Raw genomic sequence first — 57,671 nt, 5'->3', positions numbered from 1 at the left:
CCTCATAGCTCTTGGCGGAGTTGGACCAGCTGAAGTCGCACTCCATGGCGCGCTTGACCAGCACGGGCCAGCCGTCCTTCTGCCAGTAGCCTTCCTTGGCACGCCAGCAGGCCTCGTACAGCTCATGGGCGTTGTAGTTGGCAAAGGTGAAGCCATTGCCATAGCCATCGCCGGAGTCACGGATGGAGTCCTTCAGGCCGCCGGTCTCGCGGATGACCGGGATAGTGCCGTAGCGGCAGGAAACCATCTGGGCCAGACCGCAGGGCTCGGAGCGGGACGGCATCAGGAAGATATCAGCACCGGCGTAAATCTGCTGTGCCAGCTTGGCATTGAAGCCGATGTAAACGCCGACACGGCCCGGGTTGCGGGCGCAGAGCTCATTGAAGTAGTTTTCATACTGGGCCTCGCCGGAGCCAAGGATAACCAGCTCAATGCCCTGCTGCAACAGGCCCTCGGCGATGGCTTGGACCAAATCAACGCCCTTATGGCCGACCAGACGGGTGACCATAGCCATAACCGGGCTGCCATCCTTGTGCAGGCCAAATTCATCCTGCAGGGCGGCCTTGCAGACAGCCTTACCCTCCTGGAAGGTCTCGGCATCATAGTTTTTGGCGATGTCGGGGTCGGTGGCGGGGTTGAACACATCCACGTCAATGCCGTTCAGAATACCGCACAGCTTATACTGCTTCTGGCGCAGCAGGCCGTCCAGACCATGGCTGAACCATGGGTTGAGAATTTCCTGTGCGTAGGTGGGGCTGACGGTGGTGACCTTATCGGCACACTCGATAGCGCCCTTCATAAAGTTGGCGCAGCCGTCATATTCCACAACATGGGCGTCGCGTGTGCCGATGCCGCAGGTGTCCTCCAGAATGTCCAGGCCGTACTTGCCCTGATAGGCAATGTTATGGATGGTGAACACCGTCTTGATGCGGCTGAATTTATCCAGATGGCGGTAGTACAGGTTCAAGTACACCGGGGTCAGCGCGGTCTGCCAGTCATTGCAGTTGATGATGTCCGGCTCAAAGTCGGTGTAGAACAGCATTTCCAGAATGGCGCGGGCAAAGAAGGCAAAGCGCTCGCCGTCATCGTAGAAGCCGTACAGGCCGCTGCGCTTGAAGTAATACTCGTTGTCGATGAAGTAGTAGACAACGCCGTCGCGCTCAGCCTTGAACAGACCGCAATACTGGCTGCGCCAGCCCACAGGCACGCTGAAGTTGGTAACATAGGTCAGCGTGTCCTTGAACTTCAAATCGCCGTACAGCGGCATAACAACGCGGGCATCAATGCCGTCGCGGACAAGTGCCTTGGGCAGGGCGCCCGCAACATCGGCCAGACCGCCGGACTTGGCAAACGGAGCAGCCTCGCTGGCTGCATACAGGATTTTCATAAGCACCTCCGTGCGAATATCATAAAAATGAGGGCGAGGGAAAAGCTCGGCTCTCCCCCGCCCTCTCATCAAAGCCGACTCCGGGGAGAGGGAGTTCGACCTCTATGAGCGTTCTTTCTCCCCTGTATCGGCGTTCGGCCGCCGATGGGGGTTCTTTTTAGACGCTGTGGTTCTTGGCAACAAACACCGGGAAGGTGTCGGTGCCGGCCAGCTTCTTGTCCTCGGTAATGTGGACGTTCTTGTCGGTCACAACGTACTCAACATTGCAGTTGGGCTCCACAACGGTATCCTGCATCAGGACGCAGTTCTTGACAACAGCGCCCTTCTTGACCTTGCAGCCGCGGAACAGGACGCAGTTTTCAACCGTGCCCTCAATGACGCAACCATCGGCCAGCAGGCTGTTCTTGACGGAGCTGCCCTCCAGATAGCGGGTGGGGTTATCGTCACGAATCTTGGTGTAGATGGGCGCGGGTCCGAACAGGGCCTCCATGCTGCCGTCCTTGAGCAGACGCATATTCTCGTCAAAGTAGCTCTTCATATCGGAGACACGGGCCACATAGCCATCAAACTTGAAGGCCTGCACATTCAGCAGCTTCAGGTTGCGGGCCAGAATGTCGCGCTCAAAGTAGACAAGGCCGCGGACAGAGGCGTCATGAATCAGGTGAATCAGGCTCTCACGCTCGATGATGTAGATGTTCATGGCGAGGTTCTGCTCACCCATACGATAATCGTTGGACAGAATCTCGGTGACGCGGCCTTCCTCATCCATACGGATGGTGTAGTTGTCACTGCGGGCACCCTCGGGAATGGGCGCACGGTTGTAGACCATCGTGACATCGGCGCCGGACTTGACGTGTGCGTCCACCAGCTTGCCGAAGTCAAAGTTCATGGCAATGTAGGAGTCAGACAGGATGACATAGCGCTCCTTCTGGGCCTCCAGCCAGTTCAGGATGCTGTCCAGCGCGTCCACACGGCCGGAGTACAGCTTGACGCTGCGCTCGGCAAAGGGAGGCACAATGTTCAGACCGCCGCGCTTGCGGGTCAAATCCCACTCACGGCCTGCGCCCAGATGGTCCATCAGGGAGTGGTAGTTCTTGCGCACAATGACAGAAACGTTGTCGATACCGGCGTTTGCCATGCTGGACAGCGTAAAGTCAATCAGGCGGTAACGTCCGCCGAACGGGATGGAGCCCATCGAGCGCTCCGCCACCAGTTCGGGAACGAGGTTATCATAGGTGTTGGCGAAAATTACGCCGAGTGCATTCACATTGTTGTTTACCATTGTTCCTCACCATCCTTTACATCGCTGGAGACCATTGCCTTGGGGCCGACCGTTGCACCCTTGCCGATGACAACGCCGGAGCCAACGGTAGCGACATCGCCGGGCTCGGCAATGTTCAGACCGCCCTCGGGCATAGCGCCCACGGTAGCGCCCTCCTCAATCGTGACGTTCTCGGCCACGATGCAGTGCTTGACGGACGCGCCGGCTTTGATAACGGTGCCGCCCATGACGACAGCCGCCTCCACGGTCGCGCCCTTCTCGACAACTGCGCCGGGGAACAGGATGGAGTTGTTGACCGTGCCGTTGACCTTGCAGCCTTCGGAAATCATCGAGTTGACGATGGTTGCATCGCTGCCAATCTGCTGGCAGGGACGGCCGGTGTTGCGGGAATAAATCTTCCAGTTTTCATCGAACAGGTTGATGCCGGAATGTTTCGGGTCGAGGACCTCCATATTGGCCTGCCACAGGCTGGAGATGGTGCCCACGTCCTTCCAATAGCCGCTGAAGTGGTAGGCGTACATACGGCGGCCATCCTTCAGCAGGTTGGGAATAACGTTCTTGCCAAAATCGTTCTCGGAGTTGGGGTCAGCCTCGTCCTCGGTCAGGTACTTCTTCAGAATATCCCAGTTGAAGATGTAGATACCCATGGAAGCCAGATTGGACTTCGGCTCCTTCGGCTTCTCCTGGAAGGCGTTGATGCGGTCATCCTCATCAGTGACCATCAGGCCGAAGCGGGAAGCCTCACTCCATGGCACCTCCATAACGGCAACGGAGAATTCTGCGTTCTTCTCCTTGTGGAAGCGCAGGAAGTCAGAGTAATCCTGCTTGCAAATCTGGTCGCCGGACAGGATGATGACATACTTGGGGTCATAGCGGTCGATGAAGGAAATATTCTGGTAAATGGCGTTGGCCGTGCCCTTGTACCAGTCAGAGCCGGAGGCCTGCTGATACGGCGGCAAGACATGGACACCGCCATGCAGGCGGTCCAGGTCCCACGGCTGGCCGTTGCCGATATACTCGTTCAAGACGAGGGGCTGGTACTGGGTCAGGATGCCCACGGTATCAATGTCAGAGTTGACACAGTTGGACAGCGGGAAGTCGATGATACGATACTTTCCGCCAAACGGAACTGCCGGCTTGGCGAGCTTTTGGGTCAGCGCATACAGACGCGAGCCCTGGCCGCCTGCCAGGATCATTGCGATCATTTCTTTAGCCATAAGATTTCTCCCCTTAAAATTTCGGCGCAATGCCGTTTTTTAGCATATATCCAAACACGGTCAGACCGTAGCTTTGGCTTTGGGTGGGCGTCCCCGGCGTTTGGGGGCGGCGTCCGTCTGGGCCTGTGCAGCAGGGGCAACGGCCTTGGCGGGCTTTGCCGCCCGTTTGGCGGCGGGTTTTGCGGCCTCCTTGGCCTCTGCCTTGGGCTTTTCAGCCCGGGGCTTGCGGGCAGATGGCACGCTGAAATACAGCGTGGACAGCGGCGGCAGCGTCACAGCGATATGCTGGTTGAAGCCGTGCATCGGGCCCTTGACGCTCTTGACGGTGCCGTTGGTGACGCCGGAGCCGCCGTATTCCTTCGCATCGGAATTAAGGATTTCCTTGTAGCTGCCGGGGTTCGGCACGCCCATCTCATAATCCTTGCGGAGCACCGGGTTGAAGTTGCAGACCACCAGCACCATCTTGCCGGCCGCATCGCGGCGCAGGAAGGCGATGACACTCTGCTTGCTGTCATCGGGCACAATCCACTGGAAGCCCTCCCAGCTGTAATCCACCTGCCACAGGGCAGGCGTATCGCGGTAGAAGTGGTTCAGCGCCTTGACATAGCTCTGCAGCTCACGGTGCTTGTCGTAGCCCAGCAGCATCCAGTCCAGCTGCTTCTTCTCGTCCCACTCAATGAATTGGCCGAAGTCCTGCCCCATAAAGAGCAGCTTTTTGCCGGGGTGGGCCATCATATAGCCGAAGAAGGTGCGCAGGTTCGCGAACTTTTCCTCGTAATCGCCGGGCATCTTGTTCAGCAGGCTGCACTTGCCGTGCACAACCTCATCATGGCTGATGGGCAGGACAAAATTCTCGCTGAAGGCATAGAAGAAGCTGAAGGTGACCTTGCCATGGTTGCCGGCGCGGAACAGCGGGTCGGTTTTCATGTAGCTGAGCATATCGTTCATCCAGCCCATGTTCCACTTGAAGTTGAAGCCCAGGCCGCCATCCGCTGCAGGCTTTGTGACCAGCGGCCATGCGGTGGATTCCTCGGCAATCATCATTTTATGGGGATACCGGCCCAGAATGGCGGTATTCAGCTTCTGCAGGAAGGCGATTGCCTCCAGATTTTCCTTGCCGCCTTTGACGTTCTGTTCCCACTCGCCGTCCTTGCGGTTGTAGTCAAGGTAGAGCATACTGGCCACAGCATCCACGCGCAGACCGTCAATGTGGTAGCGATCCACCCAGAACATGGCGCTGGAAATCAGGAAGCTCTCGACCTCCTTCATGCCGTAGTTAAAGACCATGGTACCCCATTCCTTATGCTCACCGCGGCGGGGGTTGGGGTCCTCATAGCAGGGCGCGCCGTCAAACATATACAGGCCGTAGGCATCCTTCGGGAAGTGGGCGGGAACCCAGTCCAGAATAACGCCGATGCCCGCCTGATGGAGCTTATCCACAAAGGCCATAAAGTCCTTGGGCGTGCCGTAGCGGCTGGTGGGGGCAAAGTAGCCGGTAACCTGATAGCCCCAGCTGCCGTCAAAGGGAAATTCAGTGATGGGCAGCAGCTCCACATGGGTGTAGCCCATCTCTTTAATGTACGGAATCAGCTCGTCGGCCAGCTCGGCGTAGCTGTAGGGCACACCGTTTTCGGGGTCCTTCATCTTCCAGCTGCCGGCCTGCAGCTCATAGATGGACATCGGGCTGTTGATGACATCCCGCTTGTCCTCCTCCTTGACCCATGCGGCATCGCCCCATATGTAGCCCTCAATATCATAGACCTTGCTGCCGTTGGAGGGGCGGGTCTCGGTATGGAAGGCATAGGGGTCGGCCTTGTAGACCAGCTCATCCGCCGGGGTTGTGATGCAATATTTGTAGACATCAAACTGCTTGATGCCGGGCACAAAGCGTTCCCAGATACCGTCCGTCAGCTTTTCCATCGGGTGCTCGCCGGGTGTCCAGCTGTTGAAGTCACCCACAATGGAGACGGCCTTGGCGTGCGGTGCCCACACACGGAACACAGCACCAGCCTCGCCGTTCTGTTCACACAGGTGCGCACCGAAAAAGCGATAGGCCTCCTGATTATTGCCCTGCTTGAACAGGTAGATGGGCAGATCGGAGCTATTTGGCGTTTCTTTGCGCTGTTTCAACATAATCTCCCCTTTTGAGTAGCAGTGCGCCGGGTACAGTGCACCGACTCTGTATAATCTCTATACCTATATTACCTGTTTCTTATGCGAATTTCAAGGTCTTTTGTGTAATATTCTGCTAAAATTTTCGTATGTTACCTGCCTGATTTGTACAACTTCGACATAAATCGAGTGTTTTTTCGTACAGCTGCATAAAAAAAGTCCCCTGCAAGGTACTTTTTACACCTTGCGGGGGATTTGTGTAATGCAGCCGGTTTTATGCGCCGTAAATATAATAGGGGTTCTCGCCGCTGTAAACGCTGCGGCGGTTCCACACCGTGTGGGTGGCCAGATACTCGGCCCATGCGCGGTAGCCCGCGGCGTTGAAATGCACGCCGTCCTTGGTGGCATAGTCATCAATCTGGCTGCCGTCCGCGGGGTTGGTCAGTGCCTCGCGGATGTTGATGTAGTAGCAGCCCTTGCGCAGTGCCATATTGGCCAGCAGGTCATTGGCCGTTGCAATGCGGGTGTTGTCCAGCCCGGGCTTGGAGTCCACAACGTCCTCCTGCACACCGGGGATGGCCTGAATATAGATAATCACACCCGGGTTCAGTTGCTCGCGCAGCATATCAATCAGGCGCTCATAGTAAGCGATAAAGCTCTCCTCGCTGCCCTGCACCACCAGATTGTTGGTGCCGACAAGGATATACAGGTAGTCCGGCTGGCTGGCCGCGATGGTCTCCATCGGGGTTTCGGTCGCGCCGGTCACGGCGTTCTTGACGCTGACATTATTGACGAAGGTCTGCACGCCCGCGCTGACGTAGGTGGCATAGTGGGCGTTGTGGTAGCCGGTGTCATAGATGCCAAGGCCGGAAGCAATGCTGTCCCCGGCAAAGGTGACCGTGTCAAAATAGCTGTTGGTCACAGTGCCCAGCATCGGCACCGCCACCATACGGTGGTCGGTGTTGAGGTATTCCGTGTCAATGGTGGCGGGCACCGCCTCGCTTTTATCCCATGCGGCGGTATCCACATTGGGCAGGATGCGCTGCGGCTCGGCGGCGGTCTCCTGCGCGGGGGCCGGGGTCTCGGTGGGGGCAGCGGTAGGCTCCTGAGTGGGCGCGGGGGTTGTTGCCGGAGCGGCAGCTGTCTCGCCGCGGCCAAACCAGAACAGCCCGACTGCGGCGCAGAGCAGTGCCAGAATCACAGTCAGCGCCAGAAATATTTTGCGCCTGCGGCGTTTGCCCGCAACCTCATTGCGATAGGTATAAAAATCAGCCATACAAGCTCCAATTCTTTCTTCATAAAATCTAGTCCTACATATTATACGCCGGAATCCGTGCGGGTACAAGTGCCCGTGAAAATGTTTTACAACTTTTTAAGGACAGAAAAATAAACTTGACGCATCTGCGCCGCGCACCTATAATATAGGTAAGAATATCGTGACTATCTATCACAGAACGGAGGTCCTGCCACATGGCATGGATGATTGTATCCGATAGCTCCTGCGAAATCCGTGAGCTTGCGCATCCCGCACCCGGCGTGCAGTTTGCCCTTGTACCGTTTAAAATCCGCGTTGGCGAGCGCGAGTACGTGGATCTTGCCACCCTGAACACCCAGCAGATGCTGCAGGCCATGACCGACTATAACGGTGCCAGCACCACCGCCTGCCCCAGCCCCGAGGAGTGGGCCGAGTATTTCCTGCAGGCGGACAATGTGTTTGCCTTTACCATCAGCAGCAACCTCTCCGGCAGCTACAACGCCGCTATGGCCGCCCGCGCAATGGTGCTGGAGGAACACCCCGAAAAGAAGATTTTTGTGCTGGACACGCTCAGCTGCTCCGGCGCGCTGGCCGGTGCAGCCGAGCTTGCTAACAAGCTGATTGGCGAGAACCAGACCTTTGACGATATCTGCTTTGCGCTGAAAAAGTTTGCCGAGAGCACCCATATCCTGTTTGCTCTGGCGAGCTTTGACAATCTGGCCAAAAACGGCCGTGTCAGCAAAGTGGTGGGCTTTATTGCGGGCCGCCTGAATATGCGCGTGCTGGGCCGCCGCACGCAAGACGGCAAGATTGATTTCTACTTCAAGACCCGCGGTGAAACCCGCGTGCTGGCGAAGATTCTGGAGCAGATGGACGAGGACGGCTATGACGGCGTGCACCCGGTGCTTATCAGTGAGTGCGGCAACCAGACCGCCGCCCAGCTGCTACACCACGGCATTGAGGCCAAGTGGCCCGGTGCCCCGGTGTGTATTGTCCCCTGCTCCGGCCTGTGCAGCTTCTACGCGCAGGACCAGGGCATTATCATCACCTACTGACCCCTATGCAAAGTACAGCCGCCGCGCAGGAAAAATGCGCGGCGGCTGTTGTTGTAAGAGGGCAAGAACAGGCTGCAACCCGGGTACGCACTGCCTTTTTTGCTGCACCGTAGGGGCCGGGCACGCCCGGGGCCGTCGAGGACGCCGCCCCCCTACAAAATGTACCCGCAAGCGTCATCTGCCCGCAGGCTTTCGGCGGGGTGGAGTCACCCCGCCCTACGTATAGTCCATAAGCATTGTGTTTATTCCGGCAGGCGGGATTTTACAAATTCCAGAAATGCCTGTGCGGCGGGGGCGAGGTTTTCGCCGCAGGCAAGGCCGATTTCCATCAGCTGGGGCGGGTTCATCGGGCACTCAACAACACCGGGATAGCCGTGCTGGTGGTTGATGGCGTTATTGACGCTGATACCCAGCCCTGCAGACACCATAGCGTAGGTGGCGGTGATGTCCATTGTGGAATAGCTTGTGTTGGGCTTGGTTTTCAGCTTGTCAAACAGCAGGGTGATGTCGGTCTCCATACCGGGGTAGCTCTCAATAAACGGCTCAGTTTTCATGCGCTGCACCGGCACGGCGTCCAGCGCGGCCAGCGGATGGCTTTTCGGCAGCAAAACCAGCAGCTCATCCTGGCGGATGGGCAGCCACACCGGCATGGCGCTGCGGCGGCTGATCAAACAAAAATCCGTGCGGTGATCCAGCAACATTTCCGCCAGTTCACTGCTTGTGCCGTTGACGATTTTCACCGCCACACCGGGGTGGCGCGTGCGGAAGGCCGCCGTCATACAGGTGACCCACTCATAATAGCAGTTGTACGCCGTGCCAATGACAATCGTGCCGCAGTCTGCGCCGCGCACCTTGGCCGCGGTCTGCTCCAGCCGTTCCTGTGCAAACAGCAGCTCCCGCACAGCGGGCAGAAGCTGGCGGCACTCCTCGGTGGGCTGCACGCCGCTTTTTGCACGGTACAGCAGCGAAAATCCAAGTTCTTTTTCCAGCGTTGCCACACTGCGGCTGATGCCGGAAACGGTGACATCCATCTCATCCGCCGCCGCACGCAGACTGCCGCGGTCGATTGCCTTCAATAATATCTGCCAGCGCTCTGTGTCCATTCTTGCACCTCGTGTTGCTTCCGTTGCAATTTTGTAAAAAATGTGTTTCGCTTTTCTCAATCATAGTGCAGAACCGCCTGTTTGTCAAGGGCAGAAACAAAAAAGTCTCCTTCTTCATCAGAAGGAGACCTCAAACTCATTCTCTTGTGCCGCGTTCCTGCTTGCGCTTTGTGCGCTCCAGCAGGGCGGCCTTCTGCTTATCCCAGCGGGCGTCGGCTTCGGGGGTGGCGAGGTCGATGCAGCGGGCAAAACTCCAATGCAGTCCGTCGCGGCGGCTCAGCTTGAAGCGCAGATAGAAGTGCCCGCAGTAGGGGCAGGTGCTGCGGGTAAAGTACCCGGTGTTGCCGCGCTTGAGCCAGACCTCATCATTCTGCAGCGGTGCGCCGCACTCCGGGCAGGCCGCCTGATACAATGTCGGCACATTGCGGTAATCGTCATGCTCCATGCGGTTCATAAACAGCTGCACATCGCGGCCCACGCGCTCCGCGCCCAGCAGTGCCTCGGTCAGCAGCTCCTCCTCAGTGGGGTAGGTTGCCAGCCCTTCCGCCAATGGCAGCTTGCGGCAGATTTTTGCCGTGTAGAGCGCATCATCCAGCGCGTTGTGGAACGGCTCCTCCTTTGGGATACCCAGCCGGTCGACCACGCTTTCCAGCGTCAGGCCCTCGCCCTCCTTGCGGGGGTAGGCCTGCAAAAAGATGCGCTGCAAATCGTACCAGCGGTTCGGCCAGCTCTCATCCAGCCCGACCAGAAACAGGTTCTGCTTGAGCACCGGCACATCGTCCAGCCCCCACTCTGCCAGCTCGGCATCTTCCCCCGCCCAGTCCAGAAACTTCTGCAAGCCCTCCCGCATGGGCAGGCCCGCGTCCAAGTCGCCCTGAGACAGACCCGTAACCTTGGCGATATGGTGCTGCAATTTTCGGAAAATGCGCGGCCGGAGATTGACCTCAAAGGTATCCAGCACATCGCCGCGCTCATTGATACGTGCCGCGCCGATTTGAATAATTTCACCGCGCAGCGTCAATTCCGTACCGTGATATAGGAAGGTTTTCGGCTGGTAGCCGATGTTCCATTCCAAATCGAAAACAATCAGGTTCACAGGTTAAATCTCCTCTAAAATAAACTTTTCCACGGCCAGCCCCACGCCGTCATGGTCATTGTCGGCGGTCAGGTAGTCCGCAGCCGCAATAACCGGCGGCTGCGCGTTGCCCATAGCCACGCCCATACCGGCCAGCTGTATCATCGGCAAATCGTTCCAGCCGTCACCGCAGGCCATCAGGTTGGCGGCGGTCAGCCCCTTGGCGCGCAGCAGCATCTCCAGCGAGGTATCCTTGCCGACACCCACCGGCATTGTCTCAATGAAAAACGGCTGGCTGCGGCAGATGGAGAGCTTGCCCGCAAATTCCTGCTGCATCAGCTCCTCCACATGGGGCATATCGGCGGGGTCGCCGGTCAGCAGCAGCTTGTTGATGGGGTAGGTCACCTCAGCGGGCAGGTTTTCGACCCGGCGCACCGGGATTTTGTTGATGCGGGCCTCCTCCTGCACGTAGGGGCTGTCCGGGTTCTCGGTCACAATGCCGTTCTTGTCATAGGTCAGCGGCACAATGTTCCAGTAGCGGCTGAAAGTGCAGACCGGCTCAATCAAATCCACCGGGAAGGCGTGCTGTACAAGGGTCTGCCCGGTTTTGCAGTCGATGATTTTGCCGCCGTTATAGCTCAGAATACAGCCGCCGTATTTTTCCAGTTCCAGCTCTTTGGCCAGCGGCTCAATGCCGACGGTAGGCCGCCCGCTGGCCAGCACGATGCAGACGCCCCGCTGTGCCGCCTTCTGCAGCGCAGCCTTTGTGCGCGGCGTGATGATTTTATCGGTGTTGGTCAGCGTCCCATCCAGATCGAGCGCCAGAACTTTATACTGCATTGGTGATTCCCCCGCGGTGAAGATTTGTGGCAACACCGCATAATTCTAAGTGCCGATACGGCGAGCGAGAAGTACAAGCTGCTAAGCAAAAAGCGCAGATAATACTGGTATGTATTATCGAGCATTTTTGCAACGCAGATTGTGCTTTGTAGCCGCAGTAGCGGTGCTTAAGCCGTCAGGCGCGAATTGTGCGGTATTGCCTTGCGTATATTGTACTCTAAAATGGCGGATTATGCAAGAAGCGCTTGTAAAGAGGGCTGCAAATTAGCTATTTCTAACGTATTGACAAACATTCCCGGCTATGGTACACTGCTGAAAGCAATAAGGGAGTAGTCAGCGCGGGGTGGAGCAGCCGCCGCGCAGTTCTGCCAACACAATGAGCCTTGCGGCTCTGGCTTTACTTTAAAAGACGAGACTTATCTGCCCGTAAACGGGGCAGATAGGTCTTTTTTTATTCCCTGAAAACGGAGGAAAAAATCATGACTTTGTTTGACCTGATTCTGATTGCCATCAGTCTTTCTATGGATGCCTTCGCGGTTTCCATCTGCAAGGGGCTGTCCGTGCGCAAGGTCAGCCTGTCCCACGCGCTGATCTGCGGCGTCTGGTTCGGCGGCTTCCAGTTTTTGATGCCCACGCTGGGGTATTTTCTGGGCGACCGCTTTGCCGTGGTGCTGACGAAATTCGGCCCCTGGATTGCCTTTGTGCTGCTGGCGCTCATCGGCACCAACATGGTCAAGGAGAGCTTTGGCGGGGATGAGCAGCTTGACGATGACTATTCCGCAAAGGCCATGCTGCCGCTGGCAGTGGCCACCAGCATTGACGCCTTTGCCGTTGGCGTCAGCTTTGCCGCCATGCAGGTGGATATCCTGCCTGCTGCCTGGCTTATCGGCATCATCACCTGCCTGCTGTCCGCTGTCGGCGTCAAGGTGGGCGCGATGTTCGGTGACAAATACCGCGCCCCCGCTGAGCGCATCGGCGGCATTGTGCTGATTCTAATTGGCGTGAAAACCCTGCTGTCCGGGCTGGGGGTTTTGTAAGGTTTTAACCCTCGCCCTGTGGGGGCCCGGTGGGTTCCCGCAAGCTGAAGTTTCCTATTTGGTTGTAGGGGCCGCACATAGGCAGCCCGTGGGCTGCCCGGCAAACGACATTTACCGGGCAGCCACCCGGGGCGTTGGGGACGCCGCCCCCTACAAATATACCGCAGGCGTCATCTGTCCGCAGGCTTTCGGTGGGGTGAGGTCACCCCGCCCTACGCATAACCTATAAAACGTTACACCGCAGGGGCCATTTTACGCAAAAAAGCTCCGCACTGCACGGAAACATTTTCCGTACAGCGCGGAGCTTACTTTATATTATGTGTGTCAACGCAGCACCAGTTGGCCGTTGGCATCTGCGTCCACGGTCAGGGTGTCCCCTGCCGCGTGGGAGCCGCCGATGATTTCCTTGGCGATCATCGTCTCAACATGGGCCTGAATATAACGCTTCAGCGGGCGTGCACCGTAGATGGGGTCATAGCCGCCGTCAATGATGGCGTTCTTGGCTGCATCGGTGACAACCAGCTTCAGCTGCTTGTCGGCCAGACGCTTGCGCAAATCGCCCAGCATCAGGTCCACGATGGAGCCAATCTCGGTCTTGGTCAGGCTCTTGTAGTATACGATGTCATCCAGACGGTTGAGGAACTCCGGACGGAACTGCCGCTTGAGCAGCTGGTCGATGGCGTTCTTAGCCTCATCGGACAGCTCATTCTTGCCGTTGGCACGGCTCTTTTCCAAATCCTCCAGAATCAGGTCGGAGCCGAGGTTGGAGGTCAGGATGATGACGGTGTTCTTGAAGTCCACCGTGCGGCCCTGACTGTCGGTGATGCGGCCATCGTCCAGCACCTGCAGCAGGATGTTAAAGACATCGGGATGTGCTTTTTCGACCTCATCGAAAAGCACAACGCTGTAGGGGTGGCGGCGCACAGCCTCAGTCAGCTGACCACCCTCCTCATAGCCGACATATCCCGGAGGCGCACCAATCAGACGAGATACACTGAATTTCTCCATGTACTCGGTCATATCAATGCGGACCATATTCTTTTCATCGTCAAACAGAGCCTGCGCCAGCGCCTTGGCCAGCTCGGTCTTGCCGACACCCGTGGGGCCGAGGAACAGGAAGCTGCCGATGGGGCGGTTCGGGTTGGCGATACCGGCGCGGGAGCGCAGGATAGCGTCCGAAACCTTCTGCACAGCCTCGTCCTGACCAATCACACGCTGATGCAGCGTCTCCGGCAGGCGCAGCAGCTTCTCGCGCTCACCCTCGACCAGCTTGGAGACCGGGATACCGGTCCAGCGGGCCACAATGCGGGCAATCTCATCGTCGGTCACGCGGTCACGCAGCAGGCTGGATTCCTTCTTTTCCTCGGCGATTTTCTCCTCCTCCTCCAGCTGCTTCTGCAGGGTGGGCAGCTTGCCGTACTGCAGCTCGCCGGCCTTTGCGTAATCGCCGGTGCGGGTGGCCCTCTCAATTTCGGCCTTGGTGGATTCCACCTCAGCGCGCAGGCTCTGCACCTTGTTCACGGCGTTTTTCTCGTTTTCCCACTGTGCCTTCTTGCTGTTGAAGCTGTCGCGCAGCTCGGCCATTTCCTTTTCAAGGGCGGCCAGGCGCTGCTTGGAGAGCTCATCGGTTTCCTTCTTTAACGAGGCTTCCTCGATTTGCAGCTGGGTGATGCGGTGGTTCATCTCGTCCAGTTCGGCGGGCATGGAGTCCAGCTCGGTCTTGACCATTGCGCAGGCTTCATCCACCAGGTCGATGGCCTTATCCGGCAGGAAACGGTCGGTAATATACCGGTCGGACAGCGTTGCCGCGGCAATCAGGGCCGCGTCCTGAATCTTGACGCCATGATAAACCTCATAGCGTTCCTTCAGACCACGCAAGATGGAGATGGTGTCCTCCACCGTAGGCTCATTGACCATAACGGGCTGGAAACGGCGCTCCAGCGCGGGATCCTTCTCGATATATTCGCGGTACTCGTCAAGGGTTGTTGCGCCGATGCAGTGCAGCTCGCCGCGGGCCAGCATAGGCTTGAGCAGGTTGCCGGCATCCATCGCGCCGTCGGTCTTGCCCGCACCCACGATGGTGTGCAGCTCATCAATGAAGAGGATGATTTTGCCTTCCGACTTTTTGACCTCGTTCAGAACGCTCTTCAGACGTTCCTCAAACTCGCCGCGGTACTTAGCGCCTGCGACCAGTGCACCCATATCCAGACTGAACACGGTGCGATTCTTCAGGTTTTCCGGCACATCACCGCGCACGATACGCTGTGCCAGTCCTTCGGCGATGGCGGTCTTGCCGACACCGGCCTCACCAATCAACACAGGGTTGTTCTTGCGCTTACGGCTCAGAATGCGGATAACGTTGCGAATCTCGCTGTCACGGCCGATAACCGGGTCCAGCTTGTTGGCGCGGGCCATCTCCACAAGGTCCTGACCGTACTTTTTCAGCGCGTTGTAGGTGTCCTCCGGGTTATCACTCGTCACCCTTTGATTGCCACGCACCGCACTGAGGGTCTGCATAAATTTCTCGGTTGTGATGCCAAAAGCCTTGAATATTTCGCTGGCAGCCTTACCCGGGCGCTGCAAAATCCCCAGGAAAACGTGCTCCACGCTGATATATTCATCCTTCATCTGCTTGGCCTGCTGCTCCGCTGCATTGAGGGCGCGGTCGAGGTCATTGGAGATGTAGATCTTCTCCGGGTCGCGGCCGGAGCCGGTCACGCGGGGCAGTGCCTCCACCTTCTGCAAAGCCGCTTGCGCAAAGGCGTTCGGGTCGGTGCCCATGGTTTGCAGCATCTGCGAAATCAGACCATCCTGCTGCTGGGCCAGTGCGGCCAGCAGGTGCTCCTGCTCCACTGCGTTGTTGGAATATTCCACCGCGATGCGCTGTGCAGCCTGCAGGGCCTCGCGGGTTTTCTGTGTCATTTGTTCGATGTTCATAGTGCGTACCTCCTTATTGCAGATATCGCATTGTTCTGGCAGTCTCACAGATAGATTGCTTGCGGTGCATCCGTTATAAACTGCATTTTGCAATTTATGCGCGCCGCTATTTTATTAGCACTCTATCTGTTAGACTGCTAATATTGTAGCACATTCTCATACCTTGTCAATAGGAAAATTGCAAACAATTTGTGAAATCGCGGATAAAAATATTGGAAAAATATGGCTGAGCAGGCAGAGAAGGCAGAAAAGTGGTAAAGTAATAATTAGATATTTTTCTAAATATCTATTGACAACCGCACACAGCCGGGCTATACTAAGGGCGTAGGTAATTAGACATTTATCTAATTATCCCATACCCCTGTACGCAGAAAGTGAGGTTTTTATGGGGGACGCATTCAAAGCGCTGGCCGACCCGACACGGCGGCGCATTTTAGAGCTGCTTGCGCAGGGCGATCTGACTGCCGGGGAGATCGCCGCCCATTTTGAGATGACAAAGCCGTCCGTCAGCCACCACCTGAACATTTTAAAAAGCGCAGGCCTTATCACCGATGAACGCCGCGGCCAGAACATTGTCTACAGTGTGAATCTGACCGTGTTTCAAGAGCTGATGAAGTGGTTTTGCGACTGCGGCCTTGTAGGAGGAAGCAACGATGAAAAAGAATAAGCTGTTTTGGATTTTAACCGTAGGCTGCGTGCTGAATTTTGCCGCGCACCTGTACTTCTACCCTTCCCTGCCGGATATTGTCCCCACCCACTGGGGCGCGAACGGTCAGGTCAACGGCTGGGGGCCGAAGTCCACCATTTTAATTCTGGCCGCCCTTCCGTTTGCAATGCTTGTTATGTTCGAGGTCATCCGCAAAATCGACCCCAAGCACCAGAATTTTGAGAAATTCGGCAAGGTGTGGAATCTGTTTGTGGTACTGTTCACCGTAATGATGGCCATGTTCAGCTGGCTGAGTGAATTGGCCGTGTTCGGCAAGCTGCCGGACAACAGCAGCCTCATCGGCATTCTCGTCTGCGGCGGCATCGGCGTGCTGTTCATTATTTTGGGGAACTTTATGCCGCAGGTCAAGCAGAACTACACCTTTGGCTGCCGCACGCCGTGGGCGCTGAACGATGAGCACAACTGGCAGCGTACCCAGCGCATGGGCGGGTATACCTTTGTTATCATGGGCATCTCGCTTTTGGTGATCGCGTTCCTGGGCGGCCTGCTGGGTGACACCGGGTGTATGATTCTGCTGCTTGTTGCCGTTTTCGGCGGCACAGCCTGGATCTACCTGTACTCATATCTTGTGTATATCGGGAAGATGAAGTAAAATCCAAAGCCTTCCCCCGTGGGGGACGCCATACAATCAAACAGCCCGCATCTCGTCGGAGGTGCGGGCTGTGATTTTTCAAGCTATGTAAGGGTCTGCAGTGCGCACCGGTAAAAACTCCTCGTCAGCAGGAAGTTTTCCGGTGTGCCGGAAGTACCGGCCAATCCGTGCTGCGCTTTATTTATATAACTCGACCAGATTCAGCAGGATTTCAACACCATGGTCCATCTTTTCCGCCGTGATGCACTCACACGGACCATGGAAGTTGAAGCCGCCGGTTCCCAGGTTCGGGCAGGGCAGGCCCATATAGCTCAGGGTTGCGCCGTCGGTGCCGCCGCGGACCGGGGTCTCGATGGGCTCCAGCCCGGCTGCCTTGATGGCCTTGCGGGCATTTTCAACCAGATGGAAGTGGGGCTGAATCTTTTCCAACATATTATAATAGCTGTCCTTGATGTCCAGTTCGACCGTGCCTGCGCCGTAGCGGTCGTTCAAGCAGTCGGCAATGTGCTGCATCTGCGCCTTGCGGGCGGCAAACTTGGCGGCATCGTGGTCACGCACGATGTAGCCGAGATGCGCCGTGGTTACATCGCCCTGCATACTGGTCAGGTGGAAGAAGCCCTCGCGGCCCTCGGTGTGCTCCGGGCGGGAGAAGGCAGGCAGGGCGGCGTGGAATTCCATCGCCACGTTCTGGGCGTTGATCATCGTGTTCTTGGCGCTGCCGGGGTGGACGCTGAAGCCGTGCACCGTCACCACCGCTGCCGCGGCGTTGAAGTTCTCATAGCTGATTTCGCCGACGTCCTCGCCGTCCACGGTGTAGGCGTAGGCCGCACCGAAGCCGGGCACATCAAACAGGCTGGCACCCTCGCCGATTTCCTCATCCGGCGTGAAGCCGATGCAGAGCTTACCATGGGGGCGGTTCTCGGAGATGATGCGCTCGAGCGCGGTCATAATCTCGGCCACGCCGGCCTTATCGTCCGCACCCAGCAGCGTGGAGCCGTCAGTAGTGATGAGGGTCTGGCCCTTCATCTCCTTCAGGAAAGGGAAAACCTCGGGGTCCAGCACCGTGCCGGTGGCGGGCAGCGTGACCGCGCCGCCGTCATAGTTTTCGTGAATCTGCGGCTGCACATTCTCGCCGCTGGCATCATCCGCCGTGTCCATATGGGCGATGAAGCCCAGCGGCTTGGCGCTCTCCTGCCCCGGGGTGGCGGGCAGCGTAGCATAGACATAGCAGTGCTCATCAACATGGGCATCCGCCAGGCCCAGTGCCTTCAGCTCGTCCACCAGAATTTTGGCAAGGTCAAACTGGCGCAGCGTGCTGGGGTGGGTGCCGCTGTTGGGGTCAGAGGTCGTGTGGACCTTTACATAGTTTAACAGTCTTTCATAGGCGCGCATAGGGCGTAATCCTCCTTTAAAAAATAAAAAACATTCGGCAGAGCGCCGACATCTTGATTTCTTTGCCATTATACCACAAAAAGCAGCATTTTCCAACCCTGCGGCCTTTTCAAGCGGGGAAATTTGTGCTAGAATAAATAAGATTATAAAGTTAAACTGCGCCCATGCGCGGTCAAATATAAGGAGGCCATCATGGCAGACAGCATTTTTAAAGGCAAGACCCTTCTCATCACCGGCGGCACCGGCAGCTTCGGCCACACTGTGCTCAAGCATTTTCTCTCCACCGACATTGGCGAAATCCGCATCTTCTCCCGCGACGAGAAAAAGCAGGACGATATGCGCCACGAGCTGCAGGCCGAGCACCCGCAGTACGCGGGCAAGGTCAAGTTCTACATCGGCGATGTGCGCAATCCGCAGTCCATCCGCGATGCTATGCCCGGCGTCAACTATATCTTCCACGCGGCTGCCCTGAAGCAGGTGCCCTCCTGCGAGTTCTTCCCGATGCAGGCTGTCCAGACCAACATCATCGGCACGGACAACGTCCTGCACGCCGCCATTGACGCCGGTGTAGAGCGCGTTGTCTGCCTCTCCACCGACAAGGCCGCCTACCCCATCAACGCCATGGGCATCTCCAAGGCAATGATGGAACACGTTATCTTTGCCAACGCCCGCGTTGCGGCCGAGCGCGGCGGCACAACCATCTGCTGCACCCGCTACGGCAACGTTATGTGCAGCCGCGGCAGTGTCATTCCGCTGTTCATCGACCAGATTAAAGCCGGTAACCCCATCACCATCACCGACCCCAATATGACCCGCTTCCTGATGAATCTGGACGAGGCTGTGGATTTGGTTATGTTCGCCTTTGAGCACGCCAACCCCGGCGATTTGTTCATCCAGAAGTCGGACGCCTCCACGATTGGCGACCTGGCCAAGGCCGTGCAGCAGCTCTTCGGCGACACCGGCACGAACATCATCGGCACCCGCCACGGCGAGAAGCTGTTTGAGACGCTGATGACCCGTGAGGAACGCCTGCGCAGCGAGGATATGGGCGGCTACTACCGCGTGGCCGCCGACAATCGCGACCTGAACTATGACAAGTTCGTGGTCAAGGGCGAGGTGCACACGATGGCCGATGATTCCTATACGAGCCACAACACCAACCGTCTGGACGTGGAGGGCACGGTCAAGAAGATTCTGACCACCGAGTACGTCCAGAACGCGCTGAAGGAGATGGAGGCCGAGAGAAAGGCATGAAAATTCTTGTAACAGGTGCCAAAGGCTTTGTGGGCCGCAACCTGTGCGAGAACCTGAAAGCCATCCGCGACGGCAAGAACCGCACCCACCCTGCCCTGCAGATTGAGGATGTGTTTGAGTACGATTTGGACACTCCGCCTGCAGAGCTCGACCATTTTTGTGCAGACGCAGATTTTGTGTTCAATCTGGCCGGTGTGAACCGCCCCCAGAACAATGACGAGTTTATGCAGGGCAATTTTGGCTTTGCCTCCACCCTGCTGGACACGCTGAAGCTACACAGCAACATCTGCCCGGTTATGCTGTCCAGCTCGATTCAAGCCACGCTCATCGGCCGCTATGCGGGCAGTGAGTACGGCAAAAGCAAGCTGGCGGGCGAGGAACTGTTCTTTGCCTATGGGCAGGAAACCGGCGCGCCGGTGTACGTCTACCGCTTCCCGAATCTGTTCGGCAAATGGTGCCGCCCCAACTACAACAGCGCCGTGGCCACCTTCTGCAATAACATGGCCAACGATTTGCCCATCACGGTGAATGACCCCGCCACTGAGCTGGAGCTGCTCTACATTGATGATCTGGTGGAGGAGCTGCTCGACGCGCTGGAGGGCCGCCCCCACCGCTGCGAATATGACGGTCTTGCGCCGGTTTTCGGTGCAAAGGGTCGCTACTGTGCTGCGCCTGTGACCCACAAGGTCACCTTAGGCGAAATCGTCGATTTGCTGGAAAAATTCAAGGCGCAGCCCGCAACGCTGGTGATGCCGGAGATTCCCGCGGGCAGCTTTGCCAAAAAGCTCTATTCTACGTATCTTTCCTACCTACCGAAGGACAAGGTCCTTTTTGACTTAAAGCAAAATGAGGATGCGCGCGGCAGCTTTACCGAGCTGCTGAAAACCGAACACTGCGGCCAGTTCAGCGTGAATGTGTCCAATCCCGGCATTACAAAGGGCCAGCACTGGCACAACACCAAGTGGGAGTTTTTCATCGTGGTGGCGGGCCACGGCCTGATTCAGGAGCGCCGCATTGGCAGCGATGAGGTGCTGGAATTTGAGGTCCGGGGCGACAAGCCACAGGCCGTGCAGATGCTGCCCGGCTGCACCCACAATATCATCAACCTGAGTGAGACGGAGAACCTTGTCACCCTGATGTGGGCGAACGAGCCGTTTGACCCGAACCACCCGGATACATTTTTTGAACCTGTGTAACCAAGGAGAAAAAGCATGGCTGACTACAGCAATATCTCTTTTAAAAATAACGGCAAGCTCAAGCTGCTGATTATTGTTGGCACGCGGCCGGAAATCATCCGTCTGGCGGCGGTCATCAACAAGACCCGCAAATACTTTGACGTGATTCTGGCCCACACCGGCCAGAACTATGACTACAACCTCAACGGCGTATTCTTCCACGATTTGCAGCTGGCAGACCCCGAGGTCTATATGAACGCCGTGGGCGCGGATTTAGGCGAGACGATGGGCAACATCATCTCCGAGAGCTACAAGCTGATGGTCGCCATCCAGCCGGACGCCGTGCTGGTGCTGGGCGATACCAACAGCTGCCTGTCCGTCATCGGCGCCAAGCGGCTGCATATTCCCATCTTCCATATGGAGGCCGGCAACCGTTGCAAGGATGAGTGCCTGCCCGAGGAGACCAACCGCCGCATTGTGGACATCATCTCCGATGTGAATATGGCCTACTCCGAGCACGCCCGCCGCTATCTGGCCGACACCGGCCTGCCGAAAGAGCGCACCTATGTGACCGGCTCCCCGATGGCCGAGGTACTGCATCAGAATCTTGCTAAGATTGAGGCGTCCGACATCCATGCGCGTCTGGGGCTGGGAAAGGGCAAGTACATCCTGCTTTCCGCCCACCGTGAGGAGAACATCGACACCGAGAAAAACTTTACCTCGCTGTTCACCGCCATCAACAAGATGGCCGAAAAATACGATATGCCGATTCTCTACTCCTGCCACCCGCGCAGCCGCAAGCGGCTGGAGCAAAGCGGCTTCCAGCTTGACAAGCGGGTCATCCAGCACGAGCCGCTGGGCTTCCATGACTACAACTGCCTGCAGATGAACGCCTACTGTGTGGTGTCCGATTCCGGCACGCTGCCGGAGGAAAGCAGCTTCTTCACAAGCGTCGGCCACCCCTTCCCCGCGGTCTGCATCCGCACCTCGACCGAGCGCCCCGAGGCACTCGACAAGGGCGACTTCATTCTGGCGGGCATCGACGGTGACCATCTGCTGCAGGCCGTGGATGTGGCTGTGCAGATGAACGAAAACCGCGACCTCGGCATCCCTGTGCCCGACTACGTGGACGAAAATGTCTCCGACAAGGTGGTCAAAATCATTCAGAGCTACACCGGTGTGGTCAACAAGATGGTGTGGCGCAAATATTAATCAAATAAACAGGAGTTGTCTATGCCTACCGCCGTTATCGAACCGAAAATGCAAACCCGCCGCGCTGCCCCTGCCGGGGGCCGGGCGGTGCTGCGTCGTATCTGCACGATGTTTGCGTTGGTCGGTTGGGCGGCTGTCAGCCTGCTCAGCGGCGCTTCTCTGCCGGGAATGCTTGGCTTTGCAGCGGCTTGTTTTTTGTATTTGTTGCTGCCGGGCTGGGCACTGGCGGATTGGTTGGCACCCAAAGGCAGCAGTACCCCGCTGATGGCGGCGGTATACGGCTGTGCTTTACTGGCTGGAACCCACTGCGTGGCCGCGCGGCTGGGCTTTCCCTGGCTGCTCCGGCTGTTGCCGCCGCTGCTGGCTGCGGTATGGCTTTTCCTGCAAAAGCAGCAGACACTGCCGCGTTTGCGCTGCGGCGCACAAACACTGCTGCGCACGTTGGATAGTGGCACGGGCCTATTCTGGGCGGTGCTATGCCTTTTGTACGCGCTGTGCTTCGGCGCGGTCAACCCCGCTCCGCTGCAGGCAGGCGCGGTGCACCTGAATCAGGATATGCTGTGGAATGTGGGAAATGCGGCGGCGCTCAGCCACACATTCCCTGCGCAGGATATCCGGTTTTCCGGCGTACGGCTCTCCTACCATTACCTGACAGAGCTGCTCTCGGCAGCGTTGGCCCTAACAAGCGGAGCGGAAATTTACGATATATACGTATTTTTTGCGGGGCCGCTGTTTTTGGCAGGGGAACTTGTGGCACTGAAGTCACTGAGTGATGCCTACTTTGGCCCCGAGGATAAAAAAGCCTTTCCCCTGTTGACAGCGCTGCTGTACGGCTTTTCCTGCCTGTCGCTCTGGCGCGTACTGCCGACCGGGTTGAGCATTTTCGGCAACACGCTTTTGCAGCATCTTTTGACCAATATCAATTCACAGGCTACAGCGCTGGTGTTTATCGGTGCCTTTATGGTTTGCTTTATTCGCTGCAGCCGCGCAGGCTTCCGGGTAGGCTGGCGGGAAATTTCCGCACTGTTTCTCTCGTTTTTCCTGTTGTGTGTCGGTAAGGGGCCCGAGGCCGCCATTATTGTGTGCAGCTTTGCCATTACGATGCTGTTGCTTCTGCTGCGCCGCCCGCATTACGGCAAGGCTCTGTTCTGCCTTGTGGGGCTCTGTGCGGTGTTTGCAATCACCTATTTTGTGCTGTTTGCATCCGGCAGCAACAGTATGACGCTGACCATTTTTGCCATGAAGGACTATCTTTGCTATCAAGCCCTCAGCCCCTACGCCGATTGGCTTTGCGCTCATCTGCCGGTTTCCGGCTATGTCTGGCTGATTGGCATCGGTGTGATTGATGCTTTTTGTATGCTGCCGCTGCAATTCGTGCTGTGGATTTCGGCTATGCCGGGGGCACTGCGCCGGTTGTTCAAACTGGATGCCGCGCAAATTCTTGCCAACGGCGTGGTTATCGGCGGCTTTGTGGGGTATCACCTGTTTTACCATACAAGCTCCAGTCAGGTTTATTTTGCACTGGTTGCTATGATTTTTATGTCCCTTCTTGCCGTGCGCCCGCTGGAAAAGCTGCTGCAGGGGCATTTGCTTCCCCGCTGCCTGATTGGTATACTGGGTGCAGCGGCTTTGTGCAGCACCGTGCTGGGGCTGGGGTGCTATGTCCGTACCGGTCTTGGCCAGCTGCAGTCGACAATTGGCTGGAGCGACCCGCACGTAACGGATGATTACTGGACGGCCGGGGATGAGGAAGCCATGCTATGGCTGCGGCAAAATGCACCGCAGGATGCTATGTTTGCTACGAATCGAACTTCCCATACGCCGGAGGTTCTGGATGCCATCAGCAACGGCTACAGCGCTATGAGCCAACGGCAGGCCTATATGGAGGGCTGGACCTACGCCATGACCAATATGGGTGTTGACCGCGGTGTGCTGGAGCATAAGCAGAACGTCAACGCGGCACTGTTCAGCGGCTGCACGGCACAGGAGGCCGCCGCGCTGGGCGAGCAGGAGCATATCCGCTACCTTGTGCTGGCAAAGCGCTGGCCGGGCACCCCGCCGCAGACCCTGACGCCCGTGTTTGAAAATGACGATGTGGCAATTTATGCACTGGACGGCAGCGCCGAATAACCAAGCCGGAGAAACAAACGTATGCAGAAACGAATTTTAGTAGTAACCCAGCATTTCTGGCCGGAGAATTTCCGTATCAACGATATTGTCGAGGGTTTTGTGCAGGACGGCCTCAGTGTGGACGTGCTGTGCGGCCTGCCCAACTACCCCAAGGGCGAATGGTTTGACGGCTACAGTGCCGATGGCCCATTTGAGGAAACGTACAAGGGCGCCCGGGTGTTCCGTGCGCGGGAGATTCCCCGCAAGGGCAACACTGGCAAGACAATTTTTCTGAATTATGTCAGCTGGCCGCTGTATGCAGCCCGCGCCCTGCACCGCCTGCCCGGCGGGTATGATGCGGTGTTCTGCTTCAACACAAGCCCGGTGCTGATGTGCTGGCCCGCCATCAAATACGCAAAAAAGCACCATGTACCGTTCACAAACTATGTGCTGGATTTGTGGCCGGAGAATCTGTACAGCGTGTTGCCGGTCAGGAACCGCTTCCTGCGCTGGGTTGCCCAGACGGTCAGCGACAGCCTGTACAAGCGCTGCGACCGCCTGATTGCGATGAGTGAGCCGCTGCAGCAGCGCCTGTGCACCCGCACCGGCAAGAGTACCGCAGAGGTCGCCGTGATTCCGCAGTACTGCGAGGATTTCTACGCCGTGCCGCAGCAGGATTCCGCGCTGGCTGAGCGCTTTGCCGGGCGATTTACGGTAGTGTTCACCGGCACCTTCACCCCGGCGCAGAGCCTGGATATGGTCATTCAGGCCGTGCTGGACGCCCGCGCCGCCGGGGCGGATACGCTACATCTGCTGCTGGTCGGCGATGGTATGAGCCGCGAGGCCTTGCAAAAACAGGTTGCCGAGCTGCTCGCCGAGGACGCCGTGACCTTTTACGGCAGTGTGCCCGCCACCGAGGTGCCCAAATTTACTTCCCTTGCGGACGCGCTGTTGATTTCGCTGTCCGACTCCCCGGATTTGGGGCTGACCGTGCCCGGCAAGCTGGCCAGCTATATGGCCGCGGCCAAGCCAGTGCTGGCTTCGATGAACGGTGCCGGCTATGCGGCGGTGCAGGAAAGCGGCGGCGGGCTCGTCAGCCCTGCCTGCGACCGCAAGGCTCTGGCAGACAATATGCTGGCGCTTTACCGTATGACCGACACCGAGCGCGCCGCGCTGGGGCAGAAGGCCTACGCCTACTACGCAGTCCACTACCGCCGGGCTGAGCTGCTGCAGCGGCTGGAGGCCTTCACGCTGGGCCGCGGCTGATTCGGCATCTATCCGCACCCTACCACCAAAATTGAGAGGTACACCCATTTTGGACAAGAAAATTCTTGTTATCATTCCCTGCTATAATGAGGAAGATAATATCGTAAACACGGTGGAAAATCTGCGGGCCGTCTGCCCGGAGGTGGATTTTCTGGTTGTGAATGACTGCTCCACCGACAGCAGCGCTGATTTGCTGCGCAGCCACCACTATCCTTTTCTGGATCTGCCCGTCAACCTTGGCATCGGCGGCAACGTGCAGTGCGGCTACCTGTACGCCGTGCGGCACGGCTATGATGTTGCCGTTCAGATGGACGGCGACGGCCAGCATGACCCCGCCTACCTGATGGAGGTTGTGCAGCCGGTTCTGGACGGCCGGTGCGATATGTGCATCGGCAGCCGCTTTATTAAAAAGGAAGGCTTCCAGACCAGCTTTATGCGGCGGGTCGGCATACGGTGGCTCAGCGGGATGATTTTCCTGCTGTCCGGCAAGCGGGTGCTGGATGTGACCAGCGGCTTCCGCGCCACCAATGCGCGTATGACCGCCTATTTTGCACAGCACTATGCCGCCGATTACCCCGAGCCGGAGGCCATTCTGGCGGCCAGTCTGGCAGGCTTCACGGTGGCGGAGGCCCCTGTCATTATGCGGGAGCGTCAAGGCGGCGTGTCCAGTATTCACAGCTTCAAGAGCGCCTACTATATGATTAAGGTCACGCTGGCGCTTCTCATCGACCGTTTTTCCATCCATAAGCAGAAGGGAGGCCGCGCATGACCGGACAATTACAGCTGTTCATGATTCTGGGCGCGGTGGCGCTGCTGCTGATTATCTTCGCTTTTTTAAAGCGCGGCTATATGAGCGTGAAGTACAGCCTGCTCTGGCTGGCGCTCTCGGTGGGGCTGGTCATTGCGGCCGTGTTCCCCTATGTGATTTACGTTCTGCGGGATTTGCTGGACATTGAAATGCCGGTAAATCTGGTGTTCCTTCTGATGTTCTGCTTTGTGCTGGTGGTGCTGCTCTCGCTGAGTGTGGCCATCAGCCAGCTGGCGGACAAATGTAAGCGGCTGACCCAGGCAAATGCCCTGCTGGAAAAGCGAGTGCGCGACCTGGAGGAGCAAATCAAGAAGTGAGTCTTGCGGCGAAACGGAGAGAGGAATCATGACAATAACCTGGGAGCAGGTCCTCGCCTTTTTGTGTGAGGGCCAGACAATGGCGATTACCTCGCTGTTGTTTCTTGCTTTTTTTGCGGCGGTGGCGCTTATCAACTATGTCCTGCCCCGCGTATTGCGGCCGTATTTTCTGCTGATTGCCAGCTATGGCTTTTTCTGTTATGACCCGGTCAACCGCCCGCTGGTCTGGGTGCTGCTGGCCGCCACAGCCCTGACATGGCTCTGCGGGCTTATCATCGGCAAATGCCGCTACAAGGCCGTGCGCGTCCTTGCGCTGATTGCCTCGGTCGGGTTCGGCATCGGGATTCTGATTTTCTACAAATACTGGAATCTGCTGGCGGACGCCATGGGCGGAAGTGTTTTGTCCCACCGCGACAATCTGCTGGCCCCGCTGGGGTTGAGCTACTTCACCTTTGCCGCGATGAGTTACGCCATCGACGTCTACAAGCGGCGCTGCCGGGTGGAGCTGAACCCGCTGCACTATGCGCTGTTTGTCAGCTTTTTCCCGACTTTGATTAACGGCCCGATTGAGCGCTACCCCCAGATGCGCCCGCAGATACAGAAAAGCCGTCGCTTCAGCTACGGCCGCTGCGCGGGCGGCGCGTTCCGTATGCTGTGGGGCTACACCAAAAAGATGGTCATTGCCGACAACCTGGCCCTCTATGTCGGGATGGTCTACGGCGATGCCGCCAATATGAGCGGCCCCAACCTGACCGCCGCCGCCGTGCTGTTTGCCGTGCAGCTGTACATGGATTTCTCCGGTTGCTGTGACATTGCCCTGGGCGCGGCCCGCATACTGGGCTATGACCTGATTGAGAACTTCCAGTCCCCCTTTGAGGCCAGCAGCTTCAATGACTTCTGGCGGCGCTGGCATATCTCGATGACCGGCTGGTTCCGGGATTACATCTACTTTTCCCTCGGCGGCAGCCGCTGTGCGCCGTGGCGGCATTATCTGAACATCGTAATCGTCTTTATCTTCTCCGGCCTGTGGCATGGGGCAGACTGGCGGTATCTGGCGTGGGGCCTTGCCTGCGGCTTATGCGCTGCCTTTGGCGCTATGACGGCCAAGCTGCGCAAAAAAATCAACCGCTGCAATCCCCTTTACCGCATCGGCTGGTTCAAGGTGCTGTGGCAGTGCCTTGTCACTGACGCGCTGTTCTGCCTGACACTGGTGTTCTTTGCCTCGGCGCTCTACAACGTGGACCCCTTCGCTGTCTATTCTGCCATGCTGCAGGGTTGGGACGGTCTGGCCGGCTCGTGGGCACAGGTGTCCGAGCTGATTTACAGCGTTGGCATTGACGGCCGCCTGCCGGTGGTGCTGCTGTCCGGCTGCTTCATCGTCTTTGCGGCGGAGCACAACGGCCGCAGCGTGGCCCGCTGGATTCGTCAACAGGTCTGGCCGCTGCGCTGGACCCTCTACTATGGCGCCGCCGCGGCAATCCTCTTCTTTGCCGCCTTCGGACAGTCGGCGTTCATCTATCAGCAATACTGAGAAAGGCGGTGCAGAACAATGGCCAAATCCCCTACCCCGATTCCCACGCAGCCGGTCAAGGTGCACCGCGCCGCACAGGGCACCACACGCCCGGCGCAGAAGCGCCGCCGGAAGAAGCGCAACCCCATCCTCTGGTTTTTGCAGGGGGTGGTGCGCCGTATTTATTTCGGCATCAAGACGGCGTTCAAGTTTCTGCTTCTGGTGCCGGTGCTGGTCTTTATGGTAGCGTTCAGCTACAACGTCGACCGCAGCGGCCTGTTTCAAGGTGCGCTTGCACCCCGCCGCATTGTGGATTTGATGCTGCAGGGCTATGATGTGACAAACTTCGAGCAGATGGACGAGCGCGAGGTGGTACAGTTGTTTGCACAGGATGTACCCGAAACGCCCGAAGCCATCGGCATCGGCTCCAGCCGCGTGCTGCAGTTCAACCGCGAGAACACTGGCGTCGAGAGCTTCTTCAATATGGGTGTCACCGGCGCGGACGTGCGGGACAATATGACCAGCTATTATAAGATGGTCACCTACGGCAAGGCGCCCAAGGTGCTGCTGTGGAGCCTTGACCCATGGGTCTTTTACGGCAGCGAGGACGCCTTTGACGCCCGCGCCGATGCCGATTTGTACAACGAATTTTTAACCAAGGTGCTGAACGTCCCCACCGACTACGAGGAGCCCGACACCGTGGAGCTGTGGAAGGCACTGGCAGACCCGGCTTATTTTCAGGGCAACGTGGACTACTACGTGAAGAACCGCGGGCAGTCCACCGTGACCGACGATGACGGCAACGCGATTGAGTTCAACCCCGTGGAGGGTGACCCCTACAACCAGAACACCACCATCAAGCGGTCGGACGGCAGCGTTTTGTACGATGTAGCGTTCCGAACCCAAACGGAGGATCAGATACGTGCGCTGGCCGCCGGAGCCTGTATGAGCTTCAACAGCGTACATATGGAGGGCTTCGATGAGATGAGCCCCACCCAGATGCAGGCGTTTGACTCCTTCATCAAGTATGCACAGACGCAGGGAACCACGGTCATCCTTGTGCTTTCGCCGTGGCACCCCTACCTGTATGACTACCTGCTCACCGAGCCGGAGAACCACAAAGGCTTCTTTGAGGTGGAAAACTGGGTGCGTGAGTATTGTTCCCAGAACAACATTCCGCTTTACGGAAGCTATGACCCCACCTGCATTGAGGGCCTGCAGGAGACAGATTTCTTTGACGGCCTGCATTGCAGCGGCACCGGCATTGTACGGTTCTTCCCCGGTGTGCCGCAGGCCCTGCAGGATTTGCAGAACGGCACCCTGCCGGACCCGCTTGCCGTACACCCACGCACCAGCCTGGAGGACCCCGCCGCAGAGGGCGAGGCCGCACAGACAACCCAACAGGAGGGATAATTATGCCTTTTATTGAAATTGGTTTTAACGCAAAACGTCCGCTGATTCTGGGCCGCGGCGGCTTTGGCACCCAGCTGAATGACTGGCTGATGGACGAGGGCTGGGGCAGCGCGGATTTTCTGGATGACAACGCCCCGGACGCCGTGGGCGGTCTGCGGGATTACCTTGACCCCGCCATCCTGCGCAGGGGACGCCCTTCCTTTGTGGCACTGGGCGACAACGCCCTGCGGGTACAGCTGCTGCAAAAGCTGGCGGCTGCGGGCTACGCCACACCGGTGTTTATCAGTGACGCGGCCTCGGTCAGCCCCAGCGCCGTGCTGGAGCCGGGCTGCATCATCCTGCCGCAGGCCTATGTCGGCGCGGACGTGCATCTCGGTGTGGGCTGCATCGTCAACGCCGGGGCCATCGTGGACCACAACGCAACCCTCGGCCGCGGCGTGCACATTGCGCCCGGCGGCATTGTCAAGGCCGGTGCATCGGTGGCTGAGTTTGCCAAGGTGGACTCCGGGGAAATCATCCGTTCCCCGTGGGAGAACGCCTGAATGACGCCGCAGCTATATTGACGCGCTGAAGGGGCTGGGTGCGCCCGGCCCGGCATACTTTCCTTTGTTTTTTTGCAATACATCCCACCTGTTGGGATGTATTTTTTTATTGCCTGTTGACAGACGCACTACTTTGCATTACAATATAGGCAAGGAATATGGTAATACAAGGTAGTCAGGAGGTGAACACCGTGTTTGACCAAGCACAGCTGCGCAAGGGCACGCTGGAAGGGTGCATCCTGAAAATCATATCGCGGGAGCCTACCTACGGCTATGCCATTGCCGTCACCCTGCGGGAGAGCGGCTTTGCCGATCTGACCGAGGGCACGCTCTACCCCCTGCTGCTGCGGCTGGAGCGCAAGGGGCTGATTGCCGCCGAATACCGCGCCGGGTCGGGCGGCCCCAGCCGCAAATATTACCAGCTGACGCCGGACGGGGCGCAGTGCCTCGCCGAATTTGTCGCAGCATGGCAGACGACCGGCGCTGCTGTGAACCGCATTTTACAGGACAAGGAGGGCTAAACCATGAAAAGTATCCGCAACGAGTACCGCGAACTGAAAAAGGAAAATGACCTGATTTTTTCAACGCTGGCAGAGTACGACCGGGACACTATCACGGAAATCATCAGCGTAGCGGACAACACATGCGGCATCGGGTACGAGATCGAGCTGATCCGCAAGGACCTGATTGCGATGGCGGCACAGGCCGAGGCCCGGCACGACTATCTGCCGTCGGTCATCGGGGACGTAGATGTTTTTAAGCGGAATCTGCTGGCAAGCATGCCCAAGCCGAAGTTTGCGGATTACATGGCAGACAGCCTTGTGTGGCTGTGCACGTTTGCGTTGGCCTCCGCCGCGACCTATACGGTGTTGGGCCGCCCGTGGGACTGCCATTATGACGCGGTCTGGCTTGTGCTCTGCATTGCCATTATGATGCCCAGTGCGTGGCTGCTGCATCGCATTGTCCCCGCCGAGTGGGCGGCCTCTACCGAAAAAGGTGTGCGGTACGGCGCCATTACAGCCGCCATGCTGTTTTTGTGGTTCGTGGTGTTTTGGTTCGTCGACAAATGGATCACGCCGCTGCTGCCCGCGGTGGGCCTGCCCAACCTTGCGGCAGTCATCCTGTTCGGCGCGGCGCTGGCGGCGTTGCTTTTCTGGCGCAACCGCCGCCGGAACGAGCTGGCCGAGAAACATCCTTGGCGGGATGTGATGGAGAAATAAAAGTGTCCCCCGATGGTGCGGAACCATCGGGGGACGCTTTGCCTTCCCCTGCGGGGGAATCCTTTTAAATATGCTCCAAAATCTTGTTGCCCATCTCGGTGCAGCCAACCTTGGTGCAGCCGTCAGCCATCATATCGGCGGTGCGGTAGCCCGCGTCAAGAACGGCGTTCACCGCGGCCTCAATTTCATCGGCCTCGGCGGGCATATCAAAGCTGTAGCGCAGCATCATGGCCGCCGAGAGGATACAGGCAATCGGGTTCACAACGTCCTGCCCTGCAATATCAGGCGCAGAACCGTGGATGGGCTCATACAGGCCGCAGGTTCCCTGCCCCAGCGAGGAGGACGGCACCATACCGATGCTGCCGGTAATCTCGCTGGCTTCGTCCGAAAGGATGTCACCGAACATATTCTCGGTCACAATCACGTCAAACTGCGCCGGATTCTTGCAAATCTGCATCGCGCAGTTGTCCACAAACATCTCGCTGTACTCCACATCGGGGTACTCGGCCCGCAGGCGGTGCATCACAGCACGCCACAGGCGGCTGGTGTCCAGCACGTTGGCCTTGTCCACACAGGTCAGCTTTTTGCGGCGCTTCATCGCCGTCTCAAAGCCGATGCGGCCGATACGCTCAATCTCATGCTCGGAGTAGGGCATCGTGTCGATGGCGACCTTCTCGCCGTTCTGCTCCACGGTTTTGTGCTCGCCGAAGTAGACGCCGCCGATCAGCTCACGCACCACGATAAAGTCAATGCCCTGCTCCACGATGGACTTTTTCAGCGGGGAGGCATCGGCCAACTGCGGCCAGATTTTGGCCGGGCGGTTGTTGGCATACAGGCCCATACCCGCACGCAGGCGCAGCAGTCCCTTCTCTGGGCGCTGGTCACCGGGCAGGCCCTCCCACTTGGGGCCGCCGATGGCACCCAGCAGGACGCTGTCCGAGTTCTTGCACTTTTCGAGCTCGGCGGCGGGCAGCGGGTCACCGAATTTATCAATGGCCTCGCCGCCCATATAAGCGCGGGTGTAGGTAAAGGTGTGGCCGTGCTTGGCGGCAATCTTGTCCAGCACGCGCACTGCCTGCGTCACGATTTCGGGGCTGGAGCAGTCACCGTAAATCAAGGCAATATTCTTGTTCATCTGTGTTCCCTCTTAGTCTTTTAAGCTGTTCATCAGGCCGCCCTTGGCGATAATGTTCTGGATGAAGGGCGGGAACGGCGCGGCCTGGAAGGTCTGGCCGGTGGTCTCGTCCGTGATGACGCCGGTATCAAAGTCGATGCTGACGGTGTCCCCCTCGCGGATGGCCTCGCTGGCGGCGGGGCACTCCAGAATCGGCAGGCCGATGTTGATGGCGTTGCGGTAGAAAATACGGGCAAAGCTCTTGGCAATCACGCAGCTGATGCCGGACGCCTTGATGGCAACCGGCGCGTGCTCGCGGGAGGAGCCACAGCCGAAGTTCTCACCGCCGACCATAATATCACCGGCCTTGACGCGGGTGACAAACGTCTTGTCGATGTCCTCCATGCAGTGGCTGGCCAGCTCGGCAGCACTCTGGGTATTCAGGTAGCGGGCCGGGATGATGACGTCAGTGTCAATATTGTCGCCGTATTTAAAAACAGGACCTCTTGCGTTCATAGCTCAAACCTCCCTCGGGTCAGTGATGTAGCCGGTCAGTGCGCTGGCCGCTGCGGTGGCCGGGCTGGCGAGATAAACCTCGGAATCCACATGGCCCATACGGCCGACAAAGTTGCGGTTGGTGGTGGAGACGCAGCGCTCCCCTGCCGCCAGAATCCCCATATAGCCGCCCAGGCAGGGGCCGCAAGTGGGGGTGGAGACGATGCAGCCTGCGTCGATGAAGGCCTCGGTATAGCCGCGGAGGATGCACTCCTTGTAGACGGCCATCGTGGCGGGAATGATGATGCCGCGCACGCCCTTGGCAATGTGCTTGCCCTTGAGAATCTCATACGCGGCCTGCATATCCTCAATGCGGCCGTTGGTGCAGGAGCCAATCACAATCTGGTCAATCTTGATGTCCTTGCCTTCCTTGGCGAGGTGGGTATTCTCCGGCAGATGCGGATAGCTGACGGTGGGCTCCAGCGCGTCAAGGTCAATGACGATGGTGCGTTCATACTCGGCGTCGGGGTCAGCCTCATACTTGACCCATGGGCGCTGGCTGCGGCCTTTGAGATAGCCTTCGGTCACCTCGTCCACCGGGAAGATGCCGTTCTTGGCACCGGCCTCGATGGCCATATTGCAGATGCAGAGGCGGTCCTCCATCGTCAGGGTTTTCACGCCCTCACCGACAAATTCCAAGCTCTTGTACAGCGCACCGGAAACGCCAATTTCACCAATCAGGTGCAGAATGACGTCCTTGCCGGTGACCGGCTTATGCAGGCGGCCTTTCAGCTCAACTTTAATGGCGGCGGGAACCTTAAACCACGCCACGCCCTTGGCCATACCGGCGGCCATATCGGTGGAGCCGACGCCGGTGGAGAACGCGCCCACTGCGCCGTAGGTGCAGGTGTGGCTGTCCGCGCCGATGATGCAGTCGCCCGCCGTCACAATGCCCTTTTCCGGCAGCAGAGCGTGCTCCACGCCCATCTGGCCGACATCGTAGAAGTTGAGAATATCGTACTTATCGGCAAATTCGCGGCACTGCTTGGACTGGGTCGCACTCTTAATATCTTTGTTGGGGACAAAATGATCCAGCACAATGTTGACGCGGGTCTTATCAAACACCGAGTCAAACCCGGCCTTGTTGAACTCATTGATGGCGACCGGCGTTGTGATGTCATTGCCAAGCACAATATCGAGCTTAGCGTTAATCAGCTGGCCCGCCGTAACAGTTGCCTCACCGCTGTGGGCGGCCAGAATTTTCTGCGTCATGGTCATACCCATGGTAGTAAACCTCCGGTTTAAGTCTTAAATAATTTTGCTCTGTAGCACGTTTCCTGTTCCGCACTCACTTATTGTTAATCGCGCTTACCAACGCCCTGATGCCCGCCACGATGATATCCGTGTGGGTACCGCAGCCCCAGGTTTCCTCGCCGGAAGCCCACTTCAGGCCAACATAGGAGCAGGCGCGGGAGTTCGTGTCAAAGTCCAGCGCGTGCTCACTGTAGTGCACCAGCGTGAAGTGCATCCCAGTCTGCTGCTCAATCGCCGTGGCCACGGCGTCCAGACGACCGTTGCCGGTGGCGGTGCAGTGGATGGTGCTTCCGCCGCTGGTGATGGTCACATTCGCGGTGATGGTGTTGTCCGGGTTCTGCACAAAGTGCGCCTCGGGCACATTGAGGGGGCTGTTGTGGTTGAGGTAGGCTTTCTCAAAGACGTAGAGCACCTCTTTCACACTCAGCTCGCGGTGCTCGTGGTCGCTGACGTCCTTGACGCGGTAGCCCAGATCCTCGCGCATCTTCGGCGGCGGATTGTAGCCGTAGTTCTGCTGCAGCAGGAAGCCGATGCCGCCCTTGCCGCTTTGCGAGTTGATGCGGATGACGTCAGCGTCATAGGTGCGGCCGATGTCATGCGGGTCAATGGGAATGTAGGGGCAGGTCCACTGGTGGAGCTTTTTCTCCTTGCGCCAGGTCATGCCCTTGGCGATGGCGTCCTGATGGCTGCCGCTGAACGCTGCAAAGACCAGTGCGCCCGCATACGGCGTGCGCTCATAGACGTGCATCCGGGTGACGCGCTCATAGGTTTCGCAGATTTCCGGCATATTGCTGAAATCGAGATGGGGGTCAACGCCGTGGCTGTACATATTCATGGCCAGCGTGATGGCGTCCACGTTGCCGGTGCGCTCGCCGTTGCCGAACAGGCAGCACTCAATGCGCTGTGCACCCGCCAGCACGGCCAACTCGGCATCCGCCACGCCGCAGCCGCGGTCATTGTGCGGATGGGTGGACAAAATAACGCTGTCGCGATATTTCAGGTGGTTGGCGCACCACTCAATCTGGTTGGCGTAGATGTGCGGCATACTCATTTCCACCGTGACCGGCAGATTGATGATCATGGGGCGGTCCGGCGTGGGCTGCATAACATCCAGCACGGCATTGCAGACCTCCACCGCGTATTCCGGCTCGGTGCCGGTAAAGCTCTCGGGGCTGTACTCAAAGAGGAAGTTGCCCTCGTACTCCTCGCTCAGCTGCTTGACCAGCTTGGCACCGTCCACGGCAATCTTCTTGATTTCCTCCTTGGACTTCTTGAACACCTGCTCACGCTGGGCCACGCTGGTGGAATTGTAGAAATGGATGATAGCGCGGGGTGCTCCCTTGACGGCCTCGAACGTCTTGCGGATGATATGGTCGCGGCACTGGGTCAGCACCTGCACGGTCACATCCTGCGGGATGCGGTTGCCGTCAATCAGGGTGCGCAGAAATTCATATTCGGTCTCGCTGGCGGCGGGGAACCCGACTTCGATTTCCTTGAAGCCGATTTTTACAAGCATATCGTAAAATTCGAGTTTTTCTTCAAGGCTCATCGGCACGATCAGGCTCTGGTTGCCGTCACGCAGGTCCACGCTGCACCACGCGGGGGCTTTCTCGATATGATCCTTCTTCGTCCACTCATAGACGTGGCCGGGCTCGACCGGCGGCGGATAATATCCTACACTGTATTTCGTTGCGTCCATCATAGTAAACTGCCTCCTTCAAAGCGTCTGTTCTGCACTTTGGGGACAAAAAAACCGCCCCCCAAAGGCAAGAAACCTTTGAGAGACGGGAGCAAAAATTCCGACTTGCTGTACCCGCGGTACCACTCTCTTTGCCGTTGAAACGGCCACTCTGTACGATCAGCCGGGATGGCGAATCGCGCCTGCATGATAACGGTCAGGTTCCGTCCGCGCCTACCTATCAGCGCGGCTGCTCCGGGGCCAGTATACAACATCTGCCATACCGCCTTACACCGACCGGCGGCTCTCTGAAATGGGATGGATGCTGCTTTTTCCCCATCACTGCATTTGCAATAGCATTATTTTATCGAATTTTGCCGCCGTTGTCAATCGTTATTTTGCACAATGCGCAACAATGTGTTTTGGTAAAATCAACAATAGTTGCCAAATTCCGCGCAGTGGGGGTATTGCGGCAAGGCTTTTGGTTTATATTGGCATTCCGTAAATGCTCCGCTGGGGCGTCATGCCGTAGGAGCAGTAGGCGGATTCCGCTATTTCGTTTGTGCCGCCGGGTAGTACGATTCTGCCAAATTGCAAAAAGTGCCCCCGTCGGGTCAATTCCCGGCGGGGGCACAGCTGGTTACTTTTATTTAGCGGTTCTGGGGACCGTTCTTCAGGATAACGTCATGGCTGCCGCCCTCAACGATGGAGGTAGAGGAGACAACCGTCAGGCGGGCCTTCTCCTGCAGTTCAGGGATAGAGAGCGCACCGCAGTTGCACATGGTGGACCGCACCTTGTACAGGGTGGTCTGCACGCCGTCCGCCAGAGGGCCGGCATACGGCACGTAGGAGTCAACGCCCTCCTCAAAGCTCAGCTTCTGGGCGCCGCCCAAATCATAGCGCTGCCAGTTGCGGGCGCGGTTGGAGCCCTCGCCCCAGTACTCCTTGACGTAGTTGCCGCCCACACGCAGCTTGTTCGTGGGGGACTCATCAAAGCGGGCAAAGTAGCGGCCCAGCATCACGAAGTCGGCACCCATTGCCAGCGCCAGCGTAATGTGATAGTCCTGCACAATGCCGCCATCCGAGCAGATGGGGATGTAGATACCGGTCTCCTTATAATACTCATCGCGGGCCTTGGCAACCTCAATGACAGCGGTGGCCTGACCACGACCGATGCCCTTGGTCTCACGGGTGATGCAGATGGAGCCGCCGCCAATGCCGATCTTGATAAAGTCCGCACCGGCCTTGGCCAGGAAGAAGAAGCCCTCGCGGTCAACAACGTTGCCGGCACCGACCTTCACCTTATCGCCATAGTTCTCACGAATCCATGCGATGGTGCGGGACTGCCACTCGCTGAAACCCTCGGAGGAGTCGATGCAGAGCACATCCACACCGGCGTCCACCAGTGCGGGCACACGCTCGGCATAGTCGCGGGTGTTGATGCCCGCGCCGACAACATAGCTCTTGTTCTCGTCCAGCAGCTCGTTGACGTTCTCCTTGTGGGAGTCATAGTCCTTGCGGAAAACCATGTACTGCAGATGGCCCTCGGCATCGACCAGCGGCAGGGAGTTAATCTTGTTATCCCAGATGATGTCGTTGCAATCATGCAGGCTGGTGGTGTCGGGTGCCGTGACCAGCTTGTCCAGCGGGGTCATAAACTCGGTGACCTTCAGGTCCATCGTCATGCGGGAGAGGCGGTAGTCGCGGGAAGCCACAATGCCCAGCAGCTTGCCGTGGGCAGAGCCGTCATCCGTGATGGCAACGGTGGAGTGGCCCGTGCGGGTCTTGAGGTCGAGCACATCGCCGAGGGTGGCCTCCGGCGGCAGATTGGAGTCAGAGGTGACAAAGCCCTTCTTGTAGGCCTTGACGCGGCGGACCATATCGGCCTCCTGCTCAATGGTCTGAGAGCCGTAGATGAAAGAGACACCGCCCTGCTTGGCCAGCGCAATGGCCAGCTTCTCGCCGGAGACGGACTGCATGATGGCAGAGACCATCGGGATGTTCATTTCCAGCGGGCAGGCCTCCTCGCCCTTGCGGTACTTGACCAGCGGGGTTTTCAGGCTGACAGCCGTGGGGACGCATTCCGAGGAGGAATACCCCGGAACCAGCAGATATTCACCAAAAGTACGGGACGGCTCGGAAAAATAGTATGCCATAATACACTCTCCTGACTTCCTGTTTTTCATTATTTTTATGTATTAGACAGATTGTACCACAACCGCGGACAAAATACAAAGGTTTTTGCGAAAATCTTTCCTGCACCGCCAAAAAGAAAGTTGTGGATTTTGAACAAGAAAATTGACAAGGAGTATGACTTTGGCCGGATTTTCCGCGCAGACTATGGGTTTTCGGTTGTCACAGCCACGTTGCCCATCGCGGTTCTGACCGTCAGGCTGCGGGCGTTTTCTTTCTCGCGCAGATACCCGCCGGGGTAGGTCTGCCCATTGAACGCGGTATCTCCCATATCGGATTGGATGTCTATGCTGTACTCGTCCGCGCCGCCGTCCACCGTCAGGCCCACATTGCCCATCGAATTTTCAATCGCAATCGTCTGCGCGCCGTTCAGCTTGCCCAATTCAAAGGTTCCCATATCAATTACGGCGCTGAGCGTACCAGCGGTCACGGTATCTCCGCTGAAATTGCCCATATCCAGATTCAGTGTGACGGCCTCCGCCGCAATGTCTCCGGCAAAGGTAACGTTTCCCATCACGGCGGTGATATTCAGCTTGTGAAAAGTAAAGCTCCGGGCCGTGGGAACGGTCAGGGTGAAATGCGGCTCCGGGTCGTTGCTCAGGTTATAGTTGGCAGGCGTTTTGTAGGTGACCCGCACCTGTTTTTCCCCGGCAAAGGTCAGCCAGTCGGTGCGGACATTCTCGCAGAGCAGTTCTGCCTCAGTCACGGTGTCGCTTGTCTGGATTGTAACAGTGCCGTAATCCACCATCAGCGTCATATCCTGCGCCCTGGCGCGTGCAAAGCTCGTCTGCATCGTTGTGAAGCCGCTTCCCGCTTCGGCGGCGCTTTCTGTGGTGGAGGGTTCCGTCAGCGCCGGGTTCCCGCTTGCTTCTGTCTGCGGTTCTTCGTCTGCAAAGCTGGTCGCTACAGACACACTTTCCGCTGCCGTACCGGGTTGTATCAGTCCCAGCATCAGCACCGCCAGCACCATGACAAGCGCCGCGGCCACAAGGACGATTAAGGCAATCCACAGATAGCCCGCCCTGCTTTTTGCGGGCGGCTGTGGTTCGGCGGCAGGCAGACCCTCGCTTTCCAGTATCTTGCGGGCGGCCTCGGCGGGGCTGCCCAACTCGGCAGCGGTGGCCTCCTCGTTTTCCGGGCCTGCGGCGTCAAAGTATTCCTCATAATAGTTCAGCGCATCGCGGCGCTCAGCCTCGGGCAGGGCGGAAAGCAGCGCTTCCAGCTGGGATAAGTACTCATATCGTTTCATTGCGGCTCCCCCTTAAAGAGCTTGTTGATTTTTGCGGTGTAGACTTCCCACTCCGCCGTAAATTCTGCCAGCCGGGCACGGCCTGCGGGCGTAATCTGGTAGTAGCGGCGGTTGCGGCCGTTGAAGGCTTCGTCATGGACGGTCAGGCAGCCGTCCTTTTGCAGGCGGCGCAGCACCGGGTACAGCGTGGATTCCGACAGCTCGAGCACTGCACGGACCTCCTGCGTAATTTTATAGCCGTAGGTACCGGCGTCCTCCCGCCCGACAACCGCCAGCACAATGGCATCCAGCAGCCCCGCTGTGGTGTTGATGGCCATAGCGCGCCTCCTTTCCGGGAATGATGTATGGGTTTATATATTATATAGCATATAATATTGTAAAATGCAATAGTATTTTTGGATTATGAATATGTAGCGGGTCGATGCCAAGCATCGGCCCACAGGTCGCCCGGAAACGGGCGTTGGCGGGAGCTTGCCCCCTCATCCGGCCCTGTGGGGCCACCTTCCCCCGAGGGGGAAGGTTTTGGGATCCGCCCTCATTTCTCTATTTCCTTATATAAATAGCCCAGCGCGTCGGCCAGACCGCCGAGGTCATCAATCAGGCCCTCGTCCACTGCCTGCCGGCCGTCCAGCACCGTGCCCATATCCATAACCAGCTCCCCGGTGTTGTGCATCAGCTGGGTGAACCGCCGGGCCGAAATCCGGGAGTGGCCGGTCACAAAGCCGACAATACGCTCCTGCATCTGCTCAAAATAGCGCAGGGTCTGCGGCACGCCCAGCACCATGCCGGAGTGCCGTACCGGGTGCACTGTCATGGTGGCCGTGGGCACAATAAAGCTGTGCCGCGCCGCAACGGCCAGCGGGATGCCGATGGAATGTCCGCCGCCCAGCACCAGCGTGGCACTGGGCTTGCTGACCCCCGCAATCAGCTCGGCCAGCGCAAGGCCTGCTTCCACATCTCCGCCCACGGTGTTCAGAATCACCAGCAGCCCCTCAATCTCCGGGTCCTCCTCAATGTCCACCAGCTGCGGAATGACGTGCTCATATTTTGTTGTTTTCTGCGCGTCCGGCGAGAGAGTGTGCCCCTCTATCGTGCCGATAACCGTCAGGCAGTGGATGGCGTGGCGACCCTTGGTGGCGGGCACCATGCCGCTGTCCGTTATCAGATCGTGTTCCAGCCGCTTGATGGCGGCGTTCTCGGTGGGGTTCAGTTTGGGGCGGGCCTTGGCTTTCGTCTTTTTGTCGTTCGTTTCCATAGTCATTCTCCTTTGCCGATACAGAAAAAGTCTGCCCATCGGCAACGCAAAATATGCACGTATGCACTTTTACTGCCCGCCGCCCTTGTCGATGCCGCCAAAAATGGGCGGTCAATTCTTATACAACTGGCCGATATTTGATAAATCAGCTAAAAAACTTAGACAAAAAATTGACAATTGCCACATCGCATTTTATAATATATAGTAAAATACGCAATGCAGATGTGAGGTAAGCAATCATGGTTTTGCAAAATAAGGTGTCGCTTCCGGTCATCAAGCGGCTGCCTAAATATTATCGCTATCTGACCAACCTTTCCGCCGACGGCAAGGACAAGATTTCTTCCAGTGAGCTGGCCCATATGATGGGCACCACCGCCAGTCAAGTGCGGCAGGATTTCAACTGCTTCGGCGGCTTCGGCCAGCAGGGCATCGGCTACAAGGTGGATGTGCTGCGCGCCGAAATCGGCAAGCTGCTCTTCGGGGACGGCGAAAAGCTGCCCACCATTCTGATTGGCGCGGGCCGTCTGGGCTCTGCCGTGTCCAGCTTCATCAGCCGCGACGCCAACGGCTACCGCCTGCTGGGCGTCTTTGACGTGAACCCTGACCTGATTGGCAAGGAGATGTGCGGTGTGCCGATTCTGCCCCTGAGCGAATTGGATCAGTTCTGCGCCGAGCACCACCCCGAGGTGGCTGTCCTCTGCGTACCGCGCCAGAGCGCCATGGATCTGGCCGGAGAGCTGGTCAATCAGGGTATCAAGGGCTTCTGGAATTTCAGCCACTATGATTTGTCCGTGGAGTACCCCAATGTTACGGTGGAGAACGTCCATCTGGGCGACAGCCTGATGAGTCTGGGCTACCGGTTGCGGAATCAGGAGAAGTAAGGAGCCAATATGGCAAAATTGTATTTTCGGTACGGCGCCATGAACAGCGGTAAGACAACGGCGCTGATGCAGGTTGCCTACAATTATAAAGAGCGCGGTATGCGGGTGCTGATTCTGAAGCCCTCTGTCGATACCAAGGGGCAGGACTCCATCGTGTCCCGGCTGGGCATTTCCTGCAAGGTGGACAAGCTCGTCACGCCCGATATGGACGTGGTGGAGTTGGTGCGTGCAGACGAGGCCGCACGCGGCAAGATTGCCTGTGTGCTCTGTGATGAGAGCCAGTTTTTCACCCCAGAGCAGGCTGACCAGCTGTTTCTTGTCACGGTGGATTTGGGAATTCCGGTCATCTGCTATGGCCTGCGGGCGGATTTTATGATGCGCGGCTTCCCCGGCTCTACCCGCCTGTTAGAGATTGCCCACACGATTGAAGAGCTGAAAACCATCTGCACCTGTGGCCGCAAGGCGATTTGCAACGGCCGCAAGGTCAACGGTGAGTTTGTCTTTGAGGGTGCGCAGGTTGCCATCGACACGGTGGATAACGTGGAATACCAGAGCCTGTGCCCCCAGTGCTGGTACCGCGAGTACCGTGCATTTCTTGCACGGCATTCCAAAAAGTAAATAAGCACAGTGATTGTCCCGCCAGATTCGGCGGGACTTTTTTTGTGGGGGTGCATATTGTTGTAGATACCGCACCGGGGACGAGTGTGACGTAGGGACCGGGCGCGCCCTGTTCCGACAAAAAGTGCACCATTTTTGCGCCGCACACAACCAGATGCAATAATATTTGCGAAATAGCACCCATTTTGCATAAAACCGGCATATTTTGCGGTGTGTGACGCCTTTTGCCGGGTAAAAATCCGTGCGTTTTTTCGGGTGCGCGGCGGATGCCCCGGTATGTCATTTGCCATTTTGCACAAATCGCACTATAAAACTTAGTTAGTTTCGACGGCGATGACAAAACGGTTACAGACAACAAAGCAAGAATTGTACGCTTTTGGTGTGTAACACACCAATTTGGCTGTTTATTTTACAAAATTGTTTTGTTATCATATAAGCAAGCGAAAGGCAGATGGTGCAGTATGAACCCACACGACCAGCTGCAAAAATAAAATCGCACAGCAATTTTAGGAGGACAAAAACATGAAGAAGGCAATTTCTTTGGGCGTTGCCGCCGCCATGACCGCCACTCTGCTGGCAGGCTGCGGCACTGCTGCTTCCAGCGCTCCCGCCGCTTCCAGCGAGGCCGCAAGCTCCACTGAGGCCACCAGCGAGGCCGCTTCCAGCGAAGCCACCGCTACCGAGGCACACGAGATTAACACCACCGATCCCATCGAGCTGACCATCAGCTGGTGGGGCGGTGACTCCCGTCATGAGGCTTACCAGAAGGCTATCGAGGCCTTCCAGGAGAAGTACCCCAACATCACCGTCTCCCCCACCTACGGCGCATGGTCCGGCTGGGAAGAGAAGCAGTCCACCGCACTGGCTGCTGACCAGGGTTCTGACGTTATGCAGGTCAACTGGAACTGGCTGTACCAGTACAGCCCCACGGGTGAGAAGTTCGTCGATTTGCGCGACTACAGCGACATCATCGACCTGACCCAGTGGACCGATGCCGCCAAGAACGCCTGCACCGTTGCAGACAGCCTACAGGCAGTGCCCATCTCCATGACCGGCCGTATCTTCTACTGGAACATGAACACCTTCAAGCAGGCCGGTATCGAGAAAGTTCCCACCACCTATGATGACCTGATTGCCGCCGGCAAGGCCTTCCAGGAGAAGCTGGGCGATGATTACTATCCTCTGGCCATCGGTCAGTATGACCGCATGATCCTGATGACCTTCTACCTTGAGTCCAAGTACGGCAAGGCCTGGGTCGAGAACAACGAGTGCCAGTACACCGAGGAAGAGGTCGTTGACGGCCTGAACTTCATCGACTCCCTCGAGGACAACCACGTTATCCCCACCCGTCCGACCATGATTGCTGCAGGCTTCGACTCTATCGATAAGTCTCAGGAGTGGATTGACGGCAAGTACGCCGGCATCTTCGAGTGGGATTCTGCCCCCTCCAAGTACCAGTCTGCTCTGGCTGACAACTCCGGCTTCACCGTCGGTGAGGAGATCAAGTTCGGCGACAAGGCCAACGGCGGCTTCTCCAAGGTCTCCATGGGCATGGCCATCACCAAGTCCTGCCAGCATCCCGTTGAGGCTGCCGCTCTGATTGACTTCCTGTGGAACGGCGAAGGCGCTGCCATCATGGGCTCCGAGTGCGGCATCCCCGCCTCCACTGCCGGTCTGGCTTCTGCTCAGGCTGCAGACGCTGTGAAGCCCCTGGTTCTCGAGGCCAACACCAAGGTTCTGGCCTTCGTTGATATGCCTCTGGATCCCTACTACGAGTCCAGCAAGCTGAAGGACACCACCGACGGCATTTACACCGATGTCTTTGATGGTCTGAGCTACGACGAGTACGACCCGCAGGAAGCTGCCGAGATCCTGCTGGACGGCGTTTCCGGTGTGCTGAGCGCCAACGCCTAAGAGCAATCGAAATCCTTTAAAAAGTAAAGTTTAGCCGGCTCCTGCCCCGTTATCACGCATGGCGGGGCCGGCTATTTATGTTAAAACGCAATACAGCAATTTCGATAGGAGGTTTTTGGATGAGCTCTGCACCCAAAGCTACCCAGCGCACCCCCTTTAAGCGGTGGTGTGATGAAAACACCGGCCTGTTTTTCCTGATTCCGTGGATTCTGGGCTTTCTGATTTTCAAAGCGTATCCGTTTGCCAGCTCTCTGGTTTACAGCTTTACCGACCTGAACTTCTTCAAGGGTATCAGCCAGTACGGCATTATGAACTACGTGGAAATCTTCACCAGCCGCAAGACAGTCTCCGTCCTGCTGACCACCGTGAAGTACGCCTTCATCACCGTGCCCCTGAAGCTGGTCTTTGCGCTGTTCATCGCCTACATCCTGAACTTTAAGATCAAGTTCGTCAACCTGTTCCGCACGGTCTACTACATTCCGTCCATTCTGGGCGGCTCTGTGGCCATCGCCGTTCTGTGGCGCGCTCTGTTCAAGGACACCGGCGTTGTCAACACCATCCTCGGCTTCTTCGGCATTGCCGGTCCCGACTGGCTGGCTGACAAGACCTGGGCACTGTTCGTCATCTGCCTGCTTCGTGTGTGGCAGTTCGGCTCTGCCATGGTGCTGTTCCTGGCCGCGCTGAAGGGTGTGCCCGCCGACCTGTACGAGGCCGCCACGATTGACGGTGCTACCAAGACCCGCCAGTTCTTCTCCATCACGGTTCCGATGATTACCCCCGTTATCTTCTACAACCTGGTTACCCAGATTGCACAGGCTTTCCAGGAATTCAACGGCCCCTACATCATCACGCAGGGCGGCCCGCGTAATGCTACCACCCTCGTTTCCCTGCTGGTTTACAACTACGCCTTCAAGTCCAACGAGATGGGCATGGCCTGCGCGCTGGCCTGGGTCATGTTCATTGCCGTTGCCCTGCTGACTGTGATTGCCTTCACCAGCCAGAAGCACTGGGTCTACTACGCTGATTAAGGAGGAATGAAAAATGAAACTTTCTACCGCCCATAAAATCGGCCGTTTCTTCCAGTACTTTGTGCTGATCCTTGTCGGCGTCATCATGATCTACCCGCTGGTCTGGATGGTGGGTGCCACCTTCAAGTCCAACGCCGAGATCTTCGCCGGCATCGGCTTCCTGACCGCGAACCCCACGCTGCAGGGCTACATTGACGCCGTCACCCAGAACTACGGCGGCGACATCAGCATCTGGCGCGCCTTCCTCAACACCTACAGCTTTGTCATCCCCAAGGTCATCTTCACCGTTATCAGCTCGGTCATTGCCGCTTACGGTTTCAGCCGCTTTAAGTTCAAGGGCCGCGATATGCTGTTCGGCATCATGATCTCCACCCTGTTCCTGCCGCAGGTCGTTCTGAACGTTCCCCAGTACCTGATGTACAACTCCTTCGGCTGGATCAACAGCCCCTTCTACCTGCCCCTGTGGGTTCCCACCCTGTTTGCCACCGAGACTTACTTCGTCTATCAGCTGGTCCAGTTCATGCGCAGCATCCCCCACGATCTGGACGAGGCTGCCGCCATCGACGGTTGCGGCCCGGTCAAGATTCTGTACAAGATTATTGCCCCGATGCTGAGCCCCTCTCTGGTGGCCTGCGGCCTGTTCCAGTTCATGTGGAGCTGCAATGACTACATGGGCCCCTTGCTTTACGTCCAGACCCCCAGCAAGTACCCGATGTCCATCTTCGTCAAGCTGTCCATGGACGCCGACAGCGGTTTCAACTGGAACCGCATTCTGGCATTGTCCCTCATCTCCATCATCCCGCAGCTGGTCGTTTTCTTCTGCGCACAGGATGCCTTCATCGACGGTATCTCCGCCGGTGCTGTGAAGGGTTGATTTTTCTTTCCTCCCATTTCCAATAAGCCCCAGGCACACAGCTGCCCCGTACCACACAAAGGGGTACGGGGCAGCCTTTATTTTGAAAGCTCTACTCCCCTATCGGGAGTTTTACAGATAGATTACTTGTTCACCCGCTTATAATATTGCCGGTACTGCTGCGGGGACAGACCCGTGGCATCCTTGAACACGCGGCGGAAATGCGCGGTGGTCATAAAACCGGTTTTTTCCGCAATGTCGGAAATGCTCTCGTTGGATTTTTCAATCAGGTTCTGCGCCGCTTTGATGCGCACACCGTTGATATACTCAATCAGACTCAGGTTGATGGATTTCTTGAACAGTCGGCTGAGGTAGTAGGGGCTGATATAGAACTGGCTGGCAATGCCGGTCAGGGTCAGCTTTTCGGCGTAATGCTCTGCAATATAGGCCTGTATCTGGTCCACAATGTGGTTGCTGACACGGCCGTTCTCACCGCCCTGCTCCCGCTGCTGGCGGCAAAGGTCCTTCAGCGTCAGCAGCAGCGTAGCCAGTATCATCTTGCGCATGGCGTCCGCTTCGGGGGTGGTTTCCTCCTGCAGCACCAGCAGCTGCTGCAGCAGACCATGCACCTGATTCTGCTGCTTGACCGAAATGCTGGAAAGCAGATGGTTGTGTTCCTCGGTCAGGAAGGAGAAGAAGTCCACCTCGGGGAAGAGCTCGGTCACCTTGTCCAGATACTCCCGGCTGAAGTTCATAACAATCCGGCTGGAGGCGGTATCGCCCAGCGGGGCCGTCTTGTGAATCTGATTCTCACCGATGAGGACCACGCAGCCCGCATTGACAATGTAGGCGGCATCCTCAATAAAATAGCGGCGGCTGCCCTCTATCTCATAGTAGATTTCATATTTATGATGGATATGGAAGCTGGGCATCTCATAGCCGTTGTCACGGTCGACACGGTCGATGAAAAAGTCCACGTGGGGCGAGTAGACATATTCTGATACCATAACGCTGCTCCTCACTGCCGCGGTGGCTGGGGCACTTAGAATTTTGCAGTGCCGCCCTTGCGCCCGGCGATTGGTTATTGTTGTCTTTTTAAGAATAGCACATTTTTTGCTGTTTTTCAAATTATTTTTAAACTATTTTTCAATATCTGGGGGTCTCTCATGAAAATCACGCTTGTACGTTCTATGACGCGCAGCGCGGTGTTTGAGCTGGTCAATTCCGGCTGCTACCGCGCCCCGGCGCCCTATACGGTCACGCTGAACGGCGCTGCCGTCTATGAGGGTGATACCAATGTATTTTCACTCTATTCGCTGGAGCCGGGCCGTCAATACACGGTGGCTGTCACGATTGACGGCGTGACCGATACGCTGGTGTTCACCACCGCGGAGGAGAGCTTTTTTGTGGATGCCTCCCGCTATGGTCTGGTGGCGGACGGCGTTACCGACAACACAGCCCGGCTGCAGGCCGCGCTGTCCACCTGCCCGGCGGGCGGCACGGTTTACGTCCCTGCCGGTGTCTACCGCACCCAGAGCCTGTTTCTGCAGAGCAACACCACCCTCTATCTGGAAAAGGGCTGCACCCTGCTGGGCGGCACCGACCGTCGCGATTACCCGATTCTGCCGGGTGTACTTCCCTGCCACAACGAGAAGGACGAGCACTATCTGGCCCTGTGGGAGGGCAACCCGCTGGACAGCTTTGCCGCACTGATTAACGTCATCAACGCCGAGAACGTGACCATCACCGGCGAGGGCACGATTGATGCCAACGCCCAGAACGGCGACTGGTACAACAACCCGAAGCAGAAAGACATTGCGTGGCGTCCCCGGTTGTTCTTTACAAACGGTGCCAAAAATGTTGTGCTGCATGGCGTGCTGGTCTGCAACAGCTATTCCTGGACGATTCACCCGGCCTATTCCGAGAATGTGGACATCCTGAATATCCGTATCCGCAACAGCTCCACCAGCCCCAACACCGACGGCATTGACCCCGAGAGCTGCAAGAATGTGAACATCATCGGCAACCACGTCCATGTGGGCGATGACTGCATTGCGCTGAAGTCCAGCAAGCTGTTCCTTGGTATGAAGCTGCACGTCCCCTGCGAGAATGTGGTTATCCGCAACTGCTGCCTGAGCCGCGGCCACGGTGGTCTGGTCATCGGCAGTGAGATGAGTGGCGGCGTCAAGAACGTCACCGTCACCCAGTGCCTGATGGACCACACCGACCGCGGGCTGCGCGTCAAGACCCGCCGCGGGCGCGGCAAGTACGCTGTCATTGACGGGCTGGTATTCCGCGATGTGGTTATGGATGGCGTGCTGGCACCCTTTGTCATCAATATGTTCTACTTCTGTGACCCCGATGGCCGCAGCGACTACGTGCAGACCCATGAGCCCCAGCCGGTTGACGAGATGACCCCGACACTGGGCACGCTGGAGATGGAGAACATCACCGCCACCGATGCCCAGTACGCGGGCTGCTGGTTCAGCGGCCTGCCGGAGCAGCCGATTGAGGGTGTGAAGATGCGCGATGTGAACATTAGCTTTGCGCCGGACGCCAAGGCCGGGCAGGCCGCCATGATGTGCGGCGCAGATGCCTCCTGCAAGGTGGGCGTCCACGCCGAGAACGTGCACCATATTGAGCTGCACAACGTCAAAATCACCGGCTACGAGGGCGAGCGCCTGCAGCTTACCCATGTAGACAGCTATGAGGAGGACTGAACCATGACCCATGAAGAGATCCTGACTACGCTGGGCCATTATGTGGATTACCTGATTGCAGGCTCCACCGCCGAGGCCCCGCTGTGGAACATTGAAAAGGTGCGCAGCGGCAAGCCCAACAAGTGGAACTACATTGACGGCTGCATGATTACCGCCTGCCTGAGCCTGTACAAGACCACCGGGGACGAGAAATTCCTGACCTTTTCCAAGAATTTTCTTGACTATTTTGTCAAGGACAACGGCGTCATTGAGACCTATGACCCCGCCGAATACAATCTGGACAACGTCAATCAGGGCAAGAACCTGTTCACCCTGTATGACCTGACCGGCGACCAGCGCTACCGTGACGCGATTGAGACCATCCGCGGCCAGCTGGAAACCCAGCCCCGCACCAAAGAGGGCAACTTCTGGCACAAGAAGATTTACCCCAATCAGGTCTGGCTGGACGGCACCTATATGGCACAGCCCTTCTATATGGAGTATGAGACCCGCTGCAATGAGATGCACGGCTGCATTGACAGCTACAAGCAGTTTATGAACATCCAGAAGCATATGAAGGACGCCAAAACCGGCCTGTACTACCACGGCTACGATGAGAGCCGCGAGATGTACTGGGCCAGCCCCGAGACCGGCTGCAGCGCCAACTTCTGGCTGCGCGCCATGGGCTGGTTCCTTGTGGCGATGGTGGACGTGCTGGAGCGCATGGACAATATGCTTTATTACGAGTACCGCGCCATTATGTCGATGCTGAAGGACGCCGTGGATGCCATGCTTGCCTTCCAGGACGAGGAAAGCGGTATGTTCTGGCAGGTTATTGACAAGGCGGGCGTAGCGGGCAACTATCTGGAAACCTCCGGCAGCGCGCTGTTTGCCTATGCGGTGCTCAAAGCCGTGCGTCTGGGCTATCTGCCCAAGCGGTACGCCGCCTATGGCGAGAAGGCCTTCTACGGCACCTGTGACCGCCATCTGGGCGTCGGCGCTGACGGCGCACTGCAGCTGGGCGGTATCTGCCTTGTGGCAGGCTTAGGCGGTGCTACCCGCCGCGATGGCAGTCTGGCCTACTATTTCAGTGAGCCTATTGTCGAGAACGATGCCAAAGGCGTAGGCCCGCTGCTGCTGGCTTACACCGAGATTCTGGCCGCACAGAAGAAGTAAAGGAGGCCGTTATGCCAAAATTTATCGTGGGAGCCCGCCTGCATGACTACGGCAAAGGCACGCCGGACGAGCTGTTTGCGCGTGTGTCTGCCGATGGCTTTGCCGCCGTGCAGCTGGCCTACAAAAAATGTGTGCCGACCGTAAAAAGCTACGCGGACATAACCGAGGCGCTGGTCAATGACACCATCGCCGCCGAAAAGGCCCACAACATTCAGGTTGCCGTGCTGGGCACCTATGTGGAACTTGCCATCAATGATGCGCGACGCCTGCAGAACGTAGCCGACTTCAAGAGCCAGCTGGCTGTCTGCAAGGCGCTGGGCGCCGGCTGCATCGGCACCGAAACCACCAAGATGTGCGACCAGCCTGCGGGCACCACCCGCGAGGAGGCACAGGAGCTGCTCTGCCGCAGTCTGGCCGAGATTCTGCCGGTTGCCGAGGAACTGGGCGTGACCGTGGGCGTGGAGCCCGTGACCTATCACAGCATGAACTCCGCCGCCGCCACACGGCACATTCTGGACACGATGCGCAGCCCGAATCTGAAGGTTATCTTCGACCTGAGCAACCTTGTGGACGCTGACAACGTCAACGCGCAGGACCGTATCTGGAATGATATCGGTGAGCTGGTGGGCGATAAAATCGTGGCTGTGCATTTCAAGGGGCAGGCGTTCAACCCGGACGGCAGCCTGCTGCACACCAGTCTGGAGGACAGCCTGACGGATTACGCCGGGGCGTTTGCCATGCTGCGCCAGCTGCCGCAGGAGGTTCTGCCTGTGCTGCGCGAGGAGGCCGTACCGGCCCGCGCTGCCAGTGACATTGCATTTATGAGGAGATTTTTCTGATGGCAGAAGCAGAGCGCAAAACGCTGGTCATTGATGAGGGCGGCAAGGGCGATTACCGCACGCTGACAGAGGCTGTAGCCGCCTGCGCCGACGCGCCGGAAGAGCCTGTACGGTTTTTCATCCGTCACGGCATCTACGAGGAACGCCCCTTCATCGAGCTGGCCGACTACATCATCGAGGGCGAGTACCGCAACGCCACCGTGATTACCGCCTCTGTGGGCGGCCGTGACCCATGGCCGGGCGAGGCCAAGACCGGCACTTTCCGCAGCCAAACGCTGTTTCTGGGCGGCGGCAAGGCTGTTGTACGCAATCTGACCGTCCAGAACAACGCCGGAGACGGTGCCAAGGTCGGGCAGGCCGTGGCCGTCTACGCCGACGCCAGCCGCGTGCTGATGGAGGACGTGAACCTCTACGGCAATCAGGACACCCTGTTCACCGCTCCCCTGCCCCTGCAGGAGCGCGAGAAGAACGGCTTCCGCGGCCCGCGGGAGAACGCCCCCCGGCTGGACACCGTGCAGTATTACAAGAACTGCACAATCCGCGGCAACATTGATTTCATCTTTGGCGGCGCAAACGCCGTGTTTGACCACTGCCGCATTGAGCCGTGGCACCACACCACCGACACCTGCTACATCACCGCCCCCAGCACGCCCGCAGGCAAGCCCGGTTACCTCTTTGTGAACTGCACCGTACAGGGAAGCGCCGCGCGCGGCAGCGTCTACTTGGGCCGTCCCTGGCGGGCTGACGGTGCCTGCTACTGGTTGGACTGCACTTTGAGCGAGGAGGTCTGTGCCGACGGCTGGAACAACTGGAACAATGCCGAGAACGAAAAGACCGCCCGCTTCGGTGAGCACGGTTCCACCGGCCCCGGCAGCGCCCCGCAGCGCGCCTTCGGCAGTGTGGACAACGACGCCGCGGCCAACGCCCAGCGCGAAATGCTGGCCCGCGTCCGCGCGGAGTTTGGCTTGGCATAAGCCCTGTAGAGGCCGGGCATGCTCGGCCCGCAGGTTACCCTCAAACGGTATTTGGCGGGTAGCACTCGCATCATCTTCAACAATAAAAGGCAGGCCGTTTCCGGTCTGCCTTTTATTGTACCTCGCACAGGTCAGGCCGGTGACGATTGCCAGTGCAATCCCCGCCAGCCCCAGCCGCAGGGTCAACCACGCGGCCTTTTCATACAGCGGCAGATACTGTGCGATCACATTCCAATCCACAAAAGTCTCCCCTTCCCTATCGGGTTACGAACAAATTTGGCTACAAAAAAAGCCGGGGCCTTTCAAAAAGCTCCCGGACAAGGCGGTGCGATTCAACACACAGACGCGACAAGGCGCGCCATAGACCATGGCCGGTGACAGCACATACGACAACAGCACACGTTACACATGGTGGTTTCCCCTATCTGGCTTTGGTTTGTTTTGTTCAAACCCGATGACAGTATAATACACCCATTTACCCTGTTTGTAATTGGGTATATAGGCTTTGCTTCGACTTTTTCTGCAAAAAAATCCCGCCGCATTTGTGAAGGATGCACAAATGCGGCGGATATACAAAAAGGGCGCTGCCCTTGCGGACAGCGCCCTTAGTATTGCTTATCAGAGCAAGAAATTACTTCTCGATCTTGGAAACAACGCCGGAACCGACGGTGTGGCCACCCTCGCGGATAGCGAAACGCAGGCCCTCTTCCATAGCAACGGGGGTGATCAGCTCAACGTGCATATCAACGTTGTCGCCGGGCATGCACATCTCAGTGCCCTCGGGCAGGGTGATGATGCCGGTAACGTCGGTGGTACGGAAGTAGAACTGAGGACGATAGTTGTTGAAGAACGGGGTATGACGGCCGCCCTCTTCCTTCTTCAGGACGTAAACGTGGCCATCGAAGGTGGTGTGGGGATGAACAGAACCGGGCTGGCACAGGCACTGGCCACGCTCGATCTGGTCACGGTCAACGCCACGCAGCAGGGCACCGATGTTATCGCCAGCCTGAGCGAACTCCAGGCTCTTGCGGAACATCTCGAGGCCGGTGATGGTGGTGGTCATCTTCTCTTCCTTGAGACCGACGATTTCCATCTGGTCGCCGACATGGGCAGTACCACGCTCGACACGACCGGTGGCGACGGTGCCACGGCCAGAAATGGTCATGACGTCCTCAACGGGCATCAGGAAGGGCTTGTCAGCAGCACGGTCAGGAGTGGGGATGTAGCTGTCAACAGCGTCCATCAGCTCCCAAATGCACTTGTACTCGGGGGCGTTTGGATCGGTGCTGGTGGACTCCAGAGCCTTCAGAGCAGAACCACGGATGATGGGGGTGTTGTCGCCATCGAAGTCGTACTCGTTCAGCAGCTCACGGATCTCCATCTCGACCAGATCCAGCAGCTCCTCGTCGTCGACCATGTCGCACTTGTTCATGAAGACAACGATCTTGGGCACGCCAACCTGACGGGCGAGCAGGATGTGCTCACGAGTCTGGGGCATGGGACCATCGGTAGCAGCAACGACCAGGATAGCGCCGTCCATCTGAGCAGCACCAGTGATCATGTTCTTGATGTAGTCAGCATGGCCCGGGCAGTCAACGTGGGCGTAGTGACGCTTCTCGGTGTGGTACTCAACGTGAGCAGTGTTAATCGTGATGCCACGAGCCTTCTCCTCGGGAGCCTTGTCGATGCTGGAGTAATCCATGAAGTCGGCGTCGCCCTTCAGAGCCAGAGTCTTGGTGATGGCAGCGGTCAGGGTAGTCTTACCATGGTCAACGTGACCAATGGTACCAATGTTGACGTGCTCCAAAGAGCGGTCAAATTTTTCCTTTTCAGCCATTGGAAGTGTCCTCCTTTAATTAAAACATATTGGTAGTCTTTGCGTAAGACTATCATACAAAATTTAAAGAGAAAATGCAAGTATAATTTATGAAGTATGACTTAATAAATTACGCCTTGTGAGCGCGGTCGGCCATAATCTTGTCGGCAACGCTCTTGGGAACCTGCTGATACTCATCAGGCTCCATGGAGTACTGGCCACGGCCCTGGGTCTTGGAACGCAGGTCGGTAGCATAACCGAACATCTCGGACAGAGGAACCATAGCAGTCACGCGGGCGGTACCGTCCTGAGACTCCTGGTTGGTAATCTGGCCGCGGCGGCTGTTCAGGTCACCGATAACGTTGCCCATGTACTCATCAGGCACGATAACGTTGACCTTCATGATGGGCTCCATGATGACGGGATCGCACTTCTTCATAGCATCCTTGAATGCCATAGAACCAGCGATGGAGAACGCCATTTCAGAGGAGTCGACCTCATGGTAAGAACCATCCCACAGGGTGACCTTGACATCCACAACGGGATAACCAGCGAGAACGCCGGACTTCATCGCGCCCTGGATACCATTGTCAACAGCGGGGATATATTCCTTCGGGATAGCGCCGCCAACAACACCGTTGACGAACTCATAACCCTTGCCGGGGTTGGGCTCCAGCTTAATCTTAACGTGACCATACTGGCCCTTACCGCCGGACTGGCGGGCGTACTTGGTCTCCTGGTTGGCTTCCTTGCGAATGGTCTCGCGGTAAGCAACCTGCGGAGCGCCAACATTGGCCTCAACCTTGAACTCGCGGAGCAGACGGTCAACGATAATCTCCAGATGGAGCTCGCCCATACCAGCGATAATCGTCTGGCCGGTCTCTTCATCGGTCCAGGTACGGAAGGTCGGGTCTTCCTCAGCGAGCTTTGCCAGAGCAATGCCCATCTTCTCGGAGCCGGCCTTGGTCTTGGGCTCGATGGCAACACGGATAACAGGCTCGGGGAAGTTCATCGACTCAAGGATGATGGGATGCTTCTCGTCGCACAGGGTGTCACCGGTGGTGGTGTTCTTCAGACCGACAGCAGCCGCGATATCGCCAGCGTAAACGGTGTCGATATCCTTACGGTTGTTGGCGTGCATCTGCAGAATACGGCCGATGCGCTCGTTGTTATCCTTGACGGAGTTGTAGACAGTGGTGCCAGCGTCCAGCGTACCGGAGTACACGCGGAAGAAGCACAGCTTGCCAACATAGGGGTCCGTCATAATCTTGAATGCCAGAGCTGCAAAGGGCTGGTCATCAGAGGAGATACGATCCTCCTCCTCGCCGGTCTCGGGGTTGGTGCCCTTGATGGCTGCAACGTCGGTAGGCGCCGGCATGTAGTCAACAATGGCATCCAGTAGCTTCTGAACGCCACGGTTCTTGTAGGAAGAGCCGCAGACAACAGGAACGATCTCGTTGCTGATGGTAGCCTTACGCAGAGCAGCCTTGATTTCTTCCTTGGTCAGCTCCTCGCCTTCCAGGTACTTCATCATCAGCTCTTCGTCGGTTTCAGCCACGGCCTCAATCAGCTTATCGTGATATTCCTGAGCCTTGTCCTTCATATCGTCGGGGATTTCCTCAACGCGGACATCATTGCCCATATCATCGTAGTAGATGTCAGCCTGCATATCAATCAGGTCGATAATACCCTTGAAGGTATCCTCCTGACCGACAGGCAGCTGGATGGGCACACCGTTGGCGTGCAGACGATCATGGAGCATCTGAACGCAGCGGTAGAAATCGGCACCCATGGTGTCCATCTTGTTGACGTACACCATGCGGGGAACCTTGTACTCGTCAGCCTGACGCCAAACGGTCTCAGACTGAGGCTCAACGCCACCCTTAGCGGCCAGAACGGTAACAGAGCCGTCCAGAACACGCAGAGAACGCTGAACTTCAACGGTGAAGTCAACGTGACCCGGGGTGTCGATGATGTTGATACGATGACGGTTCTTCTTGAAGAGAACCGGATCGTGCTGGGTCTCGGTATGGCTCCAATAGCAGGTGGTAGCAGCAGAGGTGATAGTGATACCACGCTCCTGCTCCTGTTCCATCCAGTCCATCGTGGCAGCGCCGTCATGAACTTCACCGATCTTATGGTTAATACCGGTGTAGTACAGGATACGCTCGGTGGTGGTGGTCTTACCTGCGTCGATGTGGGCCATGATACCGATGTTACGGGTCATTTGCAGAGATACATCTCTCGGCGTAGCCATGGCTTAAACCTCCTCGACAGCGAATCAATAACGATAGTGGGCAAAAGCCTTGTTGGCCTCGGCCATCTTGTGCGTATCCTCGCGCTTCTTGACAGAACCGCCGACACCGTTGGTGGCGTCGATGATTTCAGCAGCCAGACGAGCAGACATGGTCTTCTCGCCACGGGCGCGGCTGTAAGCAGTCAGCCAACGCAGGCCGAGGGTCTCGCGGCGGGCAGGGCTGACCTCCAGGGGAACCTGGTAGTTAGCACCGCCGACACGGCGGGTCTTGCACTCGAGGTTAGGCATGATGTTCTCCATAGCCTTCTCGAACATCTCGAGCGGGTCGTTGCCGGTCTTCTCCTTCACGATGTTGAATGCATCGTAAACGATCTCCTGAGCAACACCTTTCTTGCCATCCAGCATGATGTAGTTGACCAGACGGGTGACAACCTTGGAATTGTAAATAGGATCGGCCAGAACTTCGCGTTTCGCGACATTACCTCTTCTGGGCATCTTTCTTCCCTCCTTCACATAGAATGATATCATCGGTACTCGAAAGTTAAGAAACTCCCGTTGTGCCACAAAAAAGGCGTTGGCCTATTTTATGGCGAAAAGATGTTTCCTTACTTCTTGGCACCGGCCTTGGGGCGCTTAGCACCGTATTTGCTGCGGGCCTGGTTACGGTTCGCAACACCCTGAGTATCCAGAGTACCACGGATGATGTGGTAACGGACACCGGGCAGATCCTTGACACGGCCGCCACGGATCAGAACAACGCTGTGCTCCTGCAGGTTATGGCCGATACCGGGAATGTAAGAGGTGACCTCGATACCATTCGTCAGGCGGACACGGGCAACTTTACGCAGAGCAGAGTTAGGCTTCTTGGGGGTCATGGTACGCACAGCAGTGCAGACACCACGCTTCTGCGGGCTGTTGAGGTTGGTGTACTCCTTTTTCTGGGAGTTGTAGCTCTTCAGAAGGGCGGGTGCAGTGCTCTTTTTGACCAGGACCTCACGGCCTTTGCGCACGAGCTGGTTAAAAGTAGGCATTTCTTTTCTCCTTTCTTCACTTATTCACGCGCTTTTTGCGGCTTGTTCGGCCGATTGGCCGCACTATTCCCCGCAACTCACGCAATGATTATATTACAGTATTCCGACCGGAATGTCAAGAGTATTGCCAAAAAAATCTTGAAAAAATCGTGCAATACGGAGAATTTTATTTTTTCAAAGCCAGCCGCCTCTTTCTGCCGCCTTCCGCCGGACTGCAGGCTGCTTTTTGAAAGCTCTGCACGCCGACCCTCCGGCAGCGGTGCGGTCGGCTTTCCCCGATGCAATGCACCAAAGTGGCATCTTTTGTCCATAATTTAGACATTTTTATACACATTTCACAATTTTTGTCCGAAAGAATCGTAGGAATGACAATACGATTTTTATTGCACCTGGCGCGGGTTTTTGTTATACTATAGTTACAGGCAAGGTAATGACGAGCCTGCCGAAACCCTTTATTCAGCATGAAATTCAAGGAGGTATTGACAATGAAAAAACTACTTGCCGTTCTCATTTCCCTGTGCATGGTATCCGCATTCGCTGTACCCGTTTTTGCAGACGCAAACAGCGATTACATCGCCTCAGTCAAGGCCTATCAGGCGCAGATTGCAGCCAAGGAAGCCGCTTATGTGGCCTCTGTCGATGCCTACTCTAAAAACGCAAAGGCAAAGGCTGACGCCGACAGCGCCGCTATACTGAAGGCCGCCAATGCCGCACAGGCAAAAGCCGATGCAGACTGCCTTGCCGTTATCGCCGCAGGAAAAGCCGCACAGACTCAGGCTGACGCCAGAGTAGCCGCCGTAATTGCCGCTGGCAAGGCCGCGCAGGCTTCCGCCGATCAGCGTGAGGCTGCCTACGCCAAATCCGTAAAGGCATATCAGGATCAGATTGCAGCCAAGGAAGCCGCTTATGTGGCCTCTGTCGATGCCTACTCTAAAAACGCAAAGGCAAAGGCTGACGCCGACAGCGCCGCTATACTGAAGGCCGCCAATGCCGCACAGGCAAAAGCCGATGCAGACTGCCTTGCCGTTATCGCCGCAGGAAAAGCCGCACAGACTCAGGCTGACGCCAGAGTAGCCGCCGTAATTGCCGCTGGCAAGGCCGCGCAGGCTTCCGCCGATCAGCGTGAGGCTGCCTACGCCAAATCCGTAAAGGCATATCAGGATCAGATTGCAGCCAAGGAAGCCGCTTATGTGGCCTCTGTCGATGCCTACTCTAAAAATGCAAAGGCAAAGGCTGACGCCGACAGCGCCGCTATACTGAAGGCCGCCAGGGCCGCACAGGCAAAAGCCGATGCAGACTGCCTTGCCGTTATCGCCGCAGGAAAAGCCGCACAGACTCAGGCTGACGCCAGAGTAGCCGCCGTAATTGCCGCTGGCAAGGCCGCGCAGGCTTCCGCCGATCAGCGTGAGGCTGCCTACGCCAAATCCGTAAAGGCATATCAGGATCAGAT

48 protein-coding genes, 1 pseudogene and 1 other annotated feature (1 of these 50 running past the window's edge) are annotated in these 57,671 nt (G+C 57.4%); of the genes and pseudogenes, 26 read left to right on the top strand and 23 right to left on the bottom strand.

Annotated features, from left to right (window positions below):
* The 5 genes from glgA to NE623_RS12260 form a co-directional block, all read right to left on the bottom strand.
* Positions 1 to 1,387 carry the 5' portion of a glycogen synthase GlgA gene (gene glgA / locus NE623_RS12280; RefSeq protein ID WP_256272836.1) on the bottom strand. It extends 32 nt beyond the left edge of the window, so 1,387 of the gene's 1,419 nt are visible here — the first part of the coding sequence; it begins with the start codon at positions 1,385 to 1,387; its stop codon lies off the left edge, out of view.
* A 157-nt stretch (positions 1,388 to 1,544) separates the two neighbouring features.
* On the bottom strand, positions 1,545 to 2,669 hold the full coding sequence (gene glgD, locus NE623_RS12275; protein ID WP_256272837.1) for a glucose-1-phosphate adenylyltransferase subunit GlgD: 1,125 nt from the start codon (positions 2,667 to 2,669) through the stop codon (positions 1,545 to 1,547).
* Complete coding sequence (locus NE623_RS12270) at positions 2,663 to 3,886, bottom strand: glucose-1-phosphate adenylyltransferase (protein WP_256272838.1); 1,224 nt, start codon at positions 3,884 to 3,886, stop codon at positions 2,663 to 2,665. Before NE623_RS12270 ends, glgD begins: the two co-directional genes overlap by 7 nt.
* Before the next feature lie 60 nt (positions 3,887 to 3,946).
* Complete coding sequence (gene glgB, locus NE623_RS12265) at positions 3,947 to 6,019, bottom strand: 1,4-alpha-glucan branching protein GlgB (protein ID WP_256272839.1); 2,073 nt, start codon at positions 6,017 to 6,019, stop codon at positions 3,947 to 3,949.
* A gap of 253 nt (positions 6,020 to 6,272) precedes the next feature.
* Complete coding sequence (locus NE623_RS12260; RefSeq protein ID WP_256272840.1) at positions 6,273 to 7,274, bottom strand: GDSL-type esterase/lipase family protein; 1,002 nt, start codon at positions 7,272 to 7,274, stop codon at positions 6,273 to 6,275.
* Positions 7,275 to 7,468: 194 nt separating this feature from the next.
* On the opposite strand from NE623_RS12260, the gene NE623_RS12255 reads away from it, so the two are divergent.
* Positions 7,469 to 8,308: a DegV family protein gene (locus NE623_RS12255; RefSeq protein WP_256272841.1), complete on the top strand. Its 840-nt coding sequence runs from the start codon at positions 7,469 to 7,471 to the stop codon at positions 8,306 to 8,308.
* 242 nt (positions 8,309 to 8,550) lie between these two features.
* On the opposite strand, the gene NE623_RS12250 is transcribed toward NE623_RS12255, so the two are convergent.
* From NE623_RS12250 to NE623_RS12240, 3 genes are all read right to left on the bottom strand, one after another.
* The gene (locus NE623_RS12250; protein ID WP_256272842.1) at positions 8,551 to 9,411 is read right to left on the bottom strand and encodes a LysR family transcriptional regulator; all 861 of its coding nucleotides are present in this window, start codon (positions 9,409 to 9,411) and stop codon (positions 8,551 to 8,553) included.
* A gap of 136 nt (positions 9,412 to 9,547) precedes the next feature.
* Positions 9,548 to 10,507, bottom strand: a complete 960-nt coding sequence (locus tag NE623_RS12245) for a 3'-5' exonuclease (protein ID WP_256272843.1) — start codon at positions 10,505 to 10,507, stop codon at positions 9,548 to 9,550.
* A 3-nt stretch (positions 10,508 to 10,510) separates the two neighbouring features.
* A complete protein-coding gene (locus NE623_RS12240) occupies positions 10,511 to 11,326 on the bottom strand; it encodes a Cof-type HAD-IIB family hydrolase (protein WP_256272844.1) in 816 nt (271 codons plus the stop codon).
* 479 nt (positions 11,327 to 11,805) lie between these two features.
* Here NE623_RS12240 and NE623_RS12235 point away from each other — a divergent pair, with 479 nt between their 5' ends.
* Positions 11,806 to 12,363, top strand: coding sequence for a manganese efflux pump MntP (locus tag NE623_RS12235; RefSeq protein WP_256272845.1), 558 nt, complete (start codon positions 11,806 to 11,808; stop codon positions 12,361 to 12,363).
* A gap of 324 nt (positions 12,364 to 12,687) precedes the next feature.
* On the opposite strand, the gene clpB is transcribed toward NE623_RS12235, so the two are convergent.
* Positions 12,688 to 15,300 carry an ATP-dependent chaperone ClpB gene (gene clpB, locus NE623_RS12230; RefSeq protein WP_256272846.1) on the bottom strand — a complete coding sequence of 871 codons (2,613 nt, stop codon included), beginning with the start codon at positions 15,298 to 15,300 and terminating at the stop codon, positions 12,688 to 12,690.
* Positions 15,301 to 15,685: 385 nt separating this feature from the next.
* Between clpB and NE623_RS12225 the strand changes: the two genes are divergently transcribed.
* Positions 15,686 to 15,967: an autorepressor SdpR family transcription factor gene (locus tag NE623_RS12225; RefSeq protein ID WP_256272847.1), complete on the top strand. Its 282-nt coding sequence runs from the start codon at positions 15,686 to 15,688 to the stop codon at positions 15,965 to 15,967.
* Positions 15,954 to 16,619 carry an SdpI family protein gene (locus NE623_RS12220; protein WP_256272848.1) on the top strand — a complete coding sequence of 222 codons (666 nt, stop codon included), beginning with the start codon at positions 15,954 to 15,956 and terminating at the stop codon, positions 16,617 to 16,619. Before NE623_RS12225 ends, NE623_RS12220 begins: the two co-directional genes overlap by 14 nt.
* A 177-nt stretch (positions 16,620 to 16,796) precedes the next feature.
* Here NE623_RS12220 and pepT read toward each other — a convergent pair whose 3' ends face one another.
* The gene (gene pepT, locus NE623_RS12215) at positions 16,797 to 18,011 is read right to left on the bottom strand and encodes a peptidase T (protein ID WP_256272849.1); all 1,215 of its coding nucleotides are present in this window, start codon (positions 18,009 to 18,011) and stop codon (positions 16,797 to 16,799) included.
* 192 nt (positions 18,012 to 18,203) lie between these two features.
* On the opposite strand from pepT, the gene NE623_RS12210 reads away from it, so the two are divergent.
* The 12 genes from NE623_RS12210 to NE623_RS12155 all read left to right on the top strand — a co-directional run bounded on the left by NE623_RS12210 (position 18,204) and on the right by NE623_RS12155 (position 30,837).
* Positions 18,204 to 19,265: a polysaccharide biosynthesis protein gene (locus NE623_RS12210; protein WP_294833485.1), complete on the top strand. Its 1,062-nt coding sequence runs from the start codon at positions 18,204 to 18,206 to the stop codon at positions 19,263 to 19,265.
* A complete protein-coding gene (locus NE623_RS12205; protein ID WP_256272850.1) occupies positions 19,262 to 20,461 on the top strand; it encodes a capsular polysaccharide biosynthesis protein CapF in 1,200 nt (399 codons plus the stop codon). The genes NE623_RS12210 and NE623_RS12205 overlap by 4 nt, the downstream gene beginning before the upstream one ends.
* A gap of 15 nt (positions 20,462 to 20,476) precedes the next feature.
* Positions 20,477 to 21,652 carry a non-hydrolyzing UDP-N-acetylglucosamine 2-epimerase gene (gene wecB, locus NE623_RS12200; protein WP_256272851.1) on the top strand — a complete coding sequence of 392 codons (1,176 nt, stop codon included), beginning with the start codon at positions 20,477 to 20,479 and terminating at the stop codon, positions 21,650 to 21,652.
* Positions 21,653 to 21,673: 21 nt separating this feature from the next.
* The gene (locus NE623_RS12195) at positions 21,674 to 23,782 is read left to right on the top strand and encodes a hypothetical protein (protein ID WP_256272852.1); all 2,109 of its coding nucleotides are present in this window, start codon (positions 21,674 to 21,676) and stop codon (positions 23,780 to 23,782) included.
* 21 nt (positions 23,783 to 23,803) lie between these two features.
* Positions 23,804 to 25,027 carry a glycosyltransferase family 4 protein gene (locus NE623_RS12190; protein WP_256272853.1) on the top strand — a complete coding sequence of 408 codons (1,224 nt, stop codon included), beginning with the start codon at positions 23,804 to 23,806 and terminating at the stop codon, positions 25,025 to 25,027.
* Between the two features lie 49 nt (positions 25,028 to 25,076).
* On the top strand, positions 25,077 to 25,796 hold the full coding sequence (locus NE623_RS12185; RefSeq protein WP_256272855.1) for a glycosyltransferase family 2 protein: 720 nt from the start codon (positions 25,077 to 25,079) through the stop codon (positions 25,794 to 25,796).
* Positions 25,793 to 26,152 carry a DUF2304 domain-containing protein gene (locus NE623_RS12180; RefSeq protein ID WP_256272857.1) on the top strand — a complete coding sequence of 120 codons (360 nt, stop codon included), beginning with the start codon at positions 25,793 to 25,795 and terminating at the stop codon, positions 26,150 to 26,152. The genes NE623_RS12185 and NE623_RS12180 overlap by 4 nt, the downstream gene beginning before the upstream one ends.
* Positions 26,153 to 26,180: 28 nt before the next feature.
* Positions 26,181 to 27,683 carry an MBOAT family O-acyltransferase gene (locus NE623_RS12175; protein ID WP_256272859.1) on the top strand — a complete coding sequence of 501 codons (1,503 nt, stop codon included), beginning with the start codon at positions 26,181 to 26,183 and terminating at the stop codon, positions 27,681 to 27,683.
* Between the two features lie 18 nt (positions 27,684 to 27,701).
* The gene (locus NE623_RS12170) at positions 27,702 to 29,075 is read left to right on the top strand and encodes a hypothetical protein (RefSeq protein WP_256272860.1); all 1,374 of its coding nucleotides are present in this window, start codon (positions 27,702 to 27,704) and stop codon (positions 29,073 to 29,075) included.
* Between the two features lie 2 nt (positions 29,076 to 29,077).
* Positions 29,078 to 29,617: a PglD-related sugar-binding protein gene (locus tag NE623_RS12165; protein ID WP_256272862.1), complete on the top strand. Its 540-nt coding sequence runs from the start codon at positions 29,078 to 29,080 to the stop codon at positions 29,615 to 29,617.
* A 191-nt stretch (positions 29,618 to 29,808) separates the two neighbouring features.
* Positions 29,809 to 30,138 (top strand): PadR family transcriptional regulator, encoded by a 330-nt coding sequence (locus NE623_RS12160; protein ID WP_370866746.1) that lies wholly within the window; start codon positions 29,809 to 29,811, stop codon positions 30,136 to 30,138.
* Positions 30,139 to 30,141: 3 nt separating this feature from the next.
* Positions 30,142 to 30,837 (top strand): hypothetical protein, encoded by a 696-nt coding sequence (locus NE623_RS12155; protein WP_256272864.1) that lies wholly within the window; start codon positions 30,142 to 30,144, stop codon positions 30,835 to 30,837.
* Positions 30,838 to 30,901: 64 nt separating this feature from the next.
* Here NE623_RS12155 and leuB read toward each other — a convergent pair whose 3' ends face one another.
* From leuB to NE623_RS12115, 8 genes are all read right to left on the bottom strand, one after another.
* Entirely contained in the window at positions 30,902 to 31,972 is a 1,071-nt protein-coding gene (leuB, locus tag NE623_RS12150) for a 3-isopropylmalate dehydrogenase (RefSeq protein WP_256272865.1), read from the bottom strand.
* A gap of 12 nt (positions 31,973 to 31,984) precedes the next feature.
* A complete protein-coding gene (leuD, locus tag NE623_RS12145) occupies positions 31,985 to 32,467 on the bottom strand; it encodes a 3-isopropylmalate dehydratase small subunit (RefSeq protein WP_256272866.1) in 483 nt (160 codons plus the stop codon).
* A 3-nt stretch (positions 32,468 to 32,470) separates the two neighbouring features.
* Positions 32,471 to 33,730, bottom strand: coding sequence for a 3-isopropylmalate dehydratase large subunit (gene leuC, locus NE623_RS12140; protein WP_256272867.1), 1,260 nt, complete (start codon positions 33,728 to 33,730; stop codon positions 32,471 to 32,473).
* A 64-nt stretch (positions 33,731 to 33,794) separates the two neighbouring features.
* A complete protein-coding gene (locus NE623_RS12135; protein WP_256272869.1) occupies positions 33,795 to 35,462 on the bottom strand; it encodes a 2-isopropylmalate synthase in 1,668 nt (555 codons plus the stop codon).
* A gap of 75 nt (positions 35,463 to 35,537) precedes the next feature.
* Positions 35,538 to 35,790 (bottom strand) — a binding site (T-box leader).
* Between the two features lie 298 nt (positions 35,791 to 36,088).
* Positions 36,089 to 37,594, bottom strand: coding sequence for an IMP dehydrogenase (locus NE623_RS12130; RefSeq protein WP_256272870.1), 1,506 nt, complete (start codon positions 37,592 to 37,594; stop codon positions 36,089 to 36,091).
* A 182-nt stretch (positions 37,595 to 37,776) separates the two neighbouring features.
* Positions 37,777 to 38,880 carry a DUF1700 domain-containing protein gene (locus tag NE623_RS12125; RefSeq protein WP_256272871.1) on the bottom strand — a complete coding sequence of 368 codons (1,104 nt, stop codon included), beginning with the start codon at positions 38,878 to 38,880 and terminating at the stop codon, positions 37,777 to 37,779.
* Positions 38,877 to 39,197 carry a PadR family transcriptional regulator gene (locus tag NE623_RS12120; protein WP_256272872.1) on the bottom strand — a complete coding sequence of 107 codons (321 nt, stop codon included), beginning with the start codon at positions 39,195 to 39,197 and terminating at the stop codon, positions 38,877 to 38,879. Before NE623_RS12120 ends, NE623_RS12125 begins: the two co-directional genes overlap by 4 nt.
* 218 nt (positions 39,198 to 39,415) lie before the next feature.
* The gene (locus tag NE623_RS12115) at positions 39,416 to 40,135 is read right to left on the bottom strand and encodes a ClpP family protease (RefSeq protein ID WP_256272873.1); all 720 of its coding nucleotides are present in this window, start codon (positions 40,133 to 40,135) and stop codon (positions 39,416 to 39,418) included.
* A 239-nt stretch (positions 40,136 to 40,374) separates the two neighbouring features.
* Here NE623_RS12115 and NE623_RS12110 point away from each other — a divergent pair, with 239 nt between their 5' ends.
* The 5 genes from NE623_RS12110 (at position 40,375) to NE623_RS12090 (ending at position 45,450) form a co-directional block, all read left to right on the top strand.
* Complete coding sequence (locus NE623_RS12110) at positions 40,375 to 41,016, top strand: redox-sensing transcriptional repressor Rex (protein WP_256272874.1); 642 nt, start codon at positions 40,375 to 40,377, stop codon at positions 41,014 to 41,016.
* 9 nt (positions 41,017 to 41,025) lie between these two features.
* Entirely contained in the window at positions 41,026 to 41,634 is a 609-nt protein-coding gene (locus NE623_RS12105; protein ID WP_256272875.1) for a thymidine kinase, read from the top strand.
* A 522-nt stretch (positions 41,635 to 42,156) separates the two neighbouring features.
* Positions 42,157 to 43,548, top strand: a complete 1,392-nt coding sequence (locus NE623_RS12100; protein WP_256272876.1) for an ABC transporter substrate-binding protein — start codon at positions 42,157 to 42,159, stop codon at positions 43,546 to 43,548.
* Between the two features lie 119 nt (positions 43,549 to 43,667).
* Positions 43,668 to 44,576, top strand: coding sequence for a carbohydrate ABC transporter permease (locus NE623_RS12095; protein ID WP_256272877.1), 909 nt, complete (start codon positions 43,668 to 43,670; stop codon positions 44,574 to 44,576).
* Positions 44,577 to 44,589: 13 nt separating this feature from the next.
* Positions 44,590 to 45,450, top strand: coding sequence for a carbohydrate ABC transporter permease (locus NE623_RS12090; protein WP_256272878.1), 861 nt, complete (start codon positions 44,590 to 44,592; stop codon positions 45,448 to 45,450).
* A gap of 122 nt (positions 45,451 to 45,572) precedes the next feature.
* Here the strand turns inward: NE623_RS12090 and NE623_RS12085 are convergent, their stop codons facing one another.
* Positions 45,573 to 46,436 (bottom strand): AraC family transcriptional regulator, encoded by an 864-nt coding sequence (locus NE623_RS12085; protein WP_256272879.1) that lies wholly within the window; start codon positions 46,434 to 46,436, stop codon positions 45,573 to 45,575.
* 159 nt (positions 46,437 to 46,595) lie between these two features.
* Between NE623_RS12085 and NE623_RS12080 the strand changes: the two genes are divergently transcribed.
* The 4 genes from NE623_RS12080 to NE623_RS12065 are packed head-to-tail and all read left to right on the top strand — an operon-like array spanning position 46,596 to position 51,117.
* On the top strand, positions 46,596 to 48,149 hold the full coding sequence (locus NE623_RS12080; RefSeq protein WP_256272880.1) for a glycoside hydrolase family 28 protein: 1,554 nt from the start codon (positions 46,596 to 46,598) through the stop codon (positions 48,147 to 48,149).
* 3 nt (positions 48,150 to 48,152) lie between these two features.
* Positions 48,153 to 49,304, top strand: a complete 1,152-nt coding sequence (locus tag NE623_RS12075; protein ID WP_256272881.1) for a glycoside hydrolase family 88/105 protein — start codon at positions 48,153 to 48,155, stop codon at positions 49,302 to 49,304.
* Between the two features lie 11 nt (positions 49,305 to 49,315).
* Complete coding sequence (locus tag NE623_RS12070; protein ID WP_256272882.1) at positions 49,316 to 50,143, top strand: sugar phosphate isomerase/epimerase family protein; 828 nt, start codon at positions 49,316 to 49,318, stop codon at positions 50,141 to 50,143.
* Positions 50,143 to 51,117: a pectinesterase family protein gene (locus NE623_RS12065; RefSeq protein WP_256272883.1), complete on the top strand. Its 975-nt coding sequence runs from the start codon at positions 50,143 to 50,145 to the stop codon at positions 51,115 to 51,117. The genes NE623_RS12070 and NE623_RS12065 overlap by 1 nt, the downstream gene beginning before the upstream one ends.
* Positions 51,118 to 51,748: 631 nt before the next feature.
* Here the strand turns inward: NE623_RS12065 and tuf are convergent.
* From tuf to rpsL, 4 genes are all read right to left on the bottom strand, one after another.
* Positions 51,749 to 52,954, bottom strand: coding sequence for an elongation factor Tu (gene tuf / locus NE623_RS12060; RefSeq protein WP_215693396.1), 1,206 nt, complete (start codon positions 52,952 to 52,954; stop codon positions 51,749 to 51,751).
* Between the two features lie 109 nt (positions 52,955 to 53,063).
* Positions 53,064 to 55,190: an elongation factor G gene (gene fusA, locus NE623_RS12055; protein ID WP_256272884.1), complete on the bottom strand. Its 2,127-nt coding sequence runs from the start codon at positions 55,188 to 55,190 to the stop codon at positions 53,064 to 53,066.
* A gap of 24 nt (positions 55,191 to 55,214) precedes the next feature.
* On the bottom strand, positions 55,215 to 55,685 hold the full coding sequence (gene rpsG / locus NE623_RS12050) for a 30S ribosomal protein S7 (RefSeq protein WP_147610546.1): 471 nt from the start codon (positions 55,683 to 55,685) through the stop codon (positions 55,215 to 55,217).
* 110 nt (positions 55,686 to 55,795) lie between these two features.
* Positions 55,796 to 56,221 (bottom strand): 30S ribosomal protein S12, encoded by a 426-nt coding sequence (rpsL, locus tag NE623_RS12045; RefSeq protein WP_078784251.1) that lies wholly within the window; start codon positions 56,219 to 56,221, stop codon positions 55,796 to 55,798.
* A 485-nt stretch (positions 56,222 to 56,706) separates the two neighbouring features.
* Here rpsL and NE623_RS12040 point away from each other — a divergent pair.
* Positions 56,707 to 57,671 (top strand): annotated as a pseudogene (locus NE623_RS12040) (hypothetical protein); the annotation flags it as partial.

This window comes from Gemmiger formicilis, assembly GCF_024462815.1.
Classification (GTDB): Bacteria; Bacillota; Clostridia; order Oscillospirales; family Ruminococcaceae; genus Gemmiger.
This window is presented reverse-complemented; position numbering and strand designations above follow the sequence as displayed.

Excerpts from the sequence above, each read along its gene's own strand:
- glgD (WP_256272837.1), bottom strand. The coding sequence starts at position 2,669 with ATGGTAAACAACAATGTGAATGCACTCGGCGTAATTTTCGCCAACACC.
- NE623_RS12270 (WP_256272838.1), bottom strand. The coding sequence starts at position 3,886 with ATGGCTAAAGAAATGATCGCAATGATCCTGGCAGGCGGCCAGGGCTCG.
- glgB (WP_256272839.1), bottom strand. The coding sequence starts at position 6,019 with ATGTTGAAACAGCGCAAAGAAACGCCAAATAGCTCCGATCTGCCCATC.
- NE623_RS12260 (WP_256272840.1), bottom strand. The coding sequence starts at position 7,274 with ATGGCTGATTTTTATACCTATCGCAATGAGGTTGCGGGCAAACGCCGC.
- NE623_RS12255 (WP_256272841.1), top strand. The coding sequence starts at position 7,469 with ATGGCATGGATGATTGTATCCGATAGCTCCTGCGAAATCCGTGAGCTT.
- NE623_RS12250 (WP_256272842.1), bottom strand. The coding sequence starts at position 9,411 with ATGGACACAGAGCGCTGGCAGATATTATTGAAGGCAATCGACCGCGGC.
- NE623_RS12240 (WP_256272844.1), bottom strand. The coding sequence starts at position 11,326 with ATGCAGTATAAAGTTCTGGCGCTCGATCTGGATGGGACGCTGACCAAC.
- NE623_RS12235 (WP_256272845.1), top strand. The coding sequence starts at position 11,806 with ATGACTTTGTTTGACCTGATTCTGATTGCCATCAGTCTTTCTATGGAT.
- clpB (WP_256272846.1), bottom strand. The coding sequence starts at position 15,300 with ATGAACATCGAACAAATGACACAGAAAACCCGCGAGGCCCTGCAGGCT.
- NE623_RS12225 (WP_256272847.1), top strand. The coding sequence starts at position 15,686 with ATGGGGGACGCATTCAAAGCGCTGGCCGACCCGACACGGCGGCGCATT.
- NE623_RS12220 (WP_256272848.1), top strand. The coding sequence starts at position 15,954 with ATGAAAAAGAATAAGCTGTTTTGGATTTTAACCGTAGGCTGCGTGCTG.
- pepT (WP_256272849.1), bottom strand. The coding sequence starts at position 18,011 with ATGCGCGCCTATGAAAGACTGTTAAACTATGTAAAGGTCCACACGACC.
- NE623_RS12210 (WP_294833485.1), top strand. The coding sequence starts at position 18,204 with ATGGCAGACAGCATTTTTAAAGGCAAGACCCTTCTCATCACCGGCGGC.
- NE623_RS12205 (WP_256272850.1), top strand. The coding sequence starts at position 19,262 with ATGAAAATTCTTGTAACAGGTGCCAAAGGCTTTGTGGGCCGCAACCTG.
- wecB (WP_256272851.1), top strand. The coding sequence starts at position 20,477 with ATGGCTGACTACAGCAATATCTCTTTTAAAAATAACGGCAAGCTCAAG.
- NE623_RS12195 (WP_256272852.1), top strand. The coding sequence starts at position 21,674 with ATGCCTACCGCCGTTATCGAACCGAAAATGCAAACCCGCCGCGCTGCC.
- NE623_RS12190 (WP_256272853.1), top strand. The coding sequence starts at position 23,804 with ATGCAGAAACGAATTTTAGTAGTAACCCAGCATTTCTGGCCGGAGAAT.
- NE623_RS12180 (WP_256272857.1), top strand. The coding sequence starts at position 25,793 with ATGACCGGACAATTACAGCTGTTCATGATTCTGGGCGCGGTGGCGCTG.
- NE623_RS12175 (WP_256272859.1), top strand. The coding sequence starts at position 26,181 with ATGACAATAACCTGGGAGCAGGTCCTCGCCTTTTTGTGTGAGGGCCAG.
- NE623_RS12170 (WP_256272860.1), top strand. The coding sequence starts at position 27,702 with ATGGCCAAATCCCCTACCCCGATTCCCACGCAGCCGGTCAAGGTGCAC.
- NE623_RS12165 (WP_256272862.1), top strand. The coding sequence starts at position 29,078 with ATGCCTTTTATTGAAATTGGTTTTAACGCAAAACGTCCGCTGATTCTG.
- NE623_RS12155 (WP_256272864.1), top strand. The coding sequence starts at position 30,142 with ATGAAAAGTATCCGCAACGAGTACCGCGAACTGAAAAAGGAAAATGAC.
- leuB (WP_256272865.1), bottom strand. The coding sequence starts at position 31,972 with ATGAACAAGAATATTGCCTTGATTTACGGTGACTGCTCCAGCCCCGAA.
- leuD (WP_256272866.1), bottom strand. The coding sequence starts at position 32,467 with ATGAACGCAAGAGGTCCTGTTTTTAAATACGGCGACAATATTGACACT.
- leuC (WP_256272867.1), bottom strand. The coding sequence starts at position 33,730 with ATGGGTATGACCATGACGCAGAAAATTCTGGCCGCCCACAGCGGTGAG.
- NE623_RS12135 (WP_256272869.1), bottom strand. The coding sequence starts at position 35,462 with ATGATGGACGCAACGAAATACAGTGTAGGATATTATCCGCCGCCGGTC.
- NE623_RS12130 (WP_256272870.1), bottom strand. The coding sequence starts at position 37,594 with ATGGCATACTATTTTTCCGAGCCGTCCCGTACTTTTGGTGAATATCTG.
- NE623_RS12125 (WP_256272871.1), bottom strand. The coding sequence starts at position 38,880 with ATGAAACGATATGAGTACTTATCCCAGCTGGAAGCGCTGCTTTCCGCC.
- NE623_RS12120 (WP_256272872.1), bottom strand. The coding sequence starts at position 39,197 with ATGGCCATCAACACCACAGCGGGGCTGCTGGATGCCATTGTGCTGGCG.
- NE623_RS12115 (WP_256272873.1), bottom strand. The coding sequence starts at position 40,135 with ATGGAAACGAACGACAAAAAGACGAAAGCCAAGGCCCGCCCCAAACTG.
- NE623_RS12110 (WP_256272874.1), top strand. The coding sequence starts at position 40,375 with ATGGTTTTGCAAAATAAGGTGTCGCTTCCGGTCATCAAGCGGCTGCCT.
- NE623_RS12105 (WP_256272875.1), top strand. The coding sequence starts at position 41,026 with ATGGCAAAATTGTATTTTCGGTACGGCGCCATGAACAGCGGTAAGACA.
- NE623_RS12100 (WP_256272876.1), top strand. The coding sequence starts at position 42,157 with ATGAAGAAGGCAATTTCTTTGGGCGTTGCCGCCGCCATGACCGCCACT.
- NE623_RS12095 (WP_256272877.1), top strand. The coding sequence starts at position 43,668 with ATGAGCTCTGCACCCAAAGCTACCCAGCGCACCCCCTTTAAGCGGTGG.
- NE623_RS12090 (WP_256272878.1), top strand. The coding sequence starts at position 44,590 with ATGAAACTTTCTACCGCCCATAAAATCGGCCGTTTCTTCCAGTACTTT.
- NE623_RS12085 (WP_256272879.1), bottom strand. The coding sequence starts at position 46,436 with ATGGTATCAGAATATGTCTACTCGCCCCACGTGGACTTTTTCATCGAC.
- NE623_RS12080 (WP_256272880.1), top strand. The coding sequence starts at position 46,596 with ATGAAAATCACGCTTGTACGTTCTATGACGCGCAGCGCGGTGTTTGAG.
- NE623_RS12075 (WP_256272881.1), top strand. The coding sequence starts at position 48,153 with ATGACCCATGAAGAGATCCTGACTACGCTGGGCCATTATGTGGATTAC.
- NE623_RS12070 (WP_256272882.1), top strand. The coding sequence starts at position 49,316 with ATGCCAAAATTTATCGTGGGAGCCCGCCTGCATGACTACGGCAAAGGC.
- NE623_RS12065 (WP_256272883.1), top strand. The coding sequence starts at position 50,143 with ATGGCAGAAGCAGAGCGCAAAACGCTGGTCATTGATGAGGGCGGCAAG.
- tuf (WP_215693396.1), bottom strand. The coding sequence starts at position 52,954 with ATGGCTGAAAAGGAAAAATTTGACCGCTCTTTGGAGCACGTCAACATT.
- fusA (WP_256272884.1), bottom strand. The coding sequence starts at position 55,190 with ATGGCTACGCCGAGAGATGTATCTCTGCAAATGACCCGTAACATCGGT.
- rpsG (WP_147610546.1), bottom strand. The coding sequence starts at position 55,685 with ATGCCCAGAAGAGGTAATGTCGCGAAACGCGAAGTTCTGGCCGATCCT.
- rpsL (WP_078784251.1), bottom strand. The coding sequence starts at position 56,221 with ATGCCTACTTTTAACCAGCTCGTGCGCAAAGGCCGTGAGGTCCTGGTC.